47 protein-coding genes and 3 pseudogenes (1 of these 50 running past the window's edge) are annotated in these 57,671 nt (G+C 71.8%); 27 read left to right on the forward strand and 23 right to left on the reverse strand.

Annotation, left to right across the window (positions count from 1 at the left end; all coding sequences use genetic code 11):
• Window positions 1-357: 357 nt before the first annotated feature.
• Window positions 358-515, forward strand: a pseudogene (locus V6U90_RS33955) (IS1380 family transposase); the annotation flags it as partial.
• A 121-nt stretch (window positions 516-636) separates the two neighbouring features.
• On the opposite strand, the gene V6U90_RS21935 reads toward V6U90_RS33955, so the two are convergent.
• Window positions 637-1,956 carry an outer membrane protein assembly factor BamB family protein gene (locus V6U90_RS21935; protein WP_334439739.1) on the reverse strand — a complete coding sequence of 440 codons (1,320 nt, stop codon included), beginning with the start codon at window positions 1,954-1,956 and terminating at the stop codon, window positions 637-639.
• 542 nt (window positions 1,957-2,498) lie between these two features.
• Window positions 2,499-3,311, reverse strand: a complete 813-nt coding sequence (locus tag V6U90_RS21940) for an NAD(P)H-binding protein (protein WP_334439742.1) — start codon at window positions 3,309-3,311, stop codon at window positions 2,499-2,501.
• Between the two features lie 85 nt (window positions 3,312-3,396).
• Between V6U90_RS21940 and V6U90_RS21945 the strand changes: the two genes are divergently transcribed.
• From V6U90_RS21945 to V6U90_RS21955, 3 genes are all read left to right on the forward strand, one after another.
• On the forward strand, window positions 3,397-3,810 hold the full coding sequence (locus tag V6U90_RS21945; RefSeq protein WP_334439745.1) for a winged helix-turn-helix transcriptional regulator: 414 nt from the start codon (window positions 3,397-3,399) through the stop codon (window positions 3,808-3,810).
• A gap of 42 nt (window positions 3,811-3,852) precedes the next feature.
• The gene (locus tag V6U90_RS21950; protein WP_334439747.1) at window positions 3,853-4,554 is read left to right on the forward strand and encodes a hypothetical protein; all 702 of its coding nucleotides are present in this window, start codon (window positions 3,853-3,855) and stop codon (window positions 4,552-4,554) included.
• Window positions 4,555-4,704: 150 nt separating this feature from the next.
• Window positions 4,705-5,763, forward strand: a complete 1,059-nt coding sequence (locus V6U90_RS21955; RefSeq protein WP_334439749.1) for a HupE/UreJ family protein — start codon at window positions 4,705-4,707, stop codon at window positions 5,761-5,763.
• Window positions 5,764-5,772: 9 nt separating this feature from the next.
• On the opposite strand, the gene V6U90_RS21960 is transcribed toward V6U90_RS21955, so the two are convergent.
• Entirely contained in the window at window positions 5,773-6,132 is a 360-nt protein-coding gene (locus V6U90_RS21960; RefSeq protein ID WP_334439752.1) for an ArsR/SmtB family transcription factor, read from the reverse strand.
• 65 nt (window positions 6,133-6,197) lie between these two features.
• Here V6U90_RS21960 and V6U90_RS21965 point away from each other — a divergent pair, with 65 nt between their 5' ends.
• The gene (locus V6U90_RS21965) at window positions 6,198-7,322 is read left to right on the forward strand and encodes a cation diffusion facilitator family transporter (protein ID WP_334439755.1); all 1,125 of its coding nucleotides are present in this window, start codon (window positions 6,198-6,200) and stop codon (window positions 7,320-7,322) included.
• On the opposite strand, the gene V6U90_RS21970 is transcribed toward V6U90_RS21965, so the two are convergent.
• Both V6U90_RS21970 and V6U90_RS21975 read right to left on the reverse strand, forming a co-directional pair.
• The gene (locus V6U90_RS21970) at window positions 7,313-7,468 is read right to left on the reverse strand and encodes a hypothetical protein (RefSeq protein ID WP_334439758.1); all 156 of its coding nucleotides are present in this window, start codon (window positions 7,466-7,468) and stop codon (window positions 7,313-7,315) included. The genes V6U90_RS21965 and V6U90_RS21970 overlap by 10 nt on opposite strands.
• A 2-nt stretch (window positions 7,469-7,470) precedes the next feature.
• On the reverse strand, window positions 7,471-7,611 hold the full coding sequence (locus V6U90_RS21975) for a hypothetical protein (protein ID WP_334439761.1): 141 nt from the start codon (window positions 7,609-7,611) through the stop codon (window positions 7,471-7,473).
• A 128-nt stretch (window positions 7,612-7,739) separates the two neighbouring features.
• Between V6U90_RS21975 and V6U90_RS21980 the strand changes: the two are divergent.
• The 10 genes and pseudogenes from V6U90_RS21980 to V6U90_RS22025 all read left to right on the forward strand — a co-directional run.
• Window positions 7,740-7,862, forward strand: a pseudogene (locus tag V6U90_RS21980) (class I SAM-dependent methyltransferase); the annotation flags it as partial.
• A 163-nt stretch (window positions 7,863-8,025) separates the two neighbouring features.
• Complete coding sequence (locus V6U90_RS21985; protein ID WP_334439764.1) at window positions 8,026-11,997, forward strand: amino acid adenylation domain-containing protein; 3,972 nt, start codon at window positions 8,026-8,028, stop codon at window positions 11,995-11,997.
• On the forward strand, window positions 11,994-18,722 hold the full coding sequence (locus V6U90_RS21990; protein WP_334439767.1) for an SDR family NAD(P)-dependent oxidoreductase: 6,729 nt from the start codon (window positions 11,994-11,996) through the stop codon (window positions 18,720-18,722). The genes V6U90_RS21985 and V6U90_RS21990 overlap by 4 nt, the downstream gene beginning before the upstream one ends.
• A 34-nt stretch (window positions 18,723-18,756) precedes the next feature.
• Window positions 18,757-20,313: an ABC transporter substrate-binding protein gene (locus tag V6U90_RS21995; protein ID WP_334439770.1), complete on the forward strand. Its 1,557-nt coding sequence runs from the start codon at window positions 18,757-18,759 to the stop codon at window positions 20,311-20,313.
• Window positions 20,310-21,266: an ABC transporter permease gene (locus V6U90_RS22000; RefSeq protein WP_334439773.1), complete on the forward strand. Its 957-nt coding sequence runs from the start codon at window positions 20,310-20,312 to the stop codon at window positions 21,264-21,266. The genes V6U90_RS21995 and V6U90_RS22000 overlap by 4 nt, the downstream gene beginning before the upstream one ends.
• Window positions 21,263-22,060 (forward strand): ABC transporter permease, encoded by a 798-nt coding sequence (locus tag V6U90_RS22005; RefSeq protein WP_334439776.1) that lies wholly within the window; start codon window positions 21,263-21,265, stop codon window positions 22,058-22,060. Before V6U90_RS22000 ends, V6U90_RS22005 begins: the two co-directional genes overlap by 4 nt.
• Window positions 22,057-23,598, forward strand: coding sequence for an ABC transporter ATP-binding protein (locus V6U90_RS22010; RefSeq protein ID WP_334439779.1), 1,542 nt, complete (start codon window positions 22,057-22,059; stop codon window positions 23,596-23,598). Before V6U90_RS22005 ends, V6U90_RS22010 begins: the two co-directional genes overlap by 4 nt.
• A gap of 16 nt (window positions 23,599-23,614) precedes the next feature.
• Window positions 23,615-24,973 (forward strand): class I SAM-dependent methyltransferase, encoded by a 1,359-nt coding sequence (locus V6U90_RS22015; RefSeq protein WP_334439875.1) that lies wholly within the window; start codon window positions 23,615-23,617, stop codon window positions 24,971-24,973.
• On the forward strand, window positions 24,970-26,397 hold the full coding sequence (locus V6U90_RS22020; protein WP_334439783.1) for a class I SAM-dependent methyltransferase: 1,428 nt from the start codon (window positions 24,970-24,972) through the stop codon (window positions 26,395-26,397). The genes V6U90_RS22015 and V6U90_RS22020 overlap by 4 nt, the downstream gene beginning before the upstream one ends.
• Window positions 26,394-28,403, forward strand: a complete 2,010-nt coding sequence (locus V6U90_RS22025) for a condensation domain-containing protein (protein ID WP_334439785.1) — start codon at window positions 26,394-26,396, stop codon at window positions 28,401-28,403. The genes V6U90_RS22020 and V6U90_RS22025 overlap by 4 nt, the downstream gene beginning before the upstream one ends.
• Window positions 28,404-28,568: 165 nt before the next feature.
• On the opposite strand, the gene V6U90_RS22030 is transcribed toward V6U90_RS22025, so the two are convergent.
• Entirely contained in the window at window positions 28,569-29,489 is a 921-nt protein-coding gene (locus V6U90_RS22030; protein WP_334439787.1) for an NAD(P)/FAD-dependent oxidoreductase, read from the reverse strand.
• Window positions 29,490-29,590: 101 nt separating this feature from the next.
• Here V6U90_RS22030 and V6U90_RS22035 point away from each other — a divergent pair, with 101 nt between their 5' ends.
• Complete coding sequence (locus tag V6U90_RS22035) at window positions 29,591-30,694, forward strand: saccharopine dehydrogenase NADP-binding domain-containing protein (protein ID WP_334439791.1); 1,104 nt, start codon at window positions 29,591-29,593, stop codon at window positions 30,692-30,694.
• Between the two features lie 236 nt (window positions 30,695-30,930).
• Here V6U90_RS22035 and V6U90_RS22040 read toward each other — a convergent pair whose 3' ends face one another.
• The 11 genes and pseudogenes from V6U90_RS22040 to V6U90_RS22090 all read right to left on the reverse strand — a co-directional run bounded on the left by V6U90_RS22040 (window position 30,931) and on the right by V6U90_RS22090 (window position 40,401).
• Window positions 30,931-31,266, reverse strand: coding sequence for a hypothetical protein (locus V6U90_RS22040; protein ID WP_334439794.1), 336 nt, complete (start codon window positions 31,264-31,266; stop codon window positions 30,931-30,933).
• Window positions 31,267-31,413: 147 nt separating this feature from the next.
• Entirely contained in the window at window positions 31,414-31,854 is a 441-nt protein-coding gene (locus V6U90_RS22045; protein ID WP_334439797.1) for a hypothetical protein, read from the reverse strand.
• Window positions 31,855-32,181: 327 nt separating this feature from the next.
• Window positions 32,182-32,409 (reverse strand): hypothetical protein, encoded by a 228-nt coding sequence (locus V6U90_RS22050; RefSeq protein ID WP_334439799.1) that lies wholly within the window; start codon window positions 32,407-32,409, stop codon window positions 32,182-32,184.
• A gap of 414 nt (window positions 32,410-32,823) precedes the next feature.
• A complete protein-coding gene (locus V6U90_RS22055) occupies window positions 32,824-33,579 on the reverse strand; it encodes a response regulator transcription factor (protein WP_334439802.1) in 756 nt (251 codons plus the stop codon).
• 240 nt (window positions 33,580-33,819) lie between these two features.
• Window positions 33,820-34,698 carry a phosphate ABC transporter ATP-binding protein PstB gene (gene pstB, locus V6U90_RS22060; protein ID WP_334439805.1) on the reverse strand — a complete coding sequence of 293 codons (879 nt, stop codon included), beginning with the start codon at window positions 34,696-34,698 and terminating at the stop codon, window positions 33,820-33,822.
• A 51-nt stretch (window positions 34,699-34,749) separates the two neighbouring features.
• Window positions 34,750-35,670, reverse strand: coding sequence for a phosphate ABC transporter permease PstA (gene pstA / locus V6U90_RS22065; RefSeq protein ID WP_334439808.1), 921 nt, complete (start codon window positions 35,668-35,670; stop codon window positions 34,750-34,752).
• Window positions 35,667-36,614 carry a phosphate ABC transporter permease subunit PstC gene (gene pstC, locus V6U90_RS22070; RefSeq protein WP_334439810.1) on the reverse strand — a complete coding sequence of 316 codons (948 nt, stop codon included), beginning with the start codon at window positions 36,612-36,614 and terminating at the stop codon, window positions 35,667-35,669. Before pstC ends, pstA begins: the two co-directional genes overlap by 4 nt.
• Window position 36,615: 1 nt before the next feature.
• Complete coding sequence (locus tag V6U90_RS22075) at window positions 36,616-37,584, reverse strand: PstS family phosphate ABC transporter substrate-binding protein (RefSeq protein WP_334439812.1); 969 nt, start codon at window positions 37,582-37,584, stop codon at window positions 36,616-36,618.
• Between the two features lie 193 nt (window positions 37,585-37,777).
• A complete protein-coding gene (phoU, locus tag V6U90_RS22080; RefSeq protein ID WP_334439814.1) occupies window positions 37,778-38,422 on the reverse strand; it encodes a phosphate signaling complex protein PhoU in 645 nt (214 codons plus the stop codon).
• A 370-nt stretch (window positions 38,423-38,792) separates the two neighbouring features.
• Window positions 38,793-40,124: pseudogene (locus V6U90_RS22085) on the reverse strand (AMP-dependent synthetase/ligase); the annotation flags it as partial.
• A gap of 64 nt (window positions 40,125-40,188) precedes the next feature.
• Window positions 40,189-40,401: a hypothetical protein gene (locus V6U90_RS22090; RefSeq protein ID WP_334439816.1), complete on the reverse strand. Its 213-nt coding sequence runs from the start codon at window positions 40,399-40,401 to the stop codon at window positions 40,189-40,191.
• Window positions 40,402-40,743: 342 nt separating this feature from the next.
• Between V6U90_RS22090 and V6U90_RS22095 the strand changes: the two genes are divergently transcribed.
• Genes V6U90_RS22095 through V6U90_RS22120 form a run of 6 tightly spaced genes read left to right on the forward strand, consistent with a single transcriptional unit; the run spans window position 40,744 to window position 47,965 of the window.
• Window positions 40,744-41,724 carry an ABC transporter substrate-binding protein gene (locus V6U90_RS22095; RefSeq protein WP_334439819.1) on the forward strand — a complete coding sequence of 327 codons (981 nt, stop codon included), beginning with the start codon at window positions 40,744-40,746 and terminating at the stop codon, window positions 41,722-41,724.
• The gene (locus V6U90_RS22100) at window positions 41,721-42,725 is read left to right on the forward strand and encodes a FecCD family ABC transporter permease (RefSeq protein WP_334439822.1); all 1,005 of its coding nucleotides are present in this window, start codon (window positions 41,721-41,723) and stop codon (window positions 42,723-42,725) included. Before V6U90_RS22095 ends, V6U90_RS22100 begins: the two co-directional genes overlap by 4 nt.
• Window positions 42,722-43,696, forward strand: a complete 975-nt coding sequence (locus V6U90_RS22105; RefSeq protein WP_334439824.1) for a FecCD family ABC transporter permease — start codon at window positions 42,722-42,724, stop codon at window positions 43,694-43,696. Before V6U90_RS22100 ends, V6U90_RS22105 begins: the two co-directional genes overlap by 4 nt.
• A complete protein-coding gene (locus V6U90_RS22110; RefSeq protein ID WP_334439826.1) occupies window positions 43,693-44,490 on the forward strand; it encodes an ABC transporter ATP-binding protein in 798 nt (265 codons plus the stop codon). The genes V6U90_RS22105 and V6U90_RS22110 overlap by 4 nt, the downstream gene beginning before the upstream one ends.
• Window positions 44,487-46,211, forward strand: a complete 1,725-nt coding sequence (locus V6U90_RS22115; protein ID WP_334439829.1) for an ABC transporter ATP-binding protein/permease — start codon at window positions 44,487-44,489, stop codon at window positions 46,209-46,211. Before V6U90_RS22110 ends, V6U90_RS22115 begins: the two co-directional genes overlap by 4 nt.
• On the forward strand, window positions 46,208-47,965 hold the full coding sequence (locus V6U90_RS22120; RefSeq protein WP_334439831.1) for an ABC transporter ATP-binding protein: 1,758 nt from the start codon (window positions 46,208-46,210) through the stop codon (window positions 47,963-47,965). Before V6U90_RS22115 ends, V6U90_RS22120 begins: the two co-directional genes overlap by 4 nt.
• A 594-nt stretch (window positions 47,966-48,559) precedes the next feature.
• On the opposite strand, the gene V6U90_RS22125 is transcribed toward V6U90_RS22120, so the two are convergent.
• Together V6U90_RS22125 and V6U90_RS22130 are read right to left on the reverse strand one after the other, a co-directional pair.
• Complete coding sequence (locus V6U90_RS22125; protein ID WP_334439835.1) at window positions 48,560-50,701, reverse strand: sialate O-acetylesterase; 2,142 nt, start codon at window positions 50,699-50,701, stop codon at window positions 48,560-48,562.
• 263 nt (window positions 50,702-50,964) lie between these two features.
• Entirely contained in the window at window positions 50,965-51,105 is a 141-nt protein-coding gene (locus V6U90_RS22130; protein WP_442933644.1) for a hypothetical protein, read from the reverse strand.
• Window positions 51,106-51,327: 222 nt separating this feature from the next.
• Here V6U90_RS22130 and V6U90_RS22135 point away from each other — a divergent pair, with 222 nt between their 5' ends.
• The 3 genes from V6U90_RS22135 to V6U90_RS22140 all read left to right on the forward strand — a co-directional run bounded on the left by V6U90_RS22135 (window position 51,328) and on the right by V6U90_RS22140 (window position 53,246).
• The gene (locus V6U90_RS22135; protein WP_334439838.1) at window positions 51,328-51,969 is read left to right on the forward strand and encodes a replication-relaxation family protein; all 642 of its coding nucleotides are present in this window, start codon (window positions 51,328-51,330) and stop codon (window positions 51,967-51,969) included.
• A gap of 153 nt (window positions 51,970-52,122) precedes the next feature.
• Window positions 52,123-52,440: an alcohol dehydrogenase catalytic domain-containing protein gene (locus V6U90_RS33960; RefSeq protein WP_442933645.1), complete on the forward strand. Its 318-nt coding sequence runs from the start codon at window positions 52,123-52,125 to the stop codon at window positions 52,438-52,440.
• Entirely contained in the window at window positions 52,437-53,246 is an 810-nt protein-coding gene (locus V6U90_RS22140) for a zinc-binding dehydrogenase (protein WP_334439840.1), read from the forward strand. The genes V6U90_RS33960 and V6U90_RS22140 overlap by 4 nt, the downstream gene beginning before the upstream one ends.
• Before the next feature lie 21 nt (window positions 53,247-53,267).
• On the opposite strand, the gene V6U90_RS22145 is transcribed toward V6U90_RS22140, so the two are convergent.
• The 3 genes from V6U90_RS22145 to V6U90_RS22155 form a co-directional block, all read right to left on the reverse strand.
• Complete coding sequence (locus tag V6U90_RS22145) at window positions 53,268-53,936, reverse strand: GntR family transcriptional regulator (protein WP_334439843.1); 669 nt, start codon at window positions 53,934-53,936, stop codon at window positions 53,268-53,270.
• A 69-nt stretch (window positions 53,937-54,005) separates the two neighbouring features.
• Window positions 54,006-54,809, reverse strand: coding sequence for a cytochrome c biogenesis CcdA family protein (locus tag V6U90_RS22150; protein WP_334439846.1), 804 nt, complete (start codon window positions 54,807-54,809; stop codon window positions 54,006-54,008).
• A gap of 2 nt (window positions 54,810-54,811) precedes the next feature.
• Window positions 54,812-55,561: a DsbA family protein gene (locus V6U90_RS22155; protein ID WP_334439849.1), complete on the reverse strand. Its 750-nt coding sequence runs from the start codon at window positions 55,559-55,561 to the stop codon at window positions 54,812-54,814.
• A gap of 512 nt (window positions 55,562-56,073) precedes the next feature.
• On the opposite strand from V6U90_RS22155, the gene V6U90_RS22160 reads away from it, so the two are divergent.
• The gene (locus tag V6U90_RS22160; RefSeq protein WP_334439852.1) at window positions 56,074-56,499 is read left to right on the forward strand and encodes a hypothetical protein; all 426 of its coding nucleotides are present in this window, start codon (window positions 56,074-56,076) and stop codon (window positions 56,497-56,499) included.
• A 174-nt stretch (window positions 56,500-56,673) separates the two neighbouring features.
• Here V6U90_RS22160 and V6U90_RS22165 read toward each other — a convergent pair whose 3' ends face one another.
• A complete protein-coding gene (locus V6U90_RS22165; protein WP_334439855.1) occupies window positions 56,674-57,246 on the reverse strand; it encodes a hypothetical protein in 573 nt (190 codons plus the stop codon).
• Between the two features lie 156 nt (window positions 57,247-57,402).
• Between V6U90_RS22165 and ligA the strand changes: the two genes are divergently transcribed.
• Window positions 57,403-57,671, forward strand: the 5' portion of a protein-coding gene (ligA, locus tag V6U90_RS22170; RefSeq protein WP_334439858.1) for an NAD-dependent DNA ligase LigA. 1,834 nt of this gene lie beyond the right edge of the window; only the first 269 of its 2,103 coding nucleotides appear in the window; it begins with the start codon at window positions 57,403-57,405; its stop codon lies beyond the right edge, outside the window.

Genomic DNA, 57,671 nt, shown 5'->3' on the forward strand with positions numbered 1-57,671 from the left:
GCTCACCCCGGCCAACCACTGACCACCTCAACAACCAAGATCAGCCGTTAACTTGACACTCCCGTCCGAGGTGCTCTGACTGATGCAGGACAGATGCGCGCTGGCCGCCGTCTGATACCTCGTGTCGTATGTGCGCCAACGGTTCACGGTGCCTGGCACGGTAGGCCGATGATCGCGGATCCGGCCGGGCTGACGCCGGCGCAGAATCAAGGTGACGATCCCGTCCAAGGCCGATCAGGACGCCAACCGGCGCAGGCTCGGGTCGAAGGGCGCCGGCCACCAGCCTTCGACCACGAAACCTACAAACAACGCCACGCCGTGGAGTGCGGCATCAACCGCCTGAAACGCAACCACGCCGTCCGCAAGGAACGTCCGCACCCCGGTGCCCAGTTGTGCTTCACCAACGCCGGCATGCGCCAGAGCTGCTTCGCCACCGACACCGCCGGCACCGCGATCGTCGCTTTCGAACTGCGACGCCGCTGGCGGGCCGGGCTGAGGACCACATCCGCGCCGCAGGCCACCAGCCTGCCCACCCTCAGCCCGAACAACCGATCCGGCCCGCCGAGGGAACCGACGGACGAGGCGCTGTCGCTGTCCGCTCTGGCCGAAGCGGATTGTGCTCGGCCCCCGGAACCGTCACCAGCGCTCGTACACGGAGAAGGGCCGCACACCCTCGCCCCAGCGCACAGCGATGACCAGGTCCTTGTAGGTGAGCAGGTCCGTGAGATCACCCTCGTAGGCCCCCACGTCGTCGCGGAAGGCTCGGTCGTCCTCCTCGTCGCCCGTGGCGGCGTCGAAGACGTACAGGTTGTCTTCGTACTTCGAGGAGACGCTCAAGGCCGACACCCGGCCGCCCTCCGCGTGCAACGCGATGACGGAGGACCAGGCGCCCGAGATGTCCTCCCGCCACAGCTCACCGCCGGTCGCGAGGTCGAAGGCGACGAGCCGGTCCCAGTCGCCCTGGGTGCCCTTGTACTCGGCGACCGCGAAGAGCCGCCCGTTGGCGACGGACACCTCGGCCGGCTTGTCCACCTTGATCTTGCCGTAGCCGCCGACGAAATCGATCCGGCCCCAGGGGCGGCCGTCCGGCCCGAAGGCGAGGAAGGCGTGCACTCCGCTCTCCGCCGACTCCGCGACCCGCACCACCGCGGGGTCGGCGGACAGGAATGCCACGTCCGCCGCGGCCACGCCCCGCCGGGCGTCGAGGGGCACGGTCCACCGCTCCTTGCCGTCGGCCGGGTCGAATGCGGCGAGCTTCAGTTCGGTGTCGCAGGCGACGACGGCGAGGACCTGCATCGCGGCGGCGGCGACCCCACCCGGGACGCAGCCCTTCGGTACGGCGGCCTTCCAGCGCGGGGTACCGGTCCGCAGGTCGAAGGCGCGCACGCCGCTGTCGAGGAGCACGCCGAGTCCGCCGCCGGTAGCGACGAGGTCGGTTTTGGCGGTGATGTCGCCGGACGTCGACGCGCGGGAGGTGTGCCACAGTTCGCGACCGTTGGTGAGGTCGAGCGCGGCGACGGTGGCGCAGCCCTTGCCCTTCTCCACCTCGCCGCTCTCCGCCGCGCCCGGCTCGCCGCGGGCGATCAGGGCGACCGAGTCGTCGGCAGCCGCGCTGACGGCGCAGATGTCCGCCCGGCCGGGCACGACGTACTCCCAGCGCTTCTTTCCCGACCTGACGTCGAAGGCGGTGACGGCGTCGAAGCGGCTGCGGACGAGGGTGTCGCCGACGAGCCAGTCGCCGTTGCCGTGCTCGGCGGCGTTGCGGTCGTGCGGGGCCTCCCAGACGGTACGCATGGAGTAACCCGGCACATAGCCCGAGCCGGACATGAAGATGGCGGCGACGCCGCCGACGACGACGAGCCCGACACCGCCCACGATCAGTATGCCGAGCAGACTCCGCCACCAGCTCAGCGGCGCCGTGTCACCCGCCCGGTCACCATTCACCTGCGTCGACACGAAGCCCCCCGCTCCTTACGGCAATCGAACGCCTCAGGGTAGGGGACCGATGATCACCTGAACGAGGGCCTGTCACCTTTGTCTCTCGGCGACGAGGCAGGGTCTCCGTTGGTCGCTGTTGGGTTGCCCGGTGACGCGTCGTACACCCCCTGCGGATGCAGATGGGGCTGCGTCACCGGCACCGGCCAGGGCCGGGGTGCCGAAGGTCCCATCCGGGAGAACGCCGGCCACCGCGAGGCCGCAGCGGATGCCGCGCTGGCGTCGCTGGTGGGTCTACCCGGAGTCCGGCACCGGCTGGCCGGCGGGTCCCGCCCGGGGAACGAGTCGTACGGGCTGGCCTGCGCATGCTGAGCCGGTGTCGGGGGCCACGCGTGCCGCCGGTGGTCCGCCCGGTTCCAGAATCGGCCGGTCACGGCTGCTGCCAGCCTCCGCAGGCGTGTGCACGCACCGGCTCGGTGGGGTCCACCACGGCTGCCGTCGAGACCGGCGTGGTTGCGCGGGGCATGACATTTTCCTGGCGGTACGGACCGGTTGCTGTGGGGCTATGCGAGGGCAGCTGCGAGCGCGGAGTGGGGTGCGCGGCCCAACAGCTGGCGCAGGTCACCGCCGGTGCGGGACATGAACCCGGCCGCGATGGCGGAGTAGGTGCCCACCAGCATCGGTACCTGGAACAGCTCGGCGCCGGCAGCGGCAATACGGGTGCGGGCCTGGGCGAGGGTCTCCGGTGCGTAGGTGACGTGCGGGCCGTGCGCGTCGGCTAGGTCGGCGCCGCCGATGGTCTGCTCACCGACGAGTTCATAGATCCGGCCCGCGTGAGTGGGCGCCTCCACCGTCACACGTGTCGCGGCGTCGGCCAGATCCGCCCGTGCGACGGCGGCCAGTTGGCCCTCGCCGAGCGGGGCGGTGATTCGCCCGTCGGCCGACGGCGCCGCGAGCCCGCCCAGCAACTCCGCGTACAGGCCATTGCGCAGGATCGTCCAGTCCATGCTGCTGTCCTGAAGTCGACGCTCGGTCCAACGGTGCGGCAGCGCGTAGGGGAGGTGATCGCCGTCGGCGGTCAGGCTCGTATAGACGACATGCCTTACGCCTGCCTCCTCTGCGGCGTCGATGGCGGCGCCGTGCCGGGCAATGACGGTGTCGTCCTCGCCGTAGCCCGCGGAGATCAGCAGCAGTACATCCATACCCTCGAAGCCCCCGACGAGGGTGGCGGGCTCGTCGAAGTCGATGCGGCGAACCGGCAGCGGGGTCTTGAGCTGTTGAGGGTCGCGTGTTCCAAGGACGGTGTCGTCGCGGTCGGCCAGCCGCTCAGCGATCAGCGTGCCCAGGGCGCCGGTGGCGCCAGTAACCAGGATCATCAGGGTCTTCCCGTTCCGGTAGGTTCTCTTCGGTAACCGGGATCATCCTGCGGTTCTGCGCCGCAGAACGTAAGGAGGCACTTCCATGTCAGTGGGGTACACCGGGGTAACCACCGAGCCCGTCGTCAGTTGCGGCGATGAGCACGAGGACTGCGGGATCCGCGAGGTGCTCGACCGGATCGGCGACAAATGGTCGGTCCTGGTCGTCGTCGAACTGGCCCAGGGCGTCCGCCGTTTCCGGCAGTTGCAGCGCGCTGTACCCGGTATCTCACAGCGGATGCTCACGCTCACCGTGCGCCGGTTGGAACGCGACGGCCTGGTCACCCGGACCGTGCACCCCACGGTGCCCCCGCAGGTCGAGTACGAGCTCACGACGATGGGCCACAGCCTCACATATCTGGTCAAGGCCCTCACGGACTGGTCGGCAGAACACCGCGACGCCATCGCGCAAGCACGCCAAGAATGGGATGCCGAACATCCCGACTCCGGAATCCGGTGAGCAAGCGGGCTCCAGCACCCTGTCGACCACGACCGAGACAGCTTGATCAACCCCTCCACGAACTTCTGCGGGGCAGCACTAGCCACCGCCGATGGCGGGTCGCCGGCGGTCGGCATCGATCCCTGCGCGCGGGCGTGGCCCGGTGCTGGCCACGGCGGTCGGCAGCAAGGGAGACGAACGCGCTGCAGGCCGGATCCGGCTGCCCGCCGATCCATCATCCACGTTCATCTACGCCTGGCCCTGCCCTCGCTGGCCGGGCCGCTCGACCTGTTGCAAGCAGAAGGCACTGGTCTCGCTTACCGCATTGCTGCGATCCATCCGCCGAGCGGCTGGACCGGCCTGGGGGTCGTCGCCGCCGGCATCGTGCGCCGGCCGCGACGCCATCGACGCGCGCTCGCGTCGGGGCCTGCGGACGACGGCGTCGAGGCGGTATGGGAGATCACCGAACAGTTCCAGGCGGTCATCCCGCGTCGCGAGCTCGACCGGGCCCGCTACGAAGCCAATCGGGCTGAACGGGCCTTCATGCGGGTGGAGCCAGAGCACCGGCTGGTCGCGCGGATGCTAAAGACGCGGTGCGAGGCCAAGCTCGCCGCTCTGGCCGAGGCCGAGGCGGAAGCGGTTGCTGCGCACGCTGATCGCGGATGTGACGCTTGGTGCATCCCCTGGGACGCGCAGACCCAGGAGATCTACCGGCAGAAGGTCGCGGACTCGTTCCGGCTCAAGCCCCGACGGCCCGCTGACTGACGCCGCCGAGTCGGTACGGTCAGTACGCTACAAACATCCCATTTGCTTGGGGACTGCTGCGGGAACTGAATGGGCGCCAGGAGCGACTTCTAGAGGACAGGGCAGGCTTTCGCGCTTGTTTCACCGCAGGTCACAGGGAGGGCGGCTCGGATGCCGGCTACGGTGCGACGAGGCGCGGTCATCGGCGCCGCGCTGGTGATCACGCTGCTCGGATCAGCGCAGGCGGCGTTCGCGCACGGGGTCGGTGGGTCCAGCGACACTGTCGGCGGGTTCGTGTGGCTGGGTACCAAGCACATGCTGGCCGGCTGGGATCACCTGGCGTTCGTCGGCGGGATCCTGCTGCTGGCCGGGCAGGTGCGGCAGGCGGCGAAGCTGATCTCGCTGTTCGCACTCGGGCACAGCGTCACCCTGTTCACCGCCACCGTCGCCGACTGGCACATCAACCCGGTGCTGGTCGACGTGGTGGTGGCGTTGAGCCTGGTCTTCGTCGGCGTGATCGGGCTGCGTGGCCGGCCAAAGGACTGGACGTGGTTCGCCGCCGCCGTGCTCGGCTTCGGCCTGGTCCACGGCCTGGGCCTGTCGACCCGGCTGCAGGACCTCGGCCTGCCGGCCGACGGCATGATCCCCCGGGTGCTGGCCTTCAACGTCGGAGTGGAGATCGGGCAGCTCATCGCCGTGGTCGCGATGTTCATGCTCGCTGACGTGCTCAGCCACTACCTGCCGAAGCTGCGTAACCCGCGCCTGTCCCACGGGGTACTGGTGGCCGCCGGTGTCGTGGCCGCGTCGATCCTGGCTCTCACCTCCCCCGGTGAGGTGCTGCGGCCGGTGCAGGCCGATCCTGCGGTGGGCGCCTGCACGGTCCGGGACCGCACGGAGACCTTCCCGTTCGGGGACGGGCACCCGATGAAGAGATTCTTCGAACCCGGGGAGACGGTGCCGGCCACCTCGTTCGGACACGTCATCGGCGACGGTTTCGTCATCGTCACCTACCGGCCCGATCTCGCCGCCGACCAGCTCGCCCAGGTGCGCGCGTTCGTCACCGACCCCACTGTCGGCCGGGTCGTCGGCGGCCCCGCCCCCGACCAGACGGAAGCGGTCAAGGCCGTGCACGTTTACAACACCGCCGTCTGCGACAGCGTCGACATCGACGCGGTCGGCCGGTTCACCCGCGACTGGTTCGCCGACCCCCGCTCCAAGCCCGCCGAATAGCCGCCCCGATCAGTCGTGCTCAGGCGCACCGGTGACCCGGTGCGACGCCGCGTGCAGCACCTCGGTCACCAGCCGGCGCACGTGCCCGCCCCGGGCCCGATACACCGCCCGCCGGCCGTCGCGCCGGACGCTGACCAGCCCGGCCAGCCTCAGCTTGCCCAGGTGCTGCGACACCGCTGGCCGTGCCGTCCCCACCGCCGTCACCAGCGCGGTCACGTCGTACTCGCCCTCGCTGAGCAGTGCCATCAGCCGCAGCCGGGTGGGGTCGGCCAGCATCCGCAGCATGTCCGTGGCCGCCTCGACCTCCGGGACGCCAGGGAGGCGTTGTTGCAGCTCACTGGCACCTGCAACGTTGTCGCGTGCGTACATGAGCACATATTATCGCTGCCGTGAGGGGTACGAGCATCGGTGCGACCGGCAGACCTGGGGGAACGGTGAACAACCACGCACACGGCCACCACCACGGGCACGAAGACGCGCACGGCCATGACCACGGGCATTCGCACGATCACCACGGCCACGGCGGGTTGCTGTCTGGCTGGTGGCCCAAGCTGAGCCACGCTGTCGTCCCCCACTCTCACGACTCCCGCGCGAAGATCGACCCCGCGCTGGAATCCTCCCGTGACGGCCTGCGCGCCCTGTGGATCTCGCTGGTCGGCCTCGGCATCACGGCCCTGGCCCAAGCGGTCATCGTCGTGATGTCCGGCTCCGTCGCGCTACTCGGGGACACCCTGCACAACGTCGCCGACGCCCTCACCGCCGTCCCGCTGGGCATCGCGTTCCTGCTCGGCCGACGCGCCGCCACCCGCGCCTACACCTACGGCTACGGCCGCGCCGAAGACCTCGCCGGCATCATCATCGTCCTCGTCATCGCCGGCTCCGCCGTCGCCGCCGCCTGGACCGCCCTCGACCGGCTCCTGCACCCCGCCGACGTGACCCACCTCCCCTGGGTCGCCGCCGCCGGCCTCGTCGGGTTCGTCGGCAACGAAGCCGTCGCCCAGTACCGCATCCGGGTCGGGAAGCGCATCGGCTCCGCCGCCCTCGTTGCCGACGGACTGCACGCCCGCACCGACGGCTACACCTCCCTCGCCGTCCTCGCCGCCGCCGGCGGCGCCGCCCTCGGCTGGCACTGGGCCGACCCTCTCGTCGGCCTGGCCATCGCCGTCGCCATCACCTTCGTCCTCAAAGACGCCGCCCGCGAGGTCTACCGCCGGCTGATGGACGCCGTCGACCCCGACCTCGTCGACCAGGCCGAAACCGCCCTTTGGGCCGTCAACGGCGTTCAGGACGTCGCCGCGGTACGGCTGCGCTGGATCGGCCACCGGCTACACGCCGAAGCCGACCTCGTCGTCGACGCCGGCCTCAGCCTCATCGCCGCACACGAGATCGCCGCCGACGCCGAGCACCAACTCACCCACGCCGTACCCCGGCTGACCACCGCCACCGTCCACACCGACCCCGACAGCCACCCCGGAGGACACCACCACACCGACCTGTCCCACCAGCGACGACACGTCGGCCACCAACCCGCAGGGCAGCCCCAGACGCATCACACCTGACGTCGGAATCTCGGCGCGATCGCCAAGGTCAGCACCTGCACGCGGCAACCGGTCACCCCGGCTGCTGGTTGACGTCGCGAAGAGTAGAGCAGGCGCAGCTCAAACAGCTTCTGCCCACCGCTCTCAACGACCATTCCGAACAGCATCTTCAGGAGAGGCAGTATGAAGCGCCCTTCGGGATGCTGAACAGCACCGGGCAGGGCGCGGCGGATCGCACGGGCAGCGGCAGGTGCAGCAGCGCCCGCAGGGCGGTGTGCCGGGACACGACCACCGCCAGAGCCGACAACACCTGGGCGCCTGCGCGGCTATCTCGACGACGCCGACCACGTTGGGTCACCACCGAATGGACGTCCAGGCACCCTCGCCACTATCCGAAACGATTGCCATAATCGTTAGACCTTCGACCCGAGGACAGCCATGGACGACCCGTACGCACGATCTGCCGAGTACCTCGACATCCTGCGTGGACTCTTCACCCCCGGCCCCTCCGAGGCCTTGACCGGCCCCAGCGGCGGTACAGGCGTCACCGTGGACCTGGGCGGACGGGTCGTCCCGACGCCGGACTGTACGTCGCGACCCGTACCCGGGATCAACCTCGTCGCCATGATTGAAACGGGATTCATTTTCAACTAGGGTCTTCGGTGCGCCGCCCGTCGTCCTCCCGGCGGAGCGCTCCACACTGCCGTCGAGCTACGGAGACCGGATGAACCTGCCCCTGAAGCCCGAAGCAGCCCTCGACGACGTAATCGACTGCATCGCCGAGGTGCTCGGCACGGACCCAGGGCTGATCGACGCAGAAACACCGCTGACGGCCCTGGGTCTGGAGTCGTTCACCGCCGTACGGCTACGCCGTCGGATCCGGGAGCGCACCGGACACGACCTTCCGCTCACCGCATTTCTCGACAACGCGACCGCGCTGAACCTCGCCCGGCATCTGTCGGAGCCCGCCGAGCAACTGCCCAGCGCTCCTGCCACCAGCCCGCAGCCGGACGACCCGTCGGTCTTTCCCTTGACCCCGATCCAGGAGTCCTACCTGGTCGGGCGGGAGGTCGGTCTGGTACTCGGCGGCGTGGCAACCTTCTACTACTACGAGTACGACCGGATCAGCGACGATGCCGCCGCGGATCTCCAGCGGCTCGAAGTCGCCTGGAACCGGCTGGTCACGCACCACCCGATGCTGCGGATGGTGGTCGACCAGCGTGGCCGCGGGCAGATCCTGCCCTCGGTCGGCCCGTACCGTATCGGCGTCACCGACCTGCGCGACGCGTTGCCCACACAGGTAGCCGAGACGCTGGCCGCGGTCCGGCACGACCGCTCCCACCAGGTACGCCCCGCCGGGCAATGGCCGTTGTTCGACCTGCACGCGGCGTTTCTGCCCGATGGCCGCACGCGCCTCTACGTGGGAGTCGACGTGCTGGTCACCGATATGGCCGGCTGGATGCTGCTGATCCGTCAGTGGGGACAACTCGTCGCCGATCCCTCCGCGTCCCTACCTGAGCCTCCCGCCGACTTCACCGACCTGCTGCACGCCCGGGCCACCGATCCCGAGTGGACCGAGCGACGTGAACGGGACCGGGCCTACTGGGCGGCCCGCGTCGCGGAGCTTCCACCGGCGCCACGCCTGCCGGTGACCCGCGCCGCCGATTCCACCGAGCCTCCCCGCTTCGCCCGGCACGCCGGCGGCCTCGACCCCGAAACCTGGCGGGCACTACGCACCCGATGCGGCGAGCACGGAGTGACGCCAACCGCCACGCTCCTGGCCGCGTTCGCGGTGATCCTCGGGCGGTGGGGCGCCGGCGACCAGGTGTGTCTGAACGCCACACTCTTCGACCGCCCCGCGAGCCCCGAGGGTATCGACCTGGTGGTGGGCGACTTCACCACCACCGCACTGGTGGGTACCCCGAGATTCGACCCGGCCACGTGGAGTGGGTTCGCCGGGTACGCGTCGGATCTCAACCGCCGGTTCTGGGAGGACCTGGACCACCGGTCGGTCTCAGGGGTGGAGGTGCTGCGGCAGCTCGGCCACACCTCTGGCACGCTGCCCTACCCGGTGGTGTTCACGAGTGGGGTGGGACTCTCCGGCGACGGGACCGCCGCCCCGGCGAGCTGGCTCGGCGAGGAGGTCTTCGGCGTCTCCCAGACCCCTCAGGTGCTGCTCGACCACATCGTGTGGGACGAGGGCGGTTCGCTCCGGATCGCCTGGGACGCGGTCGTCGGCGCCTTTCCCGAGGGCTACCCGCGCGGCATGCTCGACGCGTACCTTCGGCTGCTGCACCGCCTCACCGAGGCCGCCGCCTGGAAGGACCCGGGGCTTGCCTGGGACCCCTTCGTCCTCCCGGCGGGACCGCTGGACGTCGAGCCGTTCCCCGATGCCGGTCCACTCCTGCACGACCCGGCGACCAGCGCCGCCCACCGCGTCCCGAAACACCCGGCCCTGTACGCGGGCGGCGCGGCCACCTCACACGGCCGGCTGGCCGAGAATGTCGCAGCGACCGCCGCCGCCCTGGTCGCGGCCGGTGTCCGTACCGGCGATCTGGTAGCCGTGGCCGGCGAGAAGGGACCGGCCCAGATCGCTGCGGTCCTGGCTGTCAACGCCGTCGGCGCGGGCTACCTGCCGGTCGAGCCGTCCTGGCCCGACGCCCGCGTGGCCGCGATCTGCGCCCGTGCCGGAGTGCGGCACGCCCTGGTCGGCCGGGGCGTACGGACCGGGTGGCCCGAGGGCGTCACGCCGCACCGCCTGACCGCGGCTGGACGGCCCAGCGCCCGACCAGGGGACGTCGCGTCCGGGCCGACCACGCCACCCCAACCGCGACCCGAGCCCGACGCCACCGCCTACGTCATCTTCACCTCCGGCTCCACCGGGCAGCCGAAGGGGGTCGAGATCCCGCACCGGGCCGCTCGCACCACCATCGACGACATCGTCGACCGCTTCGACATCCACGCCGATGACCGGGTGCTGGCCCTGTCCGCGCTCAGCTTCGACCTCTCCGTCTTCGACATCTACGGGGTCCTCGGCGCCGGTGGCGCGCTGGTCCTGCCCGACCCGGCCCGGCAGCGCGATCCGCAGCACTGGCTGGAACTCGCCGAACGGCACGGGGTCACGGTCTGGAACACGGCCCCCGCGCTGTTGGAGATGCTCGTCGAGTACGCCGAGATCGAGCCGGAGGCGGCCGGCCGGGCCCTGCGCACCCTACGGCTGGTGATGCTCTCCGGCGACTGGATCCCGCTGACCCTGCCCGACCGGTTGCGTCGGCTCGCCCCGCAGGCACGGGTGATGAGTCTGGGCGGCGCGACCGAGGCGTCCATCTGGTCGATCACCTACCCGGTGGCGGACGTCGACCCGCGGTGGCGCAGCATTCCCTACGGCCGGGCGCTGCGGGCCCAGTCCTTCCACATCCTCGACCCGGACGGCGGCCCGTGCCCGGTGGGCGAGCCGGGCGAGCTGTTCATCGGCGGCGACGGGCTCGCCCGGGGATACATCGGCGATCCGGAGCAGACGGCGCACCGCTTCGCCCGGCACCCGGTGCTGGGCGAACGGCTGTACCGCACCGGGGACCTGGGACGGTGGCGGGACGACGGGAACATCGAGTTCCTGGGACGCGTCGACCGGCAGGTGAAGATCCGCGGACACCGGATCGAGCTCGGCGAGATCGAGGCCACGCTGAGCCGCCACCCGGGCCTGCGGCAGTGCGTCGTGGCCGCGGTACCCGGTCCGGACGAGCGGCCGCGCCTGGCCGCGTACGTGGTGCCCAAGGCGGGGCAGGCCGCACCGCCGGCCGGTGAACTGGCCCGGACGCTGCGCGAACGGCTACCCGACTACATGGTCCCGAGCAGGTTCCTCGTACTGGAGTCGCTGCCGGTCACCCCGAACGGCAAAATCGACCACGCGGCGCTGCCGAACCCGTACCGGACCGACGACGGCAGCTCGGAGGCCGTTGCGCCGCCACCCCCACCGGCCACTGCACCGGTGGCCACGCCGCCCACGCCCGCCCCGAACGGCCCGGACTGGGTCGGCCCGGCGATCGCCGAAGCGGCGGCGCTCGGCCTGGAGATCGCCGTCGTCGTACGCCCCGGGCGGCTGTCCCCGGCGCAGGCCCTCGTCGCATCCGCACGCTGGCTCGAACGGGTCCACGCCGGGAGCAGCGCCCACGCCGCCGCCCTGGTCGAGCGGATTCCCGCCGACGGTCTCATCGAACTCGCCCACCGGAACACTGATCCGCCACCGGCCGCTGACCCGACCCCGATCCGGCAACCCGCCCCGGTTGCCGAACCGGCAGCCGCAGCGCCGGACCGGTTCGGCGCGCAGCACGCAGGTCACCAGGTCACCGAAGGGTCCCATCCGGCGGATCCAGGCGTCATCGACGCGGTCATCGCGGTCCTCACCGACCTGACCGGAGAACCGGTACCGCCGGACAGCACGTTCGCCGGGGTGGGCGCGACCTCGCTCACGCTCGTGCTCACCCACCGCAGGCTGCACGGGAGCATCGCCCCGCGACTCGCACTCGCGGACATGTTCGGCCACGCCACGGTCGCCTCCCTCGCCGCCCACATCACCGCCCTGGCCGCCACGCAAGACACCCGGCCACCCGAACCGGCGGACACGTCGGCGCCACCATCGGCCCGACGCTCGTCCCGGCTGGCCGCCCGTACCCGGGCCCAGGAGGTCGACCGGTGAGCACGGCGGGCCACCCGACGGAACCGTTGATCGCCGTCACCGCTCTTGACTGCCGTTTCCCCGGCGCGCCCGACACCCGGGCGTTCTGGGACCTGCTGGTCTCCGAACGCCACGGCCTCACCCGGCACACCCTCGAGAACCTCGCCGAACGAGGGGTGCCCCTCCGGTTGCGCAAGCATCCCGCGTACGTCCCGGTCGGCGGCGTCATCGACGGTCAGGACCAGTTCGACCCGGAGCCGTTCGGACTCACTGACGCCGAGGCCGCGCTCATGGATCCGCAACAGCGGCTGTTCCTCGAAGCGTGCTGGCGCGCCCTCGAAGCCGCCGGGCACGGCAACGGAGTCGGGGCCGGAGCCGTCGGGGTGTTCGCCGGAGCGGCACACAGCGACTACCTCATGCGCAACCTGGCCCACCGCTACAACTCAGCCGCCACCGATCCGGTCGGCAGCCTCCAGACCGCGATGGCGACCGTCGGGGACTACCTTCCACTCCAGGTCGCGCACCGCCTCGGGCTGACCGGGCCGGCGATCGCCGTCAACACCACCTGTTCCACCTCGCTGGTCGCCGTGCACCTGGCCGCCCAGTCGCTGCTGGCCGGCGAGTGCGACACCGCGCTGGCCGGAGGCGCGTCGCTGATCGTGCCCCAGGGCCTGGGCTACCTGTACGTCCCGGACGGGATCTTCTCCGTCGACGGCCGGGTACGCACGTTCTCCGCCGACGGCACCGGGATCGTCCACTCCCAGGGCGTCGGGGTCGCGGTCCTGCGCCGGCTCGCCGACGCCCTCGCCGACGGGGACCCGGTGCTGGCGGTGCTGCACGGCTCGGCGGTCAACAACGACGGCGCGGACAAGAGCGGCTTCACCGCACCGTCCCCACGCGGTCAGGCGCGCGTGATCGCCGAGGCGCTGGCCGTGGCCGGCGTGGACGCCCGACAGATCAGCTACGTCGAGGCGCACGGCACCGCGACCCGCCTCGGCGACGTCGTGGAGATCGGCGCGCTGCGCCGGGTGTTCGGCCCCGCCGGCCCGGCCTGGTGCGCCCTCGGCTCGGTGAAGAGCAACATCGGGCACGCCAACTCGGCCGCCGGCATCGCCGGGTTCGCCAAGACCGTGCTCGCCCTGCACCACGGGGTCCTCCCCGCCTCCCTGGACGCCGAGCCGCTCAACCCGGACCTGCACCTGGACGGCTCACCCTTCACCGTCGCCCGGCAGACCACGGACTGGCCCGGGCCGCGGTACGCGGGGGTCAGCTCGTTCGGCATCGGCGGTACGAACTGCCACGTGGTGCTCGGCAGCGCACCCGCCGCGCCCGCCCCCGAACCCGATCCGCGCCCGCAGTTGGCGCTGCTCTCCGCCAGCAGTGACAAGGCCCTGGCCGCCACCGTCGCGGCGACCGCCGGCGCACTGGACACCACGGCAGCGCCACCGGCCGACGTCGCGTACACCCTGCACGAGGGACGCCCGGCCCGGCCTCATCGCGCCGCGGCGGTCCTCACCGGCGAACCCGCCGCCGACCGGGCCGCCCTGCACACCGCGGCGCGCCGCGTGGTGGATACCGGCGCACCCCGGGTCGTGTTCGTGTTTCCCGGCGGCGGCGCGCAGTACCCGGGCATGGGCCGCGAGCTCATGGCCGACGAGCCGGAGTTCGCCCAGACCGTACAAGAGTGTGCGGCGCTGTTCGACCAGCCCGGCCAGCCAAGACTGGTCGAGCTGATCCAGGCCGACCGCGCTGACCCGGCTGCGCTACGGCTCGTCCGCGACCCGGCGTACGGCCTGCCCGCGCTGTTCACCGTGTCCCTCGCCACCGCCCGGCTCCTCAGCCGTTGGGGCGTACGACCGGACGTGGTGGTCGGCCACAGTCTCGGCGAGTACGTCGCGGCGGTGGTGGCCGGTGCGCTGCCGGTAGCGGACGCGGCGGCCCTGGTGCGGGTGCGGTCCCGGGGCATGTCCCGGACCGCCGGACAGGGCGCGATGCTGGCCGTTCCCCTGGCCGAGCCCGAGGTCACGGCGCTGCTGACCGACCACCCCGAACTGGATCTGGCCGCCGTCAACGCACCCGACTCCTGTGTGGTCTCCGGGCCCGAGTCCGCAGTGGCCGCACTGGAGGCGCGGCTGACCACCGACGGCTTCCAACCCACCCGGCTGCGGCTGGACGCCGCCGCCCACTCGCGACTCGTCGACCCCGTCCTGCCCGAACTACGGGCGGCTGCCTCGAAGGTAGCCGCGCGGACGCCGCTGGTGCCGCTGGCCACCACCCTCACCGGCGGATTCCTCACGTCCGCGCCCGACGCCGACCACTGGGTACCGCACCTGCGGTCGGTGGTGCGCTTCTCCGCTGCCCTGACCACCGCCATCGGCGACCGGCCGGCCGTCGTCGTCCAGGCCGGACCCGGTGGCGGTCTGCTGCAACTCGCCCGCCGGCACCGCACGGCGAACCTGGTGACGACCATCGCCACCTTTCCCGAGCCGGATGAGCCCGGCGGCGAACGGGCGGCGCTGCTGACCGCCGCCGGGGAGCTCTGGACCCGTGGCGCGGAGATCACCGCCGGGGCCCTGCACCGGTCCGGCCGGCGACGGATGGCGCTGCCCGGCTACCCGTTCGACCGGCGCCGGCTGTGGATCGACCCGCCCGAACCCGAGGCCGGACCCGCTGCGGACGCGCCCGACGAGGACGAACCCTTCCAACTGCCGGTCTGGCAGCGCGTACCGGCGCCGGACGGCCCACCGGTCGTCACGGGCCGCTGGCTGCTGGACGGTCCCGAGGACAACCCCCTGGTCGAGGCGGTACGGGCACACCTGTCCGCCGCCGGGGCCCGGGTGGTCGGCCGCGCCGAGGTCGCCGCCGACCCGACGGTGCCGTGCTCCGGTGTGGTGGTGCTCGACCTCGCCCCGGACGGCGACGACCCCGCCGAGCGGGTGGCCGGGACGGTCCTACGCCACGCCGAACTGGCCCGCCTCACCGCCGCCTGGGCACACGACACCTGCCTGCTGCACGTCACCCGTGCAGTCCAGCAGGTGGAAAGCGCGGACCGGCCGCGCCCGGCCGGTGCGGCCGGCACCGCCGTACCCCGGATCCTGGCGCAGGAGTTCCCCGGCCTGCGGTGGCGGAACGTCGACCTGGCGGCGGCCGGGGCGCCGGACGAGCTGGCCCGCCGGGTCACCGAGGAGGCGGCGGACCTGACGGCCGGCGGCCGGGCCGGGGCCGAGGTGGCGCTGCGCGGCGGACACCGCTGGCTGCGCACCCTGAACCCGTGGCGCCCCCGCACAGACGGACCGGCGGACCGCACGGACGGACCGGCGGACCGCACGGACGGACCGGCGGACCGCACGGACGCGGGGACCGCCCTGCTCATCGGCGGATTGGGCGACGTCGGTCTCACCATGGCCGAACACCTGGCCGAGCGGGGTTGGCGGGTCGTCGTCACCGGCCGCACCGGCCTCGTACCGGACCCGCCGGCGGGCAGCCCGGCAGCGGACCGGGTCGCGGCGATCCGACGGCTGACCGAGCGGGGTCTGCCGGTGGAGGTACAGGCGGTCGACGCCGGGGATCCAGCAGCCACCGGGGCACTGCTGCGCGACGTCGTCGAGCGGTTCGGCGGCGTGGACCTCGTGGTGCACGGCGCGGGCGTGGTCGCCTCGACGGCGGTCGCCCCGCTGCGGGCCGTCGACCCCGAGGTCGCACATGACCACGCGCGGGCCAAGGTCTCGGCCGCCGTGGCCCTGCGGCGGGCCCTGGCGGACCTGCCCGAGGACACCCGCCCGGCCACCGTGCTGCTGATGTCGTCGGCGACGACGCTGGTCGGCGGCCTGGGGCTGGCTCCGTACGCCGCCGCCAACCGCTACCTGGATGCGCTCGCGGAACAGGTGGGCGCGGACGGCCGTACGGTCTGGCTCAGCGTGGCCTGGGACGGCTGGCGGGTCGGCCCGGGCGGCGCCGACCGGGCCGTCGCGTCCCGGCACTCGATCGGCCGGCGGGACGGCATGCGGTCACTGGACCGGCTGCTCGCCCTGGCCGGTCGCGGACGGGCCCCCGCGCTGGTCGCGGTCTCCCCCGCCGACCTGCGCCCCCGTCTGGCCGGCGGGCCGACCGACGTACTGCGGCCCGCAGCACCCGCCGCACGGGACGTCCAGACCGACGGCAGTGCCCCCCGGGGCGGCGCCGAGGCGACCCTCGCCACGGTCTGGTCGGAACTGCTCGGGTTCGAGGTCTCCGACCGGGACGCCGACTTCTTCGCCCTCGGCGGGCACTCGCTGCTCGCCACCCGGATGCTGGCCCGGCTCCGCGACGAGCACGGCGTCCAGCTGCGCCTGCAGGATCTGTTGGCGCGACCGACCATCGCGTCGCTGGCGGCACTCCTGCCAGCGGCCGACGGGCCGGGCATGACGGGCGACGCCGGCCCGCCCGCCGGCCCGTCGAACGGCACGGACACCGGGCACGTCGGCACCGATCCTGAGGACGCCGGACCGGACGGGGACGGACCACGGGAGTTCCCGCTCACCCGGGTACAACACGCGTACTGGGTCGGCGGGTCAGGCGGCTACCGGCTGGGTGACGTGCCCTGCTCGTTCCACCTGGAACACGACTGCCCCGAACTGGACGTGACCCGGTACGAGGACGCGTGGAACGCCGTGATCGCCCGGCATCCGATGCTCCGCGCGATCATCACCCCCGAGGGCCGCAACCGGATCCTCGACCGGGTGCCCCGGTACCGCATCCGGGTGCGGGACCTGTCCGCGCTCGACGAACCCGCCCGGCTGGCGAAGCTCACCCGGATCAGGGAGGAGATGGTCGGGCGGGAGCCGCGCCCGGGCCGGTGGCCGCTGGTCGACATCCGCGCCGCCCGGCTTCCCGGCGGGACCGTACGCCTCTTCGTCAACGTCGACGTGCTGATCTGCGACACCGCCAGTTTCCTGCTCTGGAACCGTGAGGTCCGCGCCCGGTACGAGGACCCGGCCGCCCGGCTGCCACGCGTGGGTACCACCTTCGCCGCGTGCGTCGCCGCACTGGAGCATCGCGCGCGGGGTCCGGAACGGGAGCGGGCGGCGGACTACTGGCGGGATCGGCTCGACCACCTGCCCGGGGCGCCCGCACTGCCGGTCCGTCCGGCACGACCGGGGACCCGACCCCGGTTCGCCCGGCGCACGGCCCGGCTGGAGGCGCCACAGTGGCGGGCGCTCCGGGCGGAAGCCGCGCGACGGGGCCTCACCCCGACCGCGGTCCTGCTCGCGGCATACGCGGACGCGCTGGCCGCCTGGTCCGGGCAGGGGCGGTTCGCCATCACCCTGACCCTGTTCGACCGGCCGCAGGTGCACCCGGACGTCAACCTGGTCGTCGGGGACTTCACCTCCCTGCTGCTGCACGAGGTCGACCGGTCCCGTCCCGGGACGTTCGCCGGGGACGCGGCCGAGGCGCAGCGGACCCTCTTCCGCGATCTGGACCACCGGGAGTTCTCCGCCCTGGAACTGTTGGCCGAGAAGTCGGCGCGCAGCGGCCGGACCGAGTCGGTACCCGTGGTGTTCACCAGCGCGCTGGGGCTGACCGACCCGCTCGGCGGCGAGCACGACCTGGACTGGATGGGCACACCCGTGTACGGCGTGAGCAGCACGCCGCAGACCTGGCTCGACCACCAGGTGATCGAGCAGCACGGGGCTCTGCTTCTGCAGTGGGACGTGCTGGAAGACGTCCTGCCCGCCGACGAGGCGGACCAGGCGTTCGCCGGGTACGTCGACCGAGTGCGGCGACTGGCCGGCACGGCCGAGGCGTGGGAGGCACCAAGGCCCGCCCGGCCGAAGCCAGCCGAGCGGCCGGTCGGACTCCCGACGGGCCTCCCGTCCGGCCTCCCGACGGGCCGGGGTGATACAGCGCTGCTGCTCCGGGCCGGCACCGCCAAGCCGCCGCTGTTCCTGATCCACCCGTCCGGTGGGGACGTGCTCTGCTACGGCGAACTCGTCCGGCTACTCACCGACGACCGGCCGGTGGTCGGCCTGACCGACCCGGCCCTCACCGGAGGCGTCGAGCCGGCGGACATCCCGGCACTGGCCGACCACTATCTGGACGCGGTCCGGGCGTACCAGCCGCACGGCCCGTACCTGCTCGGCGGCTGGTCGATGGGCGGCACCCTGGCCCACGAGATGGCCTGCGTCCTGGAACGGCGTGGCGAGAGCACCCGCCTACTGTTCATGATCGATTCCAACACGCCGGACCGGATCAGGGCCCTGCACGGTCAGGGGGTTCCGGGCGCGGTCGCCGCGCTGCGCTACCTGCACTCGCTCGAGGCGTTCCTCGACCTGGACCTCGGACTCGGCCCGAAGGATGAAGCCGACCTGCTCAGCCGCACCGGAGACGAGATCCCTACCTACGTCACCAACCGGCTGCGCCACGCCGGTCTGCTGAACCAGCGGGACACCGCCGACCTCCGGCTGCGGGTCTTCGAACGGCACCTACGCACACTCGGCGAGCACCGCGCGGGCCACCTGCGCGATCCCGCCACCCGACTGCTCCTCATCCGGGCCGCGCTGCCGTCACCGCGCAACAGCGGCGTCGGCATGGGCGTCGACGACGCGCCCGACCTGCCCGGCCTCGGTTGGTCCGGGCACGTACCCGGCCCGGTCGACGAGGTCGTCGTCGAAGGGCATCACTACTCGCTGCTCACCGGGGACGCCGCCAGGACGGTCGCCAGACATGTGGACCAGACCCTCGCGGCACTACCGAGTCCGCTCCGATAGCCGCTCCACCCCTCCTAGCCCATGGAAGAAACCGATGCACATCCCTGTCCAGTCCCGCCGATCCCGGCGCGGACTGCTGCCGCTCGCCATCGCCACCGCCCTGCTCCTGGCCGGGTGCGGCGCCGACACCGGCACCGGTGGTTCCGCCGGCGAGTCCGGTACGCCGATGGACGGCGGCGCCCTGCGCTACGTCGTACCGGGTTCGCCGGCCACCGCGAGCAACGACCCGCACGGCGGACTCGGCAATGAGTCCGACCTGATGCGCTTCGCGCTGACGTACGACGTGCTCACCGTTCCCGGCGCCGACGGCGCCCCGCAGCCGCGCCTCGCCCGGTCGTGGGAGCCGAACCAGACGCTCGACCGGTGGACGTTCCGGCTACGCGACGACGCCACCTTCACCGACGGCCGGCCGGTACGCGCCCGGGACGTGCTGTACTCGCTGACCCGGATCGCGACCAAGGCCGCCGAGAACTACGGCCGGCTGGCCGACTTCGACATGGCCGCCGCCACCGCACCCGACGACCACACGGTGGTCCTGGCGACCCGGTCCCCGATGGCCGAGGCCCCGAGGGCACTGGAGTCGATCAGCTTCGTGGTGCCCGACGGGAGCAGCGACTTCTCCACCCCGGTACCCGGCTCGGGGCCGTTCCAGGTGACCCAGACCGACGCCCAGACCGCCGTACTCACCCGCAACGACGGCTGGTGGGGCGAACGGCCCCACCTGGACCGGATCGAGATCCGGGCGGTCGCCGACCCGCAGGCCCGCGCCGCCGCCGTCACCTCCGGCCAGGCCGACGTCGCCGGCAGTGTCAGCCCGGCGGCCGTCAAGACCGCCGAGGCCGGTGGTCAGGTCCAGGTCGTGCGCCGCAAGGGCGTCACCGAGTACCCGGTCATCATGCGCCTGGACACCGCACCGTTCGACGACCCGAGAGTCCGCGAGGCGTTCCGACTCGCCGCCGACCGTCAGGCACTCGTCGACACGGTGTTCCTCGGTTACGGCCAGATCGCCAACGACCTGCCCACCCCGTACGACCCGTCGTATCCGAAGGAACTCCCGCAGCGCAGCCGGGACCTGAACCGGGCCAGGGACCTGCTCAAGCAGGCCGGGCACGCCGACGGGTTGACGCTCACCCTGCACACCACGACGTCGTACCCCGGCATGGACACCGCAGCCACCTTGTACGCCAAGCAGCTCGCCGACATCGGTGTGCGGGTCGAGGTGAAGGTGGAGCCCGCCGACACCTACTGGGTCAACATCTACGCCAAGGAGGACTTCTACGTCGGCTACTACGGCGGCATCTCCTTCCCCGACCTGGTACGCGTCGGACTGCTCGCCGCTGCCCCGACCAACGAGACCGCCTGGCGCAGCGCCCCGTTCGACGCCGAGTTCAGCGCCGCCATGGGGGTCCTGGACCCGGCCGAGCGAAACGCCCGGCTCGCCCGCATCCAGCAGGACCTGTGGCGCGACGGCGGGTACGTGGTGTGGGGCGTCGGGGATGGGCTGGACCTGACCGCGCCCGGTGTGCACAACCTGCCCGACGGCCCGGGCTTCCAGCGGATGTTCATCGAACGTGCCTGGAAGGCGAAGTGATCGCACGCCGCCTCGCCCGCACGACGCTGCTGGTACTGGCGGCCACCGCGGTGGTCTTCGTCGCCACCGAGGCGCTGCCGGGAGATGCGGGGACCCTCCGGGACGCCGGGCGCGCGTCACCGGAGCAGGTCGCGCGGGGACGCGACCAACTCGGCCTGGACCAACCGGTGGCGGTGCGGTATCTGCGGTGGCTGGGCGGGCTGCTCCAGGGCGACCTGGGCCGGTCGCTGAGCAGCGGCCGGCCGGTCAGCGACCTGCTCGGCCAGCGCCTGCCCGCCACGATCAGCCTGGTCGCCGCCACGCTCGCGGTGACCGTGCTGCTCACCGCGGCCGGCCTGGTCGTCGCGCAGCTGCGTCAGGGCCGGGGCGGAGCCCTCGCCGCCGGGCTCGCCGCAGTGCCGCAGGCCGTCTACGCGGCGACCCTGGGCGCACTGCTGTCCGGGATGCTGGGGTGGCTGCCCGCCGTGTCCCTGCTGCCACCGGGCGGCCACCCGTGGCAGGAGCCGCAGGTGCTGGTCCTGCCGGCGCTGACCCTGGCGCTGCCGTCGGCCGCGTTCGCGTGCACGCTGCTGCGTGGCGTGCTGACCGATACCCTGCACCGCCCACACGTGGTCGACGCGTACCGGCGCGGCCTGCCACCGGCACTGGTGCTGCGCCGGCACGTCCTGCCGTTCCTGGCCGTACCCGCGATCCAGGTGCTGGCGCTGACCGCCGGGTGGCTCGCGGCCGGAACCGCTCTGGTGGAGACGGTGTACGGCTTCCCCGGCCTCGGCGGGCTGCTCGTCTCCGCGGTGGCGGTCCGTGACGTGCCGGTGGTGCAGGGCGCGGCCCTGGTGCCCGTCGTGACCGTGCTGCTCGGGATGCTGCTCGCCGATCTCGCCGCCGCGACGGTGCACCGTACCGCCCGTCCCGCCACCAGGCAGCCGGCCGGAGTGACGGGCGGTACGCCGTGACACGCATCCGCTGGGGCACGGTCGCGCCGGTCGCGGCGGTGACGGTGGTCGGGCTGGCCCTGCTCGGCCGGCGCCTCGCCCCGCACGACCCGGAACAGCCGTTGGCCGTGCCCTGGTCGGCGCCGTCGGGGCGGTTGCCGCTCGGTGCCGACGCGCTGGGCCGCGACGTGCTCTCCCGGGTGGTCGCCGGCGGCGCGAACCTGCTCGGCGTCGCCCTCGCCGCCGCTGCGGCGGCGCTGATGATCGGAGTGGCGCTCGGGCTGCTCGCGGGTTGGTGGCCGACCCGGGCGGGCCGTGTCGTGCACTGGCTCGGGGATCTGCTGCTGGCCGTACCCGCCCTGATACTCGCCCTGGTGCTGGCGGTGGCACTGCCCGGCGCGGCGGCGGTCGTGGTCGCCTCCGTACTCAGCGGTGCCCCGCTCACCGCCCGGGTGGTGGCGGCGCAGTGCGGCACCGTTCGGGACAGCGGCTACCTGCACGCCGCCGTCGAACGTGGTGAAGGCGGACCAGCCGTTGTCGTACGGGAACTTCTGCCGGCGTTGAGCGGCCTGGTGGCGGCCGACGCCGGTCTGCGGCTGATCACCGCCCTGCAACTGGCGACCATGCTCGCGGTCCTCGGGTTCGGTCCGCAGCCACCTGATGCCGACTGGGCGCTGATGCTGAGCGAGAACCTCCCCGGCGCCGCACTCAATCCTGCGGCGCTACTGGCGCCCGCGGTGCTGTTGGCGCTGTGCGCGCTGCTCTTCGCCGCTGCGGCACGCGCCGCGGGACGCCGGCTGGAGGGCGTGGCGTGAGTAGGGAACTGCTGGTGGTGACGGGGCTGACGGTGCGTCGCGCCGCCCATGGCGAGGTGGTGCTGCCGGCCACCGACCTCCGGCTGGGGTCCGGTGAGGTGGTCGCGGTCACCGGAGCTTCCGGGTCGGGCAAGAGCAGCCTGCTGCACGCCCTGCTGGACACCCTGCCCACGGGCCTGTACCGCGCCGCCGGGACGGTGCGGTGGCGCGGCCAGCCGGTGTTGCAGGGCCGCTCGGCCCGGCGTTGGCGGCGGGCGCGCTGCGGGTACGTGGGCCAGGATCCGGCCCTGGCGCTGAACCCGCTCTGGTCGGTCGAGCGCCTCGTGGGCGAGCAGTTCACCGGCTCGCGGATGGACCGGGGGCGGCAGGTCCGCGAGGTTCTCGACCTGCTCGGCCTGCCCGACGAACTCGCCAGACGCCGTGGCAGCGACCTCTCCGGCGGCCAGGCCCAACGGGTCGCCCTGGCCCGGGCCCTGGCCACCCAGCCGGACGTCCTGCTGCTCGACGAGCCGACCTCGGCCCTGGACGAGAGCACCCGGCGGCGGGTCGTCGAGGCGGTGCGAGCCCGGCGGGACGGATGCACCCTGCTGGTGACCCACGACCCGTACCTGGTCTCCGCCCTCGCCGACCGGGTGGTGGACCTGACCTCGCCCCTTGCCGGAACCACCCCCGGAGTGCGTCGCCCGGTCGCCCCGACCTCGACCACGGGTGGGTTCGTCGCCACCGGGCGGACGTCGGCCGCGGTCCGCCCGGCAGACCCCGGGCCGGCCGACCAGCCGCCCGACGCAGGTGCCGGCAGCGGTGATCGCACGCTCCGGTTGGCCGTGCGCGGCCTGCGGGTGACCCGGCCGGACGGTGCGCCGCTGGTGGAGAACGTGCACCTGGACCTGACGTCCGGGTCCTGGATCGCGGTCATCGGCCCGTCGGGCAGCGGCAAGACCAGCCTGCTGCACGCGATCGTCGGTCGCCGTCCAGCCGGGCACGGCCAACTGCTGCTGGGAGGGCGTCCGCTGCCGGCGGACGTCCGGCAGCGCGACCGCGACCAGCGACGGGCCGTCCAGCTTGTCGGTCAGCATCCGGCCGGGGAACTCAACCCGGCGCACCGCGTCGGCAACGCCGTGGCCCGTCCGCTGGCGGTGTTGCACGGCCTGGGTCGCCGCGACCGGACCGGGGCGGCGCTGCGCCTCCTCGACGCGGTCGGGCTCGCCGCCGAGTTGGCGCGCCGACGCCCACGCGCTCTCTCCGGCGGCCAACGGCAACGGGTCGCGCTGGCCCGGGCCCTGGCCGCGCAACCCGACGTGCTGCTGCTCGACGAGCCGACCTCGGCGCTCGACCCGGCATCCGCCGGCACGGTGCTCGACCTGCTCGAGCGGCTGCGGGCGGACGGCCTGGCCATCCTGTCGGTCACCCACGATCCCGCCGTGGCGGCTCGGGCGGACCAGGTCCTGCACCTGCGTGATCACCAGCTCGTCGCCGCCGACGCCAATGGTTCACCCACCGACACCGACAATCGAATGGAGGAATCCGGTGCCCGCTGAAGCGACCGCCGATCCGATGGTGGCCCACATCGCCGAGCACCCATGGGTCGCCGGCGCACGTGCCACACCGGACGGCGCCATCGTCGTATGGCCGGATCCCGCCGCCACCGTGTCCGGCCCGCAACCCGGGCCGCTGGTGCGGGAGCATCTCGACCACTGGGCCGAGGTCTACGACTGGGTGTACCAGGACGCCGTCGGACGGCACTCGGACGACCTGGACCTGTCCGGCTGGCGGGCCTCGGACACCGGTCTCCCCCTGCCCGTCGAGCACATGCGGGACTGGCTGGCCCGTACCGTCGGCCTGGTTCTGGCCCAGCGGCCGCAACGCGTGCTGGAGATCGGCTGCGGCACCGGCCTGCTCGCACACCGCCTGCACCCGCACCTGCGCGGTTACGTGGGCACGGACGTAGCGCCCGCCGCGGTGCAGCGGCTCGGGCGCGCGGGCCTGCCCCGTACCACGTTCGTCCAGGCCGCCGCGCACGAGACCGCAGCCGCCACGGTACGGGCGGCCATGGACGGCGTCTTCGGCCCGGACGTGGCCCCGGACTGCGTGCTGCTGAACTCCGTCACCCAGTGCTTTCCCGGACTGGACTATCTGGCCGAGGTACTGCGTCAGGCACTGGCCACGGTCGCCGACGGCGGCACCGTGATCGTCGGCGACATCCGGCACAGCGGTCTGCTGACCGAGCACTTCACCTGGCTGGAGCGGGCCCGCGATCCGGGTGGCGGTGAGAGCGACCTCGAGGCACGGGTACGGGCGGCGATCGCGGCGGACGAGGAGCTGTCGTTCTCCCCCCGCGCCGTCGCCCCCGTGCTGGCGGCACAGGACCGGCCGGTACGGGTGAGCCTGCACGCGCGCACGATGGCGGACGACACGGAGCTGACCAGGTACCGCTATGACCTGGTCCTGCACGTCGGTCCCGGGTCGTCGGGCGTGGCGGCACCGGTCCGGACGATCCACTGGTCGGAGCAGCTCGGCTCGGACGTGGCCGCGACGCTACCGGCGGTGTTGGCCGATCGGCCGGTCATCGTGTCCGGTATCCCGAACGCGCTGCTGCACCACGCCCCGGCGGCGGTCACGCCGTACGCCCTGCGTCAGGCGGTACACGGGCTGGACGCGGCGGTGCTGCTGGACGCGTCCGACCCACGACTGTTGGCCGTCGCCGCACCCGCCGCATGCGGGGTCCTGACCGTGGCAGTACTGTCCGACGTCGGCCGCGCGACCGGGCCGGATGCCCACGAGCCGCTCGCCGGCTTCGTCCGCCGCAGGCTGCCCGAGGTACTGCGTGACCACCTGCGGCGGCAGGCGCCGGGCACCAGGCCGCCCAGGATCGTCGTCGTCGACGCCGACTCCGCCGATCGGGGAACGCGGTGAGCGGCCCGCCGGTCGACGCCCTGTCGGATCTGCCCGGCGTGGACGCCTGGCAGTGGGTTCCCGGACCCGGGCCGGCCGCCTTGCTGGTCGCCGGCCCCGCGACCGGCACCACCGTGCGGGCGAATCCGGACGTGGAACAGGCGTTCGCCGTTGCGGGGGCGGCGGCGTCCGCCGCCGGGGACGCGGCCATGGCCGGTGCCGACCTGTCCTCCCTCCCCCGGCTGACCCGGCTGTTGGACGAGGTCGCCCTGCTCACGATGGCCCGGGTGCTCCACCGGGCGCGGCTCTTCCGCGACGGAATGGCGCACGACGCGGCACAGGTGCTGGATGTGCTGGGCGTCGTCCCGCGCCACGCCTGGATCGTGCGCCGGTGGCTGGCCACGCTGGTCGCCGAGGGACGTCTCGGGTACGACGCGCGGACCGGCCGGTACCGCGATCTCGTCGCGCCGGACCGCGTCGGGTACGCCCGCGCCCGGCGGGAACTGGACGAGGCGCGCCGCGGTCTGGGCTATCCCCCGTCGATGACCCGGTTCTTCCTGGCCACGGCCGACCGGCTGCCGGCCCTGCTGCGGGACGAGACCGGGGTGCAGGCGCTGCTGTTCCCGGACGGTGCCACCGACACAGCCGAGGGAAACTACCGGGACAACCTGCCCAGCCGATGGGCCAACCACGCAGCGGCGATGATCGTCGGCGGCTCGCGGCACGCACGGTCGGAGGGTCCGCTGCGGATCCTGGAGGTGGGTGCCGGGATCGGGGCGACCACCCGGTCCGTCCTCGACGCACTGGCCGACACCGAGATCGACTACCTGTTCACCGACGTGTCGCGCTTCTTCCTCATCTCGGCGCGGACACTCCTCGGCGACCGGCCGGGGCTGCGGTTCGGCCTGTTCGACGTCAATCTGCCGCCGGCCGGTCCGGGCTTCACGCCCGGGTCCCGGGATGTCATCCTGGCCGCGAACGTCCTGCACAACGCCCGCCACGTCGGCCGGGCCCTGGCTGCGCTGCGGGAGCTGCTCTGCCCCGGCGGGCTGCTGGTACTCGTCGAGTCCTGCCGCGAGCACTACCAGGCGCTCACCTCCATGTACCTGCTCATGTCACCCTCCGCCGACGAACAGCGGTGGTTCACCGACCTGCGGGCCGGACAGGACCGGGTGTTCCTCAGCGCGGCGGAGTGGGCCGACCAGTTGGACGCGGCCGGATTCGATCCGCTGCCGGTCCTGCCCGGGGACGATCACCCGCTGGCCGACGGGGGTCAGCGGGTGATCGCCGGCCGGGTCCGGTCCGGCATCCCACGTCCGGATCCGGCGCTCGTCGCGGCGACGCTCGCGGCCAGGCTGCCGCCGGCCGATCGTCCCGAACGGGTCCACGCCGTGGACCGCGTCATTCCCGCCCCGTTCACCGCCACGATGGGAGAACCCCGTTGACCGATTCCGCCGGCATCAACGCGCCGACCGAACTCATCGACGCCGTACGCGGCGTCTGGGCCGACGTCCTGGACCTCGACGTGTCCTCCGTACCGGCCGACGCCAGCTTCCTCAGCCTCGGTGGCGACTCCGTCCTGACCGTACGGATGGCAGCGCTGGTCCGGCAACGGCTCGGTGCGGCCCTGGCCCTGGCCGACGTCCGCGTCGAGCACAGCGCGGCCCGGCTGGCCACCCTCATCCACGAGCGTGGTACCGGCACGGGTGCGCTGCGCCCACTGCCGCTGGAGTTGAAGCGCCGGGACGATCCCGAGGCCCCCTTCCCGCTCCTCCCGCTCCAGCAGGGCTACTTCGTCGGTCAGCAGGACGGGTGGGAGCTGTCCTACCGGTCAGCTCACCACTACGTGGACATCGGTCTGGAGGGGATCGACCCCGACGAGATCGCCGAGGCGTTACAGGACGCGCTGGAGCGGCTCGCCGAGCACCAGTCGGTACTGCGCGCGCGAATCCTGCCCGACGGACGGCAGCGGATCCTGCCGCTGGACGACCCGGAAGCCCTGCCGGTGCTGCGGGTGACCGACCTCAGCACGGCGGGCGCGGACGAGATCCCCGCAACGTTGGCGGCGATCCGACACGAGATGAGCACCAACGGTCCCGACCCGACCCGGGGGTGTGGTCTGGACATGCGGCTGACCCTGCTGCCGGGGGCGACGGCACGGTTGCATTCCTCGACCAGCCTGATGATCATTGACGGCTGGTCGTCCGGGGTGTTCTACCGGGACCTGTTCGCTCTGGTCGCCGACCAGAACGCGATGCTCGCCCCGCTGGACGTCGACTTCGGCGACTACGCCGTGGCCCTGGACGGGTTGTCCGGGACCGACCAGTGGCGGGCCGACCGCGACTGGTGGTGGGAGCGCCTCGACGACCTTCCGCTCCCCCCGGCCCTGCCCCTGGCCGCCGACCCGGCGGACGTCCGTCCGGTCCTGATGGGCGCGCGGCAGGCCGTCCTCGACGCGGACCGGTGGGCCACGCTGCGCGGACACTGCGCCCGGCACGGCGTCACCCCGTCCGCCGCCATGTTCGCCGTGTTCTCCACCGCCCTGACCCGGGCCTGCGGACACCGGCGGTTCCTGCTCAACACCCTGCAACTGAACCGCCTTCCGCTGCACCCGGACGTACCCCGGCTCGTCGGCGCCTTCTCCTCCACCATGCTCGTACCGGTGGAACTGCCCGAGTCCGCGACCTTCTCCGACCTCGCGATCCGCGCCCAACGGGACATCGGGGAAGCCATGGCGCACAACCTGGTGACCGGGGTGGAGGTGTCCCGTGAGCTGGGCCGCCGCCGCAACACCCGGCGCCCGGTGGCTCCGGTGGTCTTTCAGAGCACCCTGGGAGTCGACGCCGCCCTCGGCAGTGAGGTACCCCGTACCGCCGGGCCGTTGGGCACCATCGACCTGTCCAGCCACTACCAGCAGCTGCGGACACCGCAGGTGGCGCTCGAGGTCCGGCTGTTCGAGCTGCGCGACGAACTGGTGGTGGTGTTCTCCCTGGTCGAGGAGATCTTCGAAGCCGCGGACGTGGATCGGATGTTCGAGGACGTGATGACCGCCATCGAGTCCCTGGTCGACCAGGACGGCTGGTCGGTGCCGATCACTCTTCCGGAGCACTTGGACGCCCCCGAGCAGACGCGGTCGGCCGCCCGTCTGTCCGTGCCGACCGCACCGACCACGACGGTCGACGAGCCGGGGCCACCGAGCGACGACCTCGAACGGACGATCGCCCGCCACTGGGCGGCGCTGCTCGGAAGTCCGGTGTCGGACCGGGCTGCGGACTTCTTCGGTCTCGGTGGGGATTCACTGCTCGCGGTGCGGATGCTCGGTGCCCTCGCCCGGGAGGAGGTCGGACGGGTGACCCCACGTCGTTTCCTCGAACATCCGACCGTGGCGGGACTGGCCACCGCCGTCCGCGAGACGGCCGGGTCCGCCACCAGCGGCGACGGCGGATCGTGACGGGGGCGTGGGCGGGGCGATCGCCCCGCCCACGGTTCCCACCGACCAGGCGCCTCAGCATGATCCAGATATCCATGGTGCGACCGTGGTCGAAGCTCGTAGCGGTCGGCGAGGAAGTCGGCGTCTGCCCACCCCGCGTGCCATCCACCCCGGGTCCGCCGCCGGTCAGCCGGCCAGCCCGGCGTCCTCGCGGAACAGCTCCTGGTCCAGCCAGACCGCGGCACGCGCGCCGTCGGCCGCGCCGGTGACGACGAACGTCAGCGCGTCGGGCAGGGCAGCCAGGCGGGCGGTGTCCCCGGCCGCGTACACACCTGGGACGGAGGTTCGTTGGAACTCGTCGACGCGTACGCAGCCGTCCGGCAGCAGCTCACACCCGAGCTGCTCGGCCAGGGCGGAGTGCTGGCGGGTGGGCGCCCGGTGGTAGACGGCCTGCCGTTCGAGCACCGCGCCGTCGGTGAAGACCAGACGCAGGCCACCCTCCTCCCCTTCGATCCGGGCAACGGGCGCCTCGCGTACGGAGATGCCGGCGGCGGTGAGCCGGCCTGCGGCCGGTTCGGGGACGGGGTGCCCGTTCGTGCAGACGACGACGTCGTCGCTGAACCGGTCGGCGACGTACAGCGCCTGCATGACCTGCGGCAGTTCATGCCCGAGAACGGCGAGGGTCATGCCCCGGGTCTCCCAGCCGTGGCAGAACGGGCAATGGAAGACGCCCCGCCCGAACCGTTCGGCAAGCCCGTCGACGGAGTCCGTGAGGTCGACCTGCCCCGTTGCCAGCACCAGCTTGCGGGACTGGTGGGTCTGACCGTCGGCCAGCGTCACGGCGAACCCTCCGTCGGTGGGCGTAACTCCGTCGACCCGGCCCTCCCGCCACTCCACGCTCGGGTAGACCGACAGCTCGTCCCTGCCCAGCTTGCGCAGCTCAGCCGGGGAGAAGCCGTCCCGGCTGAGGAACATGTGCATCTCGGCCGCCGGCGCGTTGCGCGGGCTACCACTGTCCACAAGCAGCACCCGCCGGCGCTGTCGGCCCGATACCAGAGCGGCGTTGAGCCCGGCCGGCCCTCCGCCCACCACGATCACGTCGTACACGGCATCCTCCTTGCCGGCAACGCCGGCACTCACCATCCAAACGAAAATGACAATAGTTATCATTCGGCGAGGTAGCCAGTGTCCAACGAAGGGGCCACACGATGAGCGACACCACGACGATCGGCATCCTCGGGGGCTACGGAGCCGTGGGCAGCGCGGTGGCGCGCCGCTTGCACCGGAGCGGAGCCGGCCCCCTCCTGATCGCCGGCCGCGATCGCACGCAGGCCGAGAAACTCGTTCACGCACTAGGTACGGGCGACGTCGCCGCCGAACCCGTGACGGTCGACCTCGACGACCCGACCGCGCTCGACCGGTTCGCAGCCCGGTGCCGCCTCCTCGTCAATTGCGCCGGCCCGTCGTACCAGGTTCTCGACACGGTCGCCCGGGCGGCGCTGCGCAACGGCACCGACTACGTCGACGCCGCCGGGGACGATCCCGTGTTCCTGCGGCTGCACACCGGCGACGGCGCACACGAGTGGCATGCGGCCGGGCGGACAGCCCTGCTGTCCGCCGGAGCCCTCCCCGGCCTGTCCGGACTCCTACCACGTCACCTGGCCCACACTGTCGGGCAGGCAACCCGAATCGACGCCTACCTCGGCGGAGTCGCATCCCTCACCCCGGCCGCAGCCGGGGACGTGCTGCTCAGTCGCGGGCCCGAGCACGGCACACCCGGCGCCAGCTGGCGAGACGGCGCTGTGCGTGAACGGAGCCTCGCACCCCGACGCGGCCTGTCACTCGCCGCCTTTCCCCGGCCGGTGGACGCCTTTCCCTTCCTGTCCACCGAGGCCACCCGGCTCGCTCGCGCGCTCGCGCTCAGGCAGGTGAACTGGTACACCGCGTTCGGAGGCGACCGGCTCCCGGAGCAGTTGGCCCTGTCCTGGGCGTTGGGAGACACGGACACCTCAGACCTGATCAGCGCGGCGGCCGAGGACGTACGGCGACACGGCTCGTGGTACAGCCAGGAGTTCCACATCTGGGATGGAGACGACGCCGGCCCGCCGGCTGCTGTCCTGTCGCTGGTCGGCGACGACTCCTACGAACTCAGTGGATTCGTGGCGGCAGCAGCGGCGATCGCGGTACTCGCGGGCGAGTTGCCCTCGGGAGTTCACTTCGCGGCCGATGCGCTCGATCCCACCAAGATCTTCCAGACACTCTCGACCGACCCGGCCGCAAAGATCATTCTCGGCGGACCGGCGGCCGGGTAGCGGTCGATTCTGCGGGGCTTCTGTGCGCCAGCGGACGTGGCGTTTGGGTTCGTGCGACCTGCACACAAAGGAGGTCATATCGGCGCTGGCGAAGGTGTACTCCCTCAGCCCCATCCCGGCGCCGGACCATCCGCCAGCCGGGCCGGCGAGATGCCGCATGGTGACGATCTCGGTGCGTTCAGCTGCCGATAGCGCCACCGGTGCGCGCCGGGAGCGCAGATACAGCCTCAGCCACCTCATCGGGCGCTCCCGGCGAGCAGTCCATCGAGATCTTCGCAGGCCGGGGCGGCGCGGCGCACCTCTGCTGCCCGCTTCACCGCTTCCGGCTCGGGCAGGCGTCGCAAGCCCGCCCACAACGTGACGGCCCGGGTGTTGATCTCGGTCGGCTCGTCGGCAGACTCGGCCACCGGCTCGCGGCCCATGAGCCAGTAGCCGGCCGCACGCGCCACCGACGGGTTCCCGCCGCCCTCGCAGCGGTGGCTGCCGGCGCCCGCCGCATCCACCACCTGGGGAATGGTGGCGGCTTTGTTCGCGAGGTGGCCGTGCCGGTCGACCCGGATGGAGATCAACACGGTGTCCGCCCGCCACGGCGGTGACGTATCGTCGGCAAAGGCTACGAATGCCCCAAGCTGGACGCTGTTACAGCTTCGCCGACGACCAGTTGTGGGGTGTGCTCTGCCGCCGCAAAGGTGCTGATCACAGCCGGCCGGCCGGGGCGGTCAGCCGCCCGGCCGGGACGGTGGCCGCGCGTGGTTGCCGAAGGGATTCGGGCCTGCCGGATTGGGCGCATTCCTGGGTGGTCGGGAGAAGCTAACCTTGACCACTGCCTCGATGGCGTCTCTGCGTTTGCTGGTTGCTGGGATGGTCACGTAGGCATGGACGTCGGGCCCTCGCAGGACGATCCACCACCCGCGCTCCGAGAGGGACCACTCGGCTACCCGCAGAGCCTCGTCTTCCGGGAAATCGTCTATCTCGGCCTGTGCCACCCGTTCTCGCAGAGCCCTCCGCGCGATCTGGACCGCCTGAGGCTGACTGAGGATCTTGAAACTGTTACGGCCAAGTAGACGCGAGACAGCGGTTTTGAGCAGGTCGTAGGCCGCGTTGCCCAGCACACCGGCGCTGACCGCTCCACCCACCCAGACCACCGCTGTCGTCAGCACCCCCGGCGTATCCCCGACACCGCAGGGCACGGCATCGCGGGGATCCGGGGGAAAAGGAGGCGGAACGACATCGGCGGGCTCGGCGAAACGGGGAGCAGGGTACGGAACGTATGGAGGAGTCGGATACGGACCTTCGTCAGGCAGCGGGGGGATGCTGCTACTCATAAGCAAAGGCTACTGTAGCGGCGCCGATCCGAAACCAATGGGCAACGACGTTCGTTTCGGTTAGAGCATGTCTCAGCCACGCGTGGCAGGCCGCGAATGTGCCGGTCACGCCGTAGTCGGTGCCAGGGTGGCACGGGTTCACCCAAGGAACACCAGAGACGGTCACAAGGGGTCGGCAGTGGAGAGGTGAGCGGTATGAAAGGCGGTTGGCGCGCGCACCCGGACGCCATCGACGATCGGACGGATCTTCTCCCTGTCGAGCCCGGCCGCGTCGTAGGCCTTGGCGCCATCTGCGATCTGAGGCCGCAGCGCCTCGACGAAGCGGAATCGCAGAGCTACTCCGTGAGTGAGTTCGTCACGCTGGAAGATGGCCGGCGCGTGATCCTGCACAAGGATCGCGGCTTCACCATCGGCTGGAGATCAGCCGGCGACCCACGTTCTGGTGCTGTCCCGGCCGGCGAGACTCGGGACAGCCCACCCAGAACGTGTTGAACGTCGTGCTTCCCGACGACGAGGACTGCACCGATGACCGCCCTTGGTCGTGGCTGGCCGACCTCGCTCGGGCCCGCAGCCTGAATGTGACCGCGGAAGACCTGCGAGGCCTTCCGTACGAGGTGGTCCTCACCGACAAGGTGACCCGATGGCTTGCCCTAGCTGAAGCTCGAACTGCGTCCAGCCACGATGTGAACGACCCAGTGCAGTGAGTAGATTCAGCCTGGCCGGCCCGCCGGGGGCTTGCAGCGAAACCAACTGCAACTGCGCCGCCAGGGCCATGGGGCCACCGCCGAATCCAAGGTACCGAATTCATGGCGTCGTCGTTGTCACCACGGCTACGGATGGCGGCGGTACGAGCCGGTAGCCGATACCGCGCACCGTCACGATGATCGGTGGCTGGTCCCGGTCGAGGGTGAGGCGCCTTCGTAGCCGTTTGATGTGCACGGTCAAGGTGTTTGACGTGTCACGCAACGAGCCGTTCCATACCGCTGATAGTAGTTGTTCGCGGGTCACGGCGCGTTCGGCATGAGCCATGAGGAAGTAAAGAAGCTTGAACTCCTTCATCGGCAGAGCCACTGTGGTACCGCCAAGCCTGACCTCGAAGGTCGCCGGATCCGCCCGTAGCGTACCCAACTCGATGGGGGGATCGAGTGCGCCGGCGGTTTCTGGTCGGATCGCCCGCAGGATGGGCACGACCTCCTCGATCCGGTACGGACGGCGTACGCAGGCGGTTGCTCCGGCCTTCAGCGCGGCTACGGCTACCGCTCCGTCGTCATCGCCCACGCCGACCACGGTCGGGATGCCTGCCCGTTCGGCGAGCAGACGTACCAGCTCGGTGCTGCTCATGGTGACCAACCCGGCGGCCACCACGGCGGCGTCCGGCTGGAGTGCGCCTGCCCCGAGCAGCGCCTCCGCAGCGTGTGGGAAGTGGTGTCCCCGTACCCGGTGGTCCGCAAGCTGGCCGACGAGTTCCGCGCCGACGGTCTCGTCATCGTCCACGATGAGCAGCACGAAGCGACCGCTTGATCGATAGTCCCCCATGGCGATCTCGGCGAGGTTTTTCATCGGCACCGGCTCCGGTTCAGGATCAGGCCCTCAGCACCGGCTTCCGGCGGGTGAGGATGCAGTGCGTGCAGGACACCATGCTGTCGGCATGGTGGCGACATCTTGGCCGACGGCACTGCTGGGGGGCCGGTCGTAGACCGCTTCCGATGAAACTCCGCACCATCGGCGAAGTCCCGCCGGAAGCGGGTCACGTTGCCTGCACCGTGGCATGACGACCATGGCCACCAGCTGCCCGCGCACTCAGCCGAAGCGGCCCGTGATGTAGTCCTCGGTGCGCTTGTCGGCGGGGTTGGTGAACAGCCTGCTTGTCTGGCTGAACTCCACCAGCCGGCCGTGCCGCTCCTGCTTCTGGTCCACCTCTGCGGTAAAGAACGCAGTGTGGTGGCTGACCCGAGCTGCCTGCTGCATGTTGTGGGTGACGATGACGATGGTGTAGTCCCTCGCCAGCTCGAACATCAGATCTTCGATCTTCGCCGTCGCGATCGGGTCGAGGGCCGAGCACGGCTCATCCATCAGGATGATCTCAGGCTTGACAGCGATCGTCCGTGCGATGCACAGCCGTTGCTGCTGGCCACCGGACAGCGACAGACCGCTGCTCTTGAGCTTGTCCTTCACCTCGTCCCACAACGCGGCATCCCGCAGGGCCTTCTCCACCAGATCGTCCATGTTGGCGACCTTCATGCCGGTCACCCGAGGGCCGTAGGCCACGTTGTCGTAGATCGACTTCGGAAAGGGATTCGGCTTCTGGAAGACCATGCCGATCCGCCGTCGTACCTCGATCGGGTCCACGTCCCGGGCGTACAGGTCCTGGCCGTGGTAGGTGACCGAGCCGGCGACCCTGGCACCGGGAATCAGGTCGTTCATCCGGTTGAGCGAACGCAGGATCGTCGACTTGCCGCACCCGGACGGGCCGATCATCGCGGTGATCTGCTTCTCCTGGATCGGCATCGACGTGTCCCGCACGGCCTCGTAGGCACCGTAGTAGACGCTGACGCCAGACAGCTCCATGACCGGCACGGCCGACGTGGTCAGACTGCCGGCGATGTCGTTGTTACCCACGGCGGAGATGCTGACCGCCGGACGGCTGGTGGTGGTGCTGGGCTGGTTCACTGTGGTCACCTCTGCTTGTTCTTCGGACGGCGGTATCGCGGCTGAGTTGTCATGGCTTCGTCACCAGCGCTTCTCGAACCGGTTCCGCACGAAGATCGCGATGGAGTTCATGACGAGCACGATGCCGAGCAGCAGGACGATCGCGCCGGCGGCGAGCTCGGTGTACTCCGCCTGGGATCGGGTGATGAAGGTGTAGATCTGGATCGGCAGGGCGGTGTAGGCGCTGTCCAGTCCGTCCGGGTTGAAGGTGATGAAAGTGACCGCACCGAGAACGATCAGTGGTGCGGCCTCACCGATCGCCCGCGACAGGGCCAGGATCGAGCCGGTGGCGATGCCGGGCACCGCGGACGGCAGGACCTGCCGGGACACGGTCTGCCACTTCGTGGCACCGAGGGCATAGGACGCCTGCCGGATCGACTGGGGCACCGCCCGGATGGCCTCCCGGGTGGCGATGATGACCACCGGCAGCACCAGCAGCGACAGCACGATCGCGGCGGTGATCACCGTGAAGCCAAGACCGAGCGCACGGGCGATAATGCCCAGGCCGAGGATGCCGAAGATGATCGACGGCACGCCGGCCAGGTTCTGGATGTTGAGTTCCAGCAGCCGGTTGTACCAGCGGGTGTTGTCGGCGTACTCCTCCAGGTAGATCGCACTGAGGATGCCGATCGGCAGGGCGATGACCGCCACCAACGCGATGATCCACAGGGTGCCGACCAGAGCTGACTGGACACCGGCGCTGTCGAGGCGACTGACCAGCCCGGTTGGCATCTCGGTCCACAGCCGCGAATCCAGCCGGTTCCAGCCCTTGACAAGCACCCAGCCCAACAGGGCTGTCAGCACGCCGAAGGCGATGAGCAGACACGCCTGCATGGCGAGGCGGAAAGCCACCTCGCCTGGCCGGCTACGTCGTTGGGTCAGCGCACTGCCCGGCGAGGGTGTTCCCGGCCGGGCGCTGGGGGTGATCGTCGGTGCGCTCACTCGTAGACCTCTCTGAAGCGGCGGACCATCCGGATCGACAGTGCGTTGAGCGCGAACGTGATCAGGAACAGCAACGCACCGACCGCGAACACGGAGTCGTAGTCGAGCGAGCCGACCGGGATGTCACCGGAGGAGATGTTGGCGATGAAGGCGGTCATCGTGGCCGCGCCCTCGAGCGGGTCGACGGTGACCTTGTCCGAAACGAGACCACCGGCAATGGTGACGATCATCGTCTCGCCGACGGCGCGGGAAACGCCGAGGACCACTGCGGCGACGATGCCGGAGATGGCGGCAGGCACCACCACCCGGGTCGACACCTGCATCTTTGTCGACGCCAGGGCGTACGCGCCCTCCCGGAGACTGCGCGGCACCGAGGCCATCGAGTCCTCGGAGATGCTGGCGATCGTCGGCACGATCATGATGCCCATGGCGATACCGGCGATGAGCAGGTTCTGGAAGCCGGGCTTGCGCTCGCCGGGCCAGATCTGCTGGAGCAGCGGGTTGAGCGCGAACAACGCCACGAAGCCGTACACCACCGTCGGCACACCAGCGAGCAGTTCGACGATCGGCTTGAGCATCCTGCGGGTACGGGGTCTGGCGTACTCGGAGAGGTAGACCGCCGAGCCGAGACCGATCGGAAGCGCGATGGCGATCGCGATGACGGTCACCACGAGCGTCGCGGCGACCAGCGGCAGCACCCCGTACGCCTTCTGGGCGAAGGTGGGCGTCCAACTGGTGCCGGTGAGGAACTCGACAATGCTCACCGTCTGGAAGAACTCGACGGTCGGCTCGACCAGCGCGACGATGATACCGATCGTGGTGGCGATCGACACCAGCGCGGCGGCGACAAGCAGCACCTTCACGGTGCTGTCCACGGGGCGGCGCCGGCCCCGCCGCAGGGTGCTACCTGCGGCGGAGCCGGCGCTCGGGGTGCTGGTGGTCACGTCAGGCCGCGGCCTTCAGCGCGTCGAACTCGGTCTTCAGCGTGGCCTTCTGCTGCTCGGTCAGCGGGACGTACTTCGCCTCCTTGACGATGTCGTCGATCCGCTCGATGTAGAAGGTGACGAAGTCGGCAACCTGCGGCTTCTTGACCGCCGCGTCGCTGACGTAGATGAACAGCGGCCGGGACAGCGGCTTGTAGGTGTTGTCCTGCGCGGTCTTCAGGCTCGGCTCGACGCAGCCGGCACCGCCGTCGACCTTGAGGGCCTTCAGCTTGTCGGCGTTCTCCTCGAAGTAGGTGAAGCCGAAGTAGCCGAGACCGCCCTTGGTGCCGGAGACACCCTGCACGGTGACGTTGTCGTTCTCCGAGGCGGTGTAGTCGGTGCGACTGGCACCTTCCTCACCGTTGATCTCGGCCGTGAAGTAGTCGAAAGTGCCCGAGTCGGTACCCGCACCAAAGAGCTTCAGCGGCTCGTTCGGGAACTTCGGGTCGACCTGGTTCCAGTTGCTGACCTTGGAGTTGGGCTCCCAGATCTTCTTGAGCTGGTCGACGGTGAGGCAGTCGGCCCAGGTGTTGTCCTTGCTGACCACGACGGTGAGAGCGTCGTTGGCGACGATCAGCTCCTTGTACTTGATCCCGGCCGCCTCACAGGCCGCCTTCTCCTTGTCCTTGATCGGACGGGAGGCGTCGGAGACGTCGGTCTCGCCCTTGCAGAACTTCTCGAAGCCACCGCCGGTACCCGAAGTCGCGACCGACACGTTGACCCCGCTCTGGCCACCCTCCTTGTAGAAGGTGGCGGCCGCCTCGCTCAGCGGAGCGACCGTGCTGGAACCGTCGACCTTGACTTGGCCGGAGAGCTTCTCCCCGCCTTCGGCAGCGGTGTCGTTCTCAGCGTTATTGCTGCAGCCGGTAAGCGCGAGCGCGGCGAGCGCGACGCCGGCGAGGACGCGCCGCGAAAGCACGTTGCGGTTCACCAGGTAAGCCTCTCTATCGGGGTGCATCAGCCCGTCCGGGCCGTACGAGAGTCAACGTAGAAGGGCCAGGTAGCCGGCCGACCGGGCGCAGGTGAACGAAAAGTGAACTCCCCGGCGGAAGAGATGGCCCAGCGCAGCAGGAGTGTGACATTCCGGTGGAGGAATGCCCGGATGTCCGAAGAGAGAACACCTACTACAGGCGGATGTCACCTGTCACGAGGTAGACGACCTGCCGAGCGACGTTGACCGCATGGTCGGCGTAACGCTCGTAGTACCGGCCCACGAGGGCAAGGTCGATCGCCGACTCGACACCGTAGGGCCAGCCGGAGACGAGCAGGGACAGCAGACGGGCCTGGGCTGCGTCGACCTCGTCGTCGTCGAGCCCCAGCTGGGTGGCGTCAAGCTGGTCGCGGGTCGCCAGGACGACCGTTGCCTTGTCCGCGATCCGAGCCGCAGCCACCGCCATGTCGGTCACCACCTCGGATGCGGCCGGTGGTACGACGGTGATCGGGTATCGCATCAATGCGACCTTCGCGATGTGTACCGCCAGGTCCCCCATCCGCTCCAGGTCACCGGCGATCCGCATGGCACAGAGCACCAGGCGCAGATCGGATGCCACCGGCTGATGACGGACCAGCAGCAACGGAACCATCGCCTCGACCTTGGCGCGCAGCCCGTCGAGCACGGCATCACCGCGCAGCACCGACTCCCCCGCGTCCCGGTCGATGTCGAGCAGCGCCGCGCTGGCGCCCCGGATCGCCGTTGCGGCGTCCCTGCTCATTGTCGCCAGCAACCCGGTGAGCTGATCGAGTCGCTCATCGCGGCGGTCCCGGGTCATGGCGTCCCTTTCGTCACTCCAGACCGACCCGGGTGGCCGCGAGCCGGCTGGGAAACCAGCGACGGTCCACCCTCGCTCGCCACAATTGCCGGACCAGTCATGAACAGCAACGTACCCGGTCCGGTCCGACGCGACAGGACTGGCGCAGCCGCCGTCCTGATGCACCGACGCTGATCTGCGCACCGCTGCCGGCCGTCGCGTTGGCCAGCGGTGCCGCGTCGATGATGTTGCTGGCGCGGCACCCGCGGTCGGGTCGGGCACGCCGGCCCCTGGTCGGTGTGGGCGATGATGTCGCGACGGGTGTCGTCCGCCAGGGCGTTGGTCTCCGGATCCGCCGCCGGCACCAGGCCAAGGCGAAAGCCTATGGTGTCGCATGGGTGGCGTCGGCGTTGTTCCAGTAGCCGGGAAACACGACATCGCCGTGAGCCTGGACCTCCCCGTCGTCGGCGACGCGGATCTGCACGCCGGGCAGGGGTCGGCCGACGGTGCCGATGCGCTGTGCGTCGGGCAGGTTCACCGTCAGCGCTGGCGAGGTCTCGGTCAGGCCATAACCTTCCAGCACCGCGATGCCCGCGCCGCGGAAGAAGTGTCCGAGCCGCGCGCCGAGCGGAGCCCCACCGACGATCGCCGTCCGGCACCGCCCGCCCAGGGCCGCACGAAGCTTCCGGTAGGCCACCACATCGAGCAGGCTGTGGGCCAGCCGCAGCAGCCCGCCTGGTCCGCGTGAACTGTCGAGGGCGCGGCTGTAGCGCACCGCTACCTGCTCGGCGGCGGTGAACAGCCATCCACGGTGGGCGTCGTCGGCCTTCTGCCGGGCCCGGTTGTGCATCTTCTCGAACACCCGCGGGACCGCCAGAATGAACGTCGGTCGATGCTGGCGCAGCTGGTCGAGCACCCCGGCGATGTCGGCGCTGTGCACCATCGTCGCGCGGGTCTGCACCACGCCGACCTGGATCAGCCGGGCGAACGCGTGCGCCAACGGCAGGAACAACACCGTCGACGCCCCCGGATGCAGCAGCTGCGGCAGCACCGACACCGAGCTGGCCACATCGCAGGCGATGTTGCGGTGGGTCAGCACGCAGCCCTTCGGCCGGCCGGTCGTGCCGCTGGTGTAGACAACGGTGGCCACGTCAGTGCCGCTCACCCGCCGCCGGCGCGCGGCGACCTCGTCATCGGCGACTGACCGACCCCGCCCCGCCACCGCGATCAGCCCGCCAGCGTCGATCTGCCACATCTCCCGCAATGCCGGCACGCGCTCGCGCAGGCCGGTGACGGTCGCCGCGTGTCCGGCGGTCTCCACCACGCAGCCGACCGCACCGGAGTCAGCGAGAATCCACTCGATTTGGTCCGGGCTGGCGGTGTCGTAGATCGGCACCGTCACCGCGCCGACCGCCCACAGCGCGTAGTCGACCAGGGTCCACTCGTAGCGGGTACGACTGACCAGCGTAACCCGGTCGCCATGCTCGATACCGGCGGCGGTGAAACCGCGGGCAAGCGCGTACACGTCGTCGCGGAACGCCGCGCAGCTCACCAGCGAGGCGCCGCCACGCCGGGCCCGGTGAGCGGGCCAGGACCGCGGATCCGGATCAGGGCGTACGAACTGCACCGCCTCCGGGTCCTGCCGGGCGTTGTCCCACACCACCTCGGCCAGGCCCGGCATGCGCTCCTCGGTAAGCGCCGGCTCGACCGCCACGTCCTGCACGCCCGCATCCCCGATCCCACCTGCCGTGAGGGAACCTCCTCCCCGTGCAGCCATGATGGCGCCGTCAGCTGCGGTGGCGACGGAGTTCCCGTGGATGCCCCTCGACCGGGTGCACCCAGCCGGCCACCGTGTGGGTGCGATCGCGGGATTCGATGAGGAGACTGCCGAGGATCGCCGCGGCCAGGACCACCACGACTCCCAGGTTGACCGCCACCGGCGGGCGGCCCAGCGGTGTCTCCAAGGCCAACAACGCCATGCCCGCGAACACCAGCAGCACCCAGCGCAGGCCAGGCGGGACAAGGCGGTGATCCTGTGGCTGGACCAGACCGGGCTGCGCTCTGACGCGGCGGTGGGGTCGGGCCGCTGGACATCGTCCGGGCCATACGCCGGTTCTAAAGCGCGGATCCCACCTCCCACCGGCCAAGGCGGCGGCTGCCCTACCCAGGGCGGTCTGTCAACCGCCGCCCGGACAGCAGCCAGCACGTCAGGGACCAGGCCAATCGCGCCACGGATTCGCCGTCGCGTCCGCCCCGTGAGGCCGATCACGTACACGACCTTGCCCTCAGCCAATGAAAACCATTATCGTTTCGCGGTCCATCCGCTATCGGAAGTACAGGCCGTGACACGTCATCGCAACACCTTCGCCGCTCTCTTCGCCGCCGCAGCCGTCCTGACCGGCTGCGGCAGCGCCGACCCCGCTCCCGCCACCACGCCGGGTATCCCTTCCGCGCCGCCCGTCGAGCCGGTCGCGCACCGGCTCAGCGTCACCGACGTCCGGGGCGCCACCGTCACGCTCAAGGCCAAGCCGGAGCGGATCGTGTGCCTCACGGGGTTGTGCGACGACGCCCTGGTCGAACTCGGCCTCACCCCGGCGGCGACCACCACGCCGAAGCTCCTCCGCCGCCCGGACTACCTCGGCGCGGCTGGCACGGCGGTGCCGGCACTGCCCGGCATGTTCGGCAACGAGGACCTCGCATCGATCGCCGTCGCACGACCTGATCTGGTGATCGGCCTGGCCGGCGTACACGACCAACTGCGGCCCGCGATCGAGAAGTTCGCGCCGCTGTGGCTGGTCAGCGTCAAGACCTACGAGGACTCGGTGCGCTACCTGCGCGACATCGCCACTCTCACCGACCGGGGCGCGCAGCAGGCGAGTGCCGAGCAGAAGTTCCGGGACCGGCTCGCCGCGGCCCGGGCCGCCGCCGACCAGCGCGGCCTAGGGAAGACGACCGCGCTGGCGATGTACGGCGGCACGTCGATCGGCGTGAACACCTCCGACGACCTGCTCGGCCACCTGCTCTCTCAGGTCTTCGACTACCCGTGGCCGAGCAAGGGCGGCGGCTTCGACACCGCGCAGGCGTACAGCGTGGAGGAGATCCTGACGCGCGACCCGGACATCGTGTTCATCCAGTCGTTCACCTTCGGCCCAGACGCCAAGACGGTCACCGACCAGTACGCCGACAACCCGGTGTGGAAGCGGATCACCGCTGTACGTGAGGGCCATGCCCACGAGGTGCCCGCAGAGCTGTGGGCGTCCGGCCGTGGCACCCGGGCGTTGGGGCTGATCCTCAATGAGGCGGTTGCCAAGGCCACGGCGTGACGGCACCGACATCGGCCGCCGGCGGCACGGTCGGCGCGGCGCTCACGCCGCCCCGGGCGGTTCGTCGGTGGCCGGCGGCGGTCGCGTTGCCGATCGCCTTGGCTGCGGCGATCCTGCTGACCCTCGCTCTTGCCCTGCCCGCCGATGCCGAGGTAGCCCAGGTGGTGCTCTGGGAACTACGGGCGCCACGACTGCTGCTGGCGTTGCTCGGCGGGGCGGCGGTCGGCGTGGCCGGACTGCTGATGCAGGCCGCGCTGCGCAATCCGCTGGCCGTACCCGAGTTGCTCGGCGTCTCCACCGGAGGCGCGCTCGCCGCCGCCGTGGTGGTGGTGTGGGCGCTTCCGGTTCCGGCGGCGGCGCAGCCCGTGGTGGCCCTGGCGGGCGCCGTCGTCGGTGGCGCGCTCTGCCTGGCCGCGGCCGGGACCGGCCGTGGTCCCGGCGCGGTTCTGCTGATCGGCGCGGCGATGTCCACGGCGTTGCAGGCGGTCCTGCTGGCGGTGATGGCCGCCGCCGACCGCCTGCAGTACGACACGCTCTTCCGCTACCTGGTGGGCAGCCTCACCGGAATCACCTGGGACCACGCCCGGCTGACCCTGCCGTGGCTGCTGCTCTGCGGACCGCTGGTCCTGGCGGTCCTGCCCGCGCTCGGCGTGCTGCGCCTCGGCGACGAGGCGGCCACCGCGCTCGGGTTGCACGTCGGGCGGGCGCGCGTCGCGGTGCTCGGGCTCGCCGCCGTCCTGGTCGCCGTCGTCGTCGGCCCGTGCGGCCCGATCGCCTGGATCGGGTTCGTCGCCCCGCACGTGGCCCGGCGGGTACGCCCGTCCGCCGACGCCCGTGCCCTGCTGCCCTGGGCGGCGGCGTTCGGCGCGCTGTTCACCACCGTCGCCGATCTCGCCGCCCGGCACGCGTTCGCGCCCGCGGAGACTCCGCTCGGTGCCTGGACAGCTGCCGTGGGCATCCTCGCCGGTCTGGTCCTGATCCGTCGCGGGGGCGTGTCGTGAGGTGGTGGTGGGCGGTCGCGGCGCTGGTCCTCGCGGGAGTCGCCGAACTTGCCGTCGGCCGGGGCATCGACTGGCCACAGCTGGACCCGCTGGAACACCGCATCCTCGTCGAGCTGCGGCTGCCCCGGCTGGCCACCGCGCTGCTCGCGGGCGCCGGGCTCGGCGCGGCGGGACTGTTGCTGCAGGTTGTGCTGCGCAACCCGCTCGCCGCGCCGGAGCTGGCCGGGGTCAACCCCGGCGCGGTGCTGGGCGTGCTCGGCGGGATCCAGCTCGGCCTGGTTCCGGCGGACTCGGCGTCCGGCGCGCTGGTAGCGGCGCTGCTCGGCGGGGCCGCCGGCGGCTCGCTGATGTGGCTGTTGGCCCGCGACGGCTCCCCGGCCCAGGTCGCGGCGTACGGGCTGCTCGGCTCGGCGGCGTTGGTTGGAGTCACCACGCTGCTGCTCGCGTACCAGCCAGGACGGTTCGGCAACGCGCTGCGCTGGCTCGTCGGCTCGGTGGACGGGCGGGTCTGGGCACATGTGCGGGTCGCCTGGCCGTGGCTGGTCACGGCGCTGCTGCTGGCCTGGCTCTGCTCCGCCGTGCTGGGCATGCTCGCGGCCGGCGACGGGCACGCCACCGCGCTCGGACTCTCGCCCCGGCCGGTGCGTGCCCTGGGCCTGGCGCTGTCGGTCGCGCTGGCCGCCGGCGCGGTGGCCCTGGCCGGCGCGCTGGCCTTCGTCGGGCTGGTCGTCCCGCACGTTGCCCGCGCCCTGTGCGGGGGCGACCTGCGCCGCGCGCTGCCGGCCGCCGCCCTGCTCGGCGCGACCACGGTCGTCGGCGCGGACGTGGTGGCCCAGACGCTGACCGTGCTGGTGCAGTCGGGGTCGGCCGGGCAGCGGCTCGGCGTGCCCGCTGGCGCGGTCACCGCCCTGCTCGGGGCGGCGGCGCTGGTCGTCGTCGCCCGCCGATCCCCGCACGTGGAGGTGTCGTGACCGAACCGGTCTTTACCGTCGAGCAGGCCCACTACCGCTACCGGGAACGGGTCGTGCTCGACGGGGTGTCGCTGACCGTACGGGCCGGCGAGTCCGTCGCGCTCGTCGGCCGCAACGGCTGCGGCAAGTCCACCCTGCTGCGGCTGCTCACCGGCGCGGACCGGCCCGACGGTGGTCGGGTGCTGCTGCACGGCCGCCCGGCGTACGCGCAGCGGCGGCGGGACGTCGCCCGGCAGGTGGCGGTGCTGCACCAGCAGTTGCCGCCGGTGCCCGGGCTGACCGTCCGGCAGCTCGTCGCGCAGGGCCGCTACCCGCACCGGGGGCCACTGGGCATGCTCTGGCGGCCGGAGGACGCCGAGGCGTCCGCTGCGCTCGCCGCGACCGGCGTGACCGCCCTGGCCGACCGGCAGGTGGACACGCTCAGCGGCGGAGAACGGCAGCGCGTCCGGCTCTCGCTCGCCCTGGCCCAACAGACCCCGGTACTGCTGCTCGACGAGCCGACCACCTTCCTCGACGTGCGCCACCAGTTGGAAGTGCTGTCGCTGGTGCGCCGGCTGCACGCCGAGCGGGGTCTGACCGTGGTGACGGTGCTGCACGAACTGGACCACGCCGCCCGGTTCACCGACCGCGTGGTGGCGCTCGCCGGCGGCCGGGTCGCCGCCGACGGGGCGCCGTCCGACGTCGTCACGCCGGCGCTGCTCGCCGACGTGTTCGGCGTACGCGGGCGGGTGCTCGCCGACGCGCACACCGGGGCGGTTCGGACACTGGCCGACGAGCCGCTGGAGGAGCGGTGATCGTCCACCGGGAACTGATCCGGCTCGCGGGCGCCGTCACCGGCCCGGTCGCCGGATGCGCGGCGCTCGGCATGGCCGTTTCGGCCGCGTACGTCGGTCAGGCGCTGCTGGTCGCCGGAGCACTGGCGGCGGTGGCCCGGCGGGACCTGGCCGCCGCCGCCCCGCTGCTGGCCGGGGCGCTCGGGGTGGTCGTGGCTCGGGCAGCGCTGCTGTGGTGCCGCGAGGTCGCCGCTGCGGCGGCCGGCGCCCGGATCCGGGCGCGGTTACGCGACCGGCTGGTCGCCCGGCTCGCCGAACTCGGTCCTGCCTGGCTGACCGGGGCCCGCACCGGCCGCACCCAGGCCACCCTCGTCGACGGTGTGGAGGGGTTGGACGCCTACTACCGCCGCTACCTGCCCCAGGTGCTGGTCACGGTCACCGTGCCAACCGCGCTGGTGGCCTGGCTCACCACCGTGCAGCCGGTCGCCGCCGGGTTGCTCGGCACCGCCGTGCTGCTGGTGCTGACCGTCCCCCGCATCTGGGACGCCACCCTGCTGCGCCGCGGACGCGGCCGGTGGGCGGCGTTCACCGCACTCGCCGCCGACTTCCTCGACACCCTCCAGGGCGCGGCAACGCTGCGCGCCTTCGGCGCGGTCGGCCGGATGCGCGACCGGATCGGGGCACGTACCCACGACCTGCACGTCTCCACGATGGCGCAGCTGCGCCTGTCGCTGATCGAGAGCGGGATCAGCGCCCTGCTGATCCAGGCCGGCCTCGCCACGGCGGCTGTGGCGGCGGCGGTCGCCGCCTACACCGGCCGGGCCGACGCGGCGAGCGTGTTCCTGGTGCTGCTCGTCTCGGTGGAGTGCTTCCGGCCCGTACGCGACCTCGGCGCGCACTGGCACGCCGGCTACCTCGGTATCACCGCGGTCGACGGCCTGACCGAGCTGCTCCGCGCACCGGCCACCGTCGTGCACCGTGGACGGGTCGACCGCCGGATCGACCGCGGCCCGGCCCTGGTCTTCGAAGCGGTCAGCCACCGCTACCCCGGCAGGTCCGAGGCGGCGCTGTGGGAGGTGACCCTGCGACTGGCCCCCGGCGAGACTGTCGCGGTGGTCGGCCGCTCCGGCGCCGGCAAGTCGACCCTGGCCAACATGCTGCTGCGGCACCTCGACCCGGACACCGGCCGGATCACCGTCGATGGGGTGGACCTGCGCGACCTCACCCCGGCGACGCTGCGCCGCACGGTGACCGTGGTGGCGCAGGAGACGTACCTGTTCCACGGCTCCGTGGCGGACAACCTGCGGCTGGCCCGCCCGGACGCCACCGACGCCGACCTGGCGGCCGCCGCCCGGGCCGCCGGCGCGCACGACTTCATCCGGGCGCTGCCGCACGGGTACGCCAGCCCGGTCGGTGAGCGCGGCATGTCCCTCTCCGGCGGGCAGCGGCAACGTCTGGCCATCGCGCGGGCCCTGCTCGCCGACACGCCGGTGCTCATTCTTGACGAGGCGACATCGAGCGTGGACGGCCGGCAGGAGGCCACGATCCTCGATGCTCTCGCCACGGCCGCTCGGGGCCGGACCTGCCTGGTCATCGCCCACCGGCTGAGCGCCGTGCGGCACGCCGACCGGATCGTGCTACTCGACCGCGGCCGGGTCGTCGCCTCGGGCCGCCACGCGGACCTGCTGGTGTCCTGTCCCCAGTACGCCGAGCTGGTCGCCGCTCAGGAGGTGGCCGGATGACCACGCCGGAGCAGCCGACCGACACGAGGCGACCTGGTGCGCTGCGCCGGCTGCTGCCGGCGATCGCCGGGCATCCCCGCGCGTTCCGGGGCACCCTGGTGGCGAATCTCCTCGGGCAGCTCGCTGGGCTGGCCTCGGCGGTGCTCGGCGCCGCCCTGGTCGGGCGGGCCGTGGCAGGTGTCCCCACACCGGTCGCCGTGGTCACGGGAATACTCGGCGCGCTGGTCGCGATCGTCACGGTGGCGACCTGGTGGGAGATGTACGTCTCCCACGACCTGGCTTACCGCGTCCTGGCCGACCTGCGCACCCGGGTGTACGACGCGATCACCCGGATCGCCCCGGGCGGTGTCGGCGGTCGCCGTTCCGGTGATCTGGCCACCGTCGCACTGTCCGACATCGAGACGCTGGAGTGGCTGTTCGCGCACACCATCGCGCAGTTGCTCACCGCCGCCGTGGTGCTCGGCGCCGGCACCGCACTGGCGGCCTGGATCGACCCGTGGCTGCCCGCCGTGGTGCTGCCCGCCGCGGCCCTGATCACGGTGACCCCTTGGCTGCTGCGCCGGCACGCCGACCGGCACGGTGCCCAGGTCCGCGCCGCCACCGCCGAACTGACCGCCGACATCGTCGACACCGTGCACGGCCTACGCGAGCTGACCGTCTTCGGGGCGTTGGAGCGGCGCCGCGCCCACCTCGCCGGCCGCACCCGGCAGCTCGGGCGGGTCCAATGGCGTAACGCCGCCCGCGCCGGTCTGGAAACCGGGCTGATCGACGTACTGGTCGCCGCCGCCGGCATCGGCGCGGTGCTGGTGGTTGTCGACGGCGTCCGCGTCGGGCGGCTCGACGTCGCCAGCGGGCCGGTGGCGCTGGTCCTCGCCGGCGCGGTCCTCGGCCCGGCCAGCCAGGTGGCGCTGCTGCTCAAGGAGGCCGGTACCCTCCGCGCCGCCGCCGACCGGGTGGACACCCTGCTTCAGGCGCCCTCCCCGGTCCCCGCACCCGCCCGGCCAGTACCCGCACCCGCTGGCGGCGAGGTGATCTTTGACGACGTGCACTTCGGGTATCTGCCGGGCCGGCCGGTGCTGCGCGGCGTCTCGTTCGCCGTCCGACCTGGCGAGACTGTCGCCCTGGTGGGCGCCTCCGGAGTAGGCAAGTCCACCTGCGCGCACCTGCTGCTGCGCTACTACGATCCGACCGCCGGACGGATCACCGTCGGTGGTGTGGACCTGCGCGACCTCGACGACTCCGACCTGCGGCGCACGGTCACCGTGGTGCCGCAGGACGTGCACTTGTTTCCTGGCTCGATCGCCGACAACATCCGGCTGGGCCGGCCGGATGCCACCGACGCCGAGGTTCGCACCGCAGCCGGCGCCGCCCAGCTCACACCGTTCCTCGACGCGCTACCGGCCGGTTTGGACACGCCGGTGGGCGAGCGGGGAGCGGCCCTGTCCGGCGGTCAACAGGCGAGGGTCGCCGTCGCCCGGGCCCTGCTCACCGGCGCACCGGTGCTCGTCCTCGACGAAGCCGCCGCCAACCTCGACGCCGCCACCGAGGCCGACCTGGCCGTCGCCTTGGAGTCCACCGGAGACCACCGGGCCACCCTGGTGATCGCCCACCGCCTCGCCACCATCATGCGCGCCGACCGGGTCGTCGTCCTCGACGGCGGGCAGGTCGTCGCCGACGCCGCACCTGAGGAGCTGCGCAGGCGGGGAGCACTCGCCGCTGCGGTCCGAGGTGACGCGGCGACGGCCGCCGGATGACCCGCCCGCCCGGGTGCGGACCGGCCGGATGGAGCAAGGCCGCGCGGCCCTGGGGCGCCAGCGGTGACGGACGACAGGGTTGGTCATGGCGCGGTTCGGCTGGCACCTGGACCTGCGACGGTTGACCGGGAGGCCTGCGGGGCACGCCAGGCGGCGTCGCGCAGCAGACGCAGCCCGTTGAGGCGACGATGACGGTGGAGCCCTCGGGTCCGGCGACACCCAGCGGCAACGGCAGGTGCCCGACGATGTCCCAGGTGACCAGGACAGCGATGAACGTGCCGGCGATCACCAGGTTCGCCACGACGATCCGGCGGACCCGCCGGGCGAGCCCGAGCAGCGCGGGCAGAGCGGTGAGGTCGTCGTGCACCAGCACCGCGGCGGCGGTCTGCAGGGTCAGGTCCGCGCCACCGCGTCCCATCGCGATGCCGACATCGGCACTGGCAAGGGCGGGTGCGTCGTTGATCCCTGTACCGTGCCACAACTCGTCGCACAGGCTGTGAGCTGGGAGTTCTCGGCTCGGGCATCGCCGGTGGAGCCGAGACGGCGCGGACCACCGCGGGTGGTCCGCGCCGTTTCCGCCCTACCGGCTGCCGGTCAGGCGATCGGCAGGTTGTGGAAGGTGAGCAGGCCACTGCCCGTCGCGTTGACGATCCACGGGCCGGCGCGCAGGTGGCTCAGGTAACTAACCCCGGTCGCCCTGTCGGCCGGCGCCGAGAGCGTCAGCACCAGCCGGCCGCCCGCCCGGTATTCGACATCGGTGACCGTCGCCGTGCTGCCGTGGACCCGGAAGTCGGCCGCGACACCAGGATCGACAACCAGCGGGTCGTCGCTGCGCAGCTGCACCGTCACCTCGGTGCGCTCCAGGTTGGAGAACGTTGCGGTGCGCGGGTTGGGTGGGGCCACTCCGGCACTGGGGCCGTTATACAGGTCGCGGGCCACCACGGCGAACGTGTGGTCGCCCATCTCCCGGTAGCCCTGTTCCCAGGCGTAGTGGCACCCGTCGTGGCCGGAGAGGCCGTTCGTGGACAGCAGGGCGACGCCGAGCGTGTCACCCATCTGCCGCTGTGCCTCCCGCAGCGCTCCGGTGGTGCTTGTGCTGCAGGGGGACGTGCGGACCTGGTAGACGAAGTACCGGGCGCCGTCGCCAGCGCGGGTGCCGATCTCGGTGCGCCAGTCGGCGAGCAGCGCGGTGAACCCGGAGACGTGGACGGCGGCGTTGTCGCTGTCGGACTCGCCCTGATACCAGAGGAGGCCGCGCACGTCGGCCTGGACTCCGGCGGCGACCAGTCGTTGCCGCAGCCGCCCGTAGTTGGTGCTGATGGCGTCGGGGTTGGCGTCGTCGCGCTGGAAGAACGAGATGGGTCGGCCGCCGTGGCCGCCGTTGATGAGGGCGACCGGGACGCCGTAGGTGTCGACGATCCGGCGGGCCATGCGAATGCCCCACTGGCCGACGGAACCGGGCTGGTTGGTGACCTCGCTGCCGGCGTAGTTCCAGCTGCGCTCCGCCGCGGAAAGGACCGGGTCCGAGGTGGGCGAGCCGTAGCTGCGGATGAACGTCGACTCCTCGCCGGCGGACGAACCCCGGTACATAGCGGAGACGGCGTTGGACTGGCCCTGAATGACGTAGACGTCTCCGACCAGGATGCCCTCCCACAGGCCGGCCCGGCGGGTGACGCCGGCACCGAGCGCGCGCAGGTCGAACCGGTACTCGCGTAGCGCGGCAGCGATGCGAGGGCTGAACGAGAATTCGCGCCGGTCGGTGACCTCCGTGGTGTAGGTCCACTCGTCCTCGCCGCTTGTCACCGTCAGCTGTACCGCCTTGACCCGTGGATCAGTGACCGTCCCGGACACCGGCACCGTTGCCGCGTTCGAGGCGTCCCGTGGGTACAACTGGCGGTCCTGCGGGTGCTGGTCGAGGGCGAGCACCGACGGCCGGGCGTACACGGTGAGCCGACGCTGCGTGAAGGTGCCCGCGTTCCCGGCGAAGGTCCAGTCCGGGTGCCCGCTGGCGGCGGAGCCGATTCCGAGAGACAGCGGCGCCCCGGAGGAGGTGAAGGTGTTGACCGCGAGCACCGTGCGGGGCGTCACGGACGACGGGCGGGTGGCACCGACCTGGTGCACCTGGAAAGACCCGTACCCGCCAGACGGGTTGACGGTGTCGTCGGCGTCGTAGACGCTCGGCGAGGCACCGGAGATCTGGCGGGACGATCCGCTGCCGTACGTGTTGGGCCACATCTCCACGTGACCGGCCAGGTCGGTGCCGGTGGCAACGCCCGGGACATTCGAAGCGACCTCCAGGTCGCTGACCCGCTGTCGGACGATCTCACCGGTGCGGGTCGGCAGGCCGAGCCGGCTGGCGTCGGTGGTGAACGGCGCCATCGCCGTCCACACCCACTGCGGGCCGGCCGCGGTGGCCAGTTCCAGGCAGTATCCGACCCGGTCGAAGCCGGCGGCCACCTCGGCGGTGCGGTCGAATGTGTACGGCGGGGTCTGGTTCAACCAGCTGGCTCGTTCGGGTAGGTCTAGTGCGAGGACGGGAGTGAAGTCGGCCATGCCGTCGACGTTGGCGGCGCACGAGGTGTCGTCGATCGGCCTGGAGCTGACAGGACCGGGGTCGGCGCCGGGGGCAGGCGGCTGCCCGATCACCATGGCGACGGTGGACAGGAGGAGGCTTACTGCGGCGATGGCGGCACGGCGCGTGTCGCGTGTCGGCCGGGAACGGTGTGGACGGGGCATGACTCGAACCTCCAGCAGGTCGGGTAGGTCGGGTCCGCCGGATCGGCGTGAGCTATGCCTAGCGATCAAATTTCTCTACCGCAATGCGTATGCGATGAGCGGTGGGATCGCCGCGGCGGGAGCGCATGTCACCGCGATGAGCGGGTGACCGGTTGCCGGGTATCGCGGGCTCGCCTCGACCCGAACTGCGAGACGACGACGGCGGCGGTCACCGGCGGCATCGTGGACCGCTGTCACGACCACTGCCCGGTCGCGGCCTTCGATCAGTCCGGGAGCAGCGGCATCTCCAGACCCGGCTCGCGGCCCAGCAGGACCGCCCGGGTGAGCGCCGCCGACCCGAACCGGTCGCGTACCGCGTCCACCGCCGCGTCCAGGTCCGCCCCCGGGTCGCGGTCCAACGGCACCCTGTCACGTCAGACGGTGCCCGGAGAACCTGCCCGAGTGGTTCCCGTGCAAGGTGCCGGAATCATGCCGGCTTCCGTAGCGGGATGCCTATGGGGGTCCACCACCCCTTCCACCCCGATCCACCGCACCGGACGACAGACCGCCGGTAGCGGACCGTTTCGGCCGCACTGCGGCCTGTCGACCGACCACTGTGGTCGACCCCCCCAGACACAGTACCCGTCGTGTCCAGCCGTCTTCCGCCCTGCTCACCCTCGTCCGACCCGTACCTGCACACCCGTCGCCTCACCTCACGTGACCGGCTGCTGCTGTCCTGGCTCGCCGAGCACTACCTGCTGTCCGCCCGCCAGGTCACCAAGGCCATGTTCCCGTCCGGACGCAGCGCCCGCCTGCGGCTGACCCTGCTACCCCGCATCGCCGCCGTCGACCGGTTCGTCGACACCACCGCCGCCGGATCCACCCAGTACCTGTACGCGCTCGGGCCACTCGGCCTTCGACTCAACCGCGACGCCTACCACGACCCCGACAACCGGGCCGCGAAACCGCCGCGCAGCGGCCGCGACCGGGCCGACCGGATCGTCGGCAGCCGCAAGCTGCGCCACCTGCTCGGCGTCAGCGACTTCTTCACCGACCTGCTCGCCCACGCCCGCACCGACCCGCAGGCACGGCTGGAGCGGTGGTGGTCCGAACAGCACACCACCGACGCCTACGGCGCCGCCGGGGTGCAACCCGACGGCCACGGCGTCTGGGCCGTCGGCGACTCCACGGTCGGGTTCTTCCTCGAACACGACAACGGCACCGAACCCCTCGGCAGGGTCCTGGCCAAACTGCGCGCCTACGAACGGGTCACCGAGTTCGCGCGATAGATGGCGAAGTTGAGCGCGATGATCGTTCCTACCGTATTGCGGTGTCGTTGGAAACTAGGGCGTATCTGGCCGTGCAGGTGCTGGAGCCGGGCGGGTCGCCGTCCCTCGTCGCGGTACAGCCGCGAACGCCCGGTGCCGGCGAGGTGCGCGTCGATGTCGCGGCGGCGGGCGTCTGCGGGTCGACAGCGGCACGGTCGCCGACCGGGCGCCTGCGGCGGGATTCCCGATCACCCCGGACACGAGGTCGCCGGGGTGATTGCCGAGGTCGGGCCGCAGGTGCTGGGATGGCAGCCCGGCGAGCGGGTGGCAGTTGGCTGGTTCGGCGGCAGCTGTGGGCATTGCACCGCCTGCCGTACGGGCGATGTCGTGCATTGCCCGCAGCGGCGGGTGCCGGGCCTGTCGTACCCGGTGGATGGGCCACCACGATCAGGGTTCTGGCGGCGACGCTGGCCCGGATTCCCGAGGAGTTGACGGACGCCGAGGCCTCGCCGTTCGGCTGCGCGGGGGTGACCACCTTCAACGCCCTGCGACGCGGCGGCGCCGAGCCCGGCGATCGCGTTGCCGTGGCCGGCATCGGCGGGCTGGGCCACCTCGCCGTGCAGTTCGCTGCCGCTATGGGCCACGAGACCGTCGCCGTCGGCTGCGGCGAGGAGAAGCGACGGGCGGCCCTTGATCTCGGTGCTCATCACTACGTCGATGCGAACGCCGAGGAGCCGGGAGCGGCTTTGCATGCGCTGGGCGGCGTCCGCTTGATCGTTTCCACCGCCGCCGTCAGCAGCGCCCTGCTCGCCGGCCTGGTCGACGCTCCCCGTTCTGGTGCACCAAAGGCCTGGCCGGGGCGGCGATCAGCCGGACCGGCCCGCTGGCCGAAGTCCACGACTTGTCCGGACCCGGCGGCGCCCCCGCCGCACTGTTCGGCTTCGCCCGGCGGCCGCTGTACAACCCGGCTTCGAGGCGGCGGGGACCGCCGGCTCGCCCGCATGTTCGGTCCGGACGCAGCCCGGCCCGAGACGCTGCACGTCCAGGACTGGAGCGCCGAGAAGTGGACCTCTCCGCCTGTAGTGCGGGAACGGACGAACTACGGCCTGTTCGGACATGCCTGCTATCAGGGCCCTGCCTTGACCGGACGGCTGCACTGGGCCTCGACGGAGACCGCCGCCGACCATGCCGGCCACATCGAAGGTGCCTCCACGCCGGCTGGCGGGCCGCTCGTGCCGTCCTGGCGGTCACGGCGACGAGGACTGGAGACCGCTTTATCCGGACCGGCCGACGTCTGACCTGCTCATTGAGCTGGACGGCTACCTCGTGGTCTGCGATCCACGCTCGTGGCCCGGGGTGGCCGGCGGGGCATAGTTGTCGGCCAGGTGCTGGCGGAGCGCATTCGTGAACCCGGTGGCGTCACTGGTGCGCAGGCGTTCGACGAGTTCCTCGTGCTCGGCGATGATGTCGTCGGACCGGGCGAGGAGTCGGTCGCCCTTGCTGAACAGCACGAACCGCTGCCGGTCGGCGAGCCGGTCGTTGAGCTCGAGCAGGATGTCATTGCCCGCCGCTTCCACGAACGCGCGGTGGAAGCCGATCGTCAGCTCGATGAAGCGCCGGACGTCGCGGGCCTGGAACGCCTCGCGCTGCGCCGCGATCGAGCTCCGCAGCCGCTCGGCCAGCTCGTCCCGGACCTCGCGGCTCGCCCGGCTCGCCCCGCTTGACTCCAGCATCAGGCGGGCGTCCTCGAGGTCGGCCACCGCCCGCTCGCTGAGGCCCTGCACCAGCGCGCCGCGTTTGGGGTAGATGACGATCCACCCCTCGTCCTGGAGCCGGCTGAGCGCGGTACGTACCGGCGTGCGGCTGACCCCGATCTCCGTGGCCAACGACTCTTCGCCCAGCATGGTGCCCGCCGGGTGGACGCCGTTGAGGATGCCGTCACGGATCGCCTGGTACGCCCGTTCCGCTGCGCTTGGGCTGCCGTCCAACGACTTCTCTCCTCCACGGTGACACGACGTACGCGTCACAAAGTATCCATCCGGCCCGCCGCCGCGCGGTCATCGGCGGGCCGCTCGGACGCGGATCAGGAGCCAGGTCCCGAGGGCGCCACCGATCGCGATCGCGGCCACGAGCAGATCGGGTACGTCGCCGGTGGCCCGCCGCACCCGGTCCTCCAGCGCGGCCTGATCGGAGGCGCCGAGGATGCCGTTGAGGGACGTGGTGCCGTCGGTGACCAGCAGCAGGACCCCGATCGCCACGGTCAGGACGCCGCTGACGACCCCGGTCCAGGTGTTGCTCCATCGCCCGAGGCGGATCCCGCGGGGCCGGACCAGCCCGCGCACGAACGGCAGCCGTCCCCACAACAGTGCCAGAACCAGCAGTGGAAGCGCCATGCCCGCAGCGAAGACGAGCAGCACGATGCCGCCGTAGAGGGCGTTGCCACCGACGGCGGCGACGGTCAGCACCGCGCCGAGCAGCGGGCCGGCACAGACACCGGCGAGGCCGTAGACCGTGCCGAGCGCGTAGACGGACACCGCCGAGGTGCCCTCCGTCCCGCTGCGGGACAGGCCCGGAATCGGGATGTTCGCCAGCATGACCAGCCCGAGCGCGATCACGACGATCGCGGCGGCCGTGACGAATGCGTCCCGGTGCTGGTTGACGAACGCTCCGACCGTCCCGGCGAGCACACCCAGCGGCACGAGGGTCGTGATCAGCCCCAGGTAGAACACGGCGGTGCGGCTGATCAGCAGGCCCGGACCGGTGAACGCGTACGAGAAGAAGGCCGGGAGCAGCATCGCCGAACACGGGCTGAGCAGGGTCAGCACGCCCCCGAGCAGGGCACCGAGGAGGCCGAGGTCCACGCTCAGCCAGCCTTGGCGATCGCGGCGTCCAGGTACTGGCGGAACACCGCGATCGGCTGTGCGCCGGACAGCGAGCTCCCGCCGGCGACGAAGAACGGAACGCTGGTGACACCCAGCCGCTCCGCCCCGCTGTTGCTGGCCGCCGCCGCGGCGCGCAGGCCGGCGTCATCCAGGTCGGCGGTGAACCGCTCGATGTCGGGCACGCCGGCCTTTGCGGCGAAGGCGATCAGGCGCTCGCGCGGCAGATCCGCGTGCCCCTTTTCGGGGGCCTCCTTGTACACGGCGCTGAGGAACTCGAAGAATCGGCCCTGCTCGGCGGCGGCTCGCGCGGCGACGGCAGCGTCCTCGGACTGCTCCCCGAAGTACGCGACGTCATGGATCTCGATGCGAACCTTGCCGGTGTCCACGTACTCCCGCCGCAGCACGGGCAGCGTCTCGCGGTTGAAGACCGCGCAGTAAGGGCAGCGCATGTCGGTCCACTGCACCAAGACCACGGGCGCGTCTACGTCGCCGACCGCCATCGGGTCGCCCTGTTCGCGGCGGACGAAGGCGAGTTCGCCGGTTCTGACGCCGCCCGCGCTCGCAGAGACCGTCGGGGCCGCCGGGGCGGCGACCGGTCCCCGTCCGTTCGTGAGTTGCGCGGCCAGAACCACGCCGAGGAAGACAACGATCGCGCCGGCTGCGATCGCGATGCGCCGGTTGCGGCGCCGCTTCGCCTGCTGGCGCCGGGCCGCCTGCTTCGAGCTCTTCACGACCGTAGGATACATGATGTATACAAGGCCAACCGACGCTTCCCTGCCGGTAAGGAACCCCTGCTCCGATGACCGTCACCGAGTACGTCGAAAATCTCGAGGTCGGCTGGCGTTGCACCAGCGGACGTTGAGCGTGGTGATGGTCTCGCAGGTTTTCAGCGGTGCCGGCCTGGCCGCCGGCGTGACCGTCGGGGCCTACTCGCTGAGCAGATGCTGGGCACCAGCGCCCTTTCCGGCCTGCCGGCGGCCATGTACACGGGAGGATCGGCCGTTGCCGCCCTCGCCGTCGGGCGCCTGTCGCAGCGCCTCGGCCGCCGCGTGGGCCTGGCCGCCGGATATGCCGCCGGCGCCCTCGGCGGCGCCGGAGTCGTCGCCGCCGCAGCCCTCGACAACGTCGCCCTGCTCCTGATCTCTCTGCTTGTCTACGGCGCCGGAACTGCCACCAACCTCCAGGCGCGCTACGCCGGCGCCGACCTGAGCGGCCTGGCCGCCGGGGTCGCGCCGTCAGTTCCGTGCTCGTCACCACCACCGTCGGCGCGGTCATCGGCCCCAACCTCGTCGCGGCCACCAGCCGGGCGGCCGAGCACTTCGGCCTGCCCGCCCTGGCCGGCCCCGTCGCACCCCAGACTCCGCCCGCGCTGCACCTCATGCGCGACTGCGGCGGCGACCTCGACGACCGCCTCTACATCGACGGGAACGTCCACCCGAGCCTGTCTGCGGACGACATCAACGCGGAGCCGTTCCGCAGCACCTACCACGGTCGCCGCTACGGCCACGGCATCACCTGGACCGAGTGGCTCGGCAGCCCACCACGCCAGCGGACGCCAGTCCAGGCACAGGTAGCCCTCCTCGACGACGCCCGGCTGCTCGACCTGCTCCGCGCCGGCCGCGCCGCCGGCTTCGACATGACCCGTCAGGCCGACGACAAGCGGGCATGACGAAGCCGCCCCCTGCCCGGCCCGAAGGCCAAGCAGAGGGCGGTTTCGGCGTTGTCACCTTGTTGGGGCTCGGGGGGCGTTGGGGTGTGCTGGGTGCTGGTGGGGCTGTGTGCCGGTGTCGTGCTCAGGCCGCTGTGGCCAGGCCGGTGACCTGGTTCCAGGTGGTGAACGCCATCAGGAGAAGGTGTTGATGGCCTGATCGAAGTTCAGGCGGGACAGTCCCGCGGTGGCGCAGTCGACGTTGGGGGTGACGACGCCCGCGACGAGGGTGACGGTGTCGCCCTGCAGGGTGCCGCTGGTGATGATGGCGCGGCCGCCCAGGGTCGTGGGGTTGGCGGGGTCGGTCTGGAGGGTGATCTCGTCGTCGCTGGTGGTGCCGTCGGACCAGGTAAGACGTCCGGTGGCGGTGAGGGTGAACAGCAGGCTGCAGATGCCGCCACCGCCGACGCCGCTCACCGTGGCGGTGCCGTTCATCACCTCGTCGTACCAGTCCAGCTCGGGGTGGCTGCCGTTGGGCGAAAGACAGGGCGTGGGGCTGTTGGTGGAGACATGGCCGGTGACGGTCGAGGTGACGCCGGGCCGGAGCGGCGGCTCGAACACCACATAGCCCCCGGAGTCCGGGCAGAGCAGGTCACCGAGGGCGGCCTGGGCGGGGGCCGGGCTCACCATGACGGCCGTGGCCGCCATGGCCAAGACGGCCATCAGGACGGCACCACGGTGGCGGGAACGGCTGTGGATGGATGTCATGCGGGCCTCCTTGCCTCGCGGATGCGGCGCCCCCGCCGCGATCCAGGGGGTGGCAGCACCGGCATGGCGTTGTCGGTCAACCCTCAACTTCGGGCCCGACAATATTCCGCCAGCGCCACCGCCGTGCTGTCAGTGGCAGTCAGGAGAATGGGCGGCATGACGAAGCCTTCCGCAGCGGCGCCCGCTGTCGACCTTGCTGATGAGGCCGCCTACCTTGAAGCCGTCGCGCAGGCGCGAAAGGCCGCCGATGCCTACTACGGCTCCGGCGAATCAGGCTTGGACGACGAGACCTACGATCGGCTGCTGCGCGCTATCACCGCCTGGGAGGACGCGCACCCCGGGCAGATCGCGGCCGACTCCCCGTCCCAGCAGGTCGCGGCAGGAGTGACCGCTGGCGATGTCAAGCACACCGTTGCGATGCTCAG

The organism is Micromonospora sp. CPCC 206060 (assembly GCF_036906895.1).
Taxonomy (GTDB): domain Bacteria; phylum Actinomycetota; class Actinomycetes; order Mycobacteriales; family Micromonosporaceae; genus Micromonospora.

What these genes read in the sequence shown, in the direction of transcription:
- V6U90_RS21955 (WP_334439749.1), top strand. Translation starts at nt 4,705, where the DNA reads ATGCCGGCTACGGTGCGACGAGGCGCGGTCATCGGCGCCGCGCTGGTG.
- V6U90_RS21985 (WP_334439764.1), top strand. Translation starts at nt 8,026, where the DNA reads ATGAACCTGCCCCTGAAGCCCGAAGCAGCCCTCGACGACGTAATCGAC.
- phoU (WP_334439814.1), bottom strand. Translation starts at nt 38,422, where the DNA reads ATGACCCGGGACCGCCGCGATGAGCGACTCGATCAGCTCACCGGGTTG.
- V6U90_RS21970 (WP_334439758.1), bottom strand. Translation starts at nt 7,468, where the DNA reads ATGCTGTTCGGAATGGTCGTTGAGAGCGGTGGGCAGAAGCTGTTTGAG.
- V6U90_RS21940 (WP_334439742.1), bottom strand. Translation starts at nt 3,311, where the DNA reads ATGATCCTGGTTACTGGCGCCACCGGCGCCCTGGGCACGCTGATCGCT.
- V6U90_RS22125 (WP_334439835.1), bottom strand. Translation starts at nt 50,701, where the DNA reads ATGCCCCGTCCACACCGTTCCCGGCCGACACGCGACACGCGCCGTGCC.
- V6U90_RS21945 (WP_334439745.1), top strand. Translation starts at nt 3,397, where the DNA reads ATGTCAGTGGGGTACACCGGGGTAACCACCGAGCCCGTCGTCAGTTGC.
- V6U90_RS22015 (WP_334439875.1), top strand. Translation starts at nt 23,615, where the DNA reads ATGGTGGCCCACATCGCCGAGCACCCATGGGTCGCCGGCGCACGTGCC.
- V6U90_RS21995 (WP_334439770.1), top strand. Translation starts at nt 18,757, where the DNA reads ATGCACATCCCTGTCCAGTCCCGCCGATCCCGGCGCGGACTGCTGCCG.
- V6U90_RS22120 (WP_334439831.1), top strand. Translation starts at nt 46,208, where the DNA reads ATGACCACGCCGGAGCAGCCGACCGACACGAGGCGACCTGGTGCGCTG.
- V6U90_RS33960 (WP_442933645.1), top strand. Translation starts at nt 52,123, where the DNA reads ATGTCGCGGCGGCGGGCGTCTGCGGGTCGACAGCGGCACGGTCGCCGA.
- V6U90_RS22055 (WP_334439802.1), bottom strand. Translation starts at nt 33,579, where the DNA reads ATGAAAAACCTCGCCGAGATCGCCATGGGGGACTATCGATCAAGCGGT.
- V6U90_RS21960 (WP_334439752.1), bottom strand. Translation starts at nt 6,132, where the DNA reads ATGTACGCACGCGACAACGTTGCAGGTGCCAGTGAGCTGCAACAACGC.
- V6U90_RS22035 (WP_334439791.1), top strand. Translation starts at nt 29,591, where the DNA reads ATGAGCGACACCACGACGATCGGCATCCTCGGGGGCTACGGAGCCGTG.
- V6U90_RS22165 (WP_334439855.1), bottom strand. Translation starts at nt 57,246, where the DNA reads ATGACATCCATCCACAGCCGTTCCCGCCACCGTGGTGCCGTCCTGATG.